This window comes from Pseudarthrobacter sp. AB1 (assembly GCF_014926485.1).
In the GTDB taxonomy this organism is placed as follows: domain Bacteria; phylum Actinomycetota; class Actinomycetes; order Actinomycetales; family Micrococcaceae; genus Arthrobacter.
Window position 1 is genome coordinate 56,874 of the sequence record NZ_PZKO01000008.1, and the last position, 57,671, is coordinate 114,544.

At 66.2% G+C, this 57,671-nt stretch carries 42 protein-coding genes (2 of these 42 cut by a window edge); 23 read left to right on the plus strand and 19 right to left on the minus strand.

The annotated features are described in order from the left end of the window. The 11 genes from DAD99_RS02405 to DAD99_RS02455 form a co-directional block, all read right to left on the minus strand. A protein-coding gene (locus DAD99_RS02405) for an FHA domain-containing protein (RefSeq protein WP_193340191.1) crosses the window boundary here: on the minus strand, positions 1 to 585 show its 5' portion. Its footprint begins 1,134 nt before the window's first position; 585 of the gene's 1,719 nt are visible here — the first part of the coding sequence; the start codon lies at positions 583 to 585; the stop codon falls past the left edge of the window. A gap of 1 nt (position 586) precedes the next feature. After that, positions 587 to 1,489: a PP2C family serine/threonine-protein phosphatase gene (locus DAD99_RS02410; protein ID WP_193340192.1), complete on the minus strand. Its 903-nt coding sequence runs from the start codon at positions 1,487 to 1,489 to the stop codon at positions 587 to 589. Next, a complete protein-coding gene (locus tag DAD99_RS02415; protein WP_227007551.1) occupies positions 1,486 to 2,760 on the minus strand; it encodes an RDD family protein in 1,275 nt (424 codons plus the stop codon). The genes DAD99_RS02410 and DAD99_RS02415 overlap by 4 nt, the downstream gene beginning before the upstream one ends. A 218-nt stretch (positions 2,761 to 2,978) precedes the next feature. Continuing rightward, complete coding sequence (locus DAD99_RS02420) at positions 2,979 to 5,579, minus strand: transglutaminase domain-containing protein (protein WP_227007552.1); 2,601 nt, start codon at positions 5,577 to 5,579, stop codon at positions 2,979 to 2,981. Continuing rightward, positions 5,576 to 6,907: a DUF58 domain-containing protein gene (locus DAD99_RS02425; RefSeq protein ID WP_193340194.1), complete on the minus strand. Its 1,332-nt coding sequence runs from the start codon at positions 6,905 to 6,907 to the stop codon at positions 5,576 to 5,578. The genes DAD99_RS02420 and DAD99_RS02425 overlap by 4 nt, the downstream gene beginning before the upstream one ends. A 54-nt stretch (positions 6,908 to 6,961) precedes the next feature. After that, complete coding sequence (locus DAD99_RS02430; protein WP_193340195.1) at positions 6,962 to 7,933, minus strand: MoxR family ATPase; 972 nt, start codon at positions 7,931 to 7,933, stop codon at positions 6,962 to 6,964. A gap of 67 nt (positions 7,934 to 8,000) precedes the next feature. Further along, positions 8,001 to 14,129, minus strand: a complete 6,129-nt coding sequence (locus tag DAD99_RS02435) for an Ig-like domain-containing protein (RefSeq protein ID WP_193340196.1) — start codon at positions 14,127 to 14,129, stop codon at positions 8,001 to 8,003. 211 nt (positions 14,130 to 14,340) lie between these two features. Continuing rightward, positions 14,341 to 15,465, minus strand: coding sequence for an adenylate/guanylate cyclase domain-containing protein (locus tag DAD99_RS02440; protein WP_193340197.1), 1,125 nt, complete (start codon positions 15,463 to 15,465; stop codon positions 14,341 to 14,343). After that, on the minus strand, positions 15,455 to 16,054 hold the full coding sequence (locus tag DAD99_RS02445) for a PH domain-containing protein (protein ID WP_193340198.1): 600 nt from the start codon (positions 16,052 to 16,054) through the stop codon (positions 15,455 to 15,457). The genes DAD99_RS02440 and DAD99_RS02445 overlap by 11 nt, the downstream gene beginning before the upstream one ends. Next, complete coding sequence (locus tag DAD99_RS02450) at positions 16,047 to 16,955, minus strand: biotin--[acetyl-CoA-carboxylase] ligase (RefSeq protein ID WP_193340199.1); 909 nt, start codon at positions 16,953 to 16,955, stop codon at positions 16,047 to 16,049. The genes DAD99_RS02445 and DAD99_RS02450 overlap by 8 nt, the downstream gene beginning before the upstream one ends. 68 nt (positions 16,956 to 17,023) lie before the next feature. Further along, a complete protein-coding gene (locus DAD99_RS02455) occupies positions 17,024 to 17,953 on the minus strand; it encodes an NAD(P)-dependent oxidoreductase (RefSeq protein WP_193340200.1) in 930 nt (309 codons plus the stop codon). A 235-nt stretch (positions 17,954 to 18,188) separates the two neighbouring features. Between DAD99_RS02455 and DAD99_RS02460 the strand changes: the two genes are divergently transcribed. The 4 genes from DAD99_RS02460 (at position 18,189) to DAD99_RS02475 (ending at position 23,321) form a co-directional block, all read left to right on the plus strand. Further along, positions 18,189 to 19,772, plus strand: coding sequence for an acyl-CoA carboxylase subunit beta (locus DAD99_RS02460; RefSeq protein ID WP_193340201.1), 1,584 nt, complete (start codon positions 18,189 to 18,191; stop codon positions 19,770 to 19,772). After that, entirely contained in the window at positions 19,769 to 19,996 is a 228-nt protein-coding gene (locus tag DAD99_RS02465) for an acyl-CoA carboxylase subunit epsilon (RefSeq protein ID WP_193340202.1), read from the plus strand. The genes DAD99_RS02460 and DAD99_RS02465 overlap by 4 nt, the downstream gene beginning before the upstream one ends. Before the next feature lie 9 nt (positions 19,997 to 20,005). Next, a complete protein-coding gene (locus tag DAD99_RS02470; protein ID WP_193340203.1) occupies positions 20,006 to 21,691 on the plus strand; it encodes a DUF885 domain-containing protein in 1,686 nt (561 codons plus the stop codon). 166 nt (positions 21,692 to 21,857) lie between these two features. Continuing rightward, positions 21,858 to 23,321, plus strand: a complete 1,464-nt coding sequence (locus tag DAD99_RS02475; protein ID WP_193340204.1) for a dicarboxylate/amino acid:cation symporter — start codon at positions 21,858 to 21,860, stop codon at positions 23,319 to 23,321. Positions 23,322 to 23,444: 123 nt separating this feature from the next. Here the strand turns inward: DAD99_RS02475 and DAD99_RS02480 are convergent, their stop codons facing one another. Continuing rightward, on the minus strand, positions 23,445 to 24,029 hold the full coding sequence (locus DAD99_RS02480; protein WP_185263010.1) for a hypothetical protein: 585 nt from the start codon (positions 24,027 to 24,029) through the stop codon (positions 23,445 to 23,447). Positions 24,030 to 24,186: 157 nt separating this feature from the next. On the opposite strand from DAD99_RS02480, the gene DAD99_RS02485 reads away from it, so the two are divergent. From DAD99_RS02485 to DAD99_RS02510, 6 genes are all read left to right on the plus strand, one after another. Next, positions 24,187 to 24,876, plus strand: coding sequence for a TetR/AcrR family transcriptional regulator (locus DAD99_RS02485; RefSeq protein WP_193340205.1), 690 nt, complete (start codon positions 24,187 to 24,189; stop codon positions 24,874 to 24,876). Between the two features lies 1 nt (position 24,877). Beyond that, positions 24,878 to 27,403 (plus strand): MMPL family transporter, encoded by a 2,526-nt coding sequence (locus DAD99_RS02490; RefSeq protein WP_193340206.1) that lies wholly within the window; start codon positions 24,878 to 24,880, stop codon positions 27,401 to 27,403. Between the two features lie 9 nt (positions 27,404 to 27,412). Then, the gene (locus tag DAD99_RS02495; RefSeq protein ID WP_193340207.1) at positions 27,413 to 28,099 is read left to right on the plus strand and encodes a nucleoside triphosphate pyrophosphatase; all 687 of its coding nucleotides are present in this window, start codon (positions 27,413 to 27,415) and stop codon (positions 28,097 to 28,099) included. A 129-nt stretch (positions 28,100 to 28,228) separates the two neighbouring features. Continuing rightward, on the plus strand, positions 28,229 to 30,049 hold the full coding sequence (locus DAD99_RS02500) for a biotin carboxylase N-terminal domain-containing protein (protein ID WP_185263006.1): 1,821 nt from the start codon (positions 28,229 to 28,231) through the stop codon (positions 30,047 to 30,049). A gap of 20 nt (positions 30,050 to 30,069) precedes the next feature. Next, entirely contained in the window at positions 30,070 to 30,510 is a 441-nt protein-coding gene (locus DAD99_RS02505; RefSeq protein ID WP_185263005.1) for a nuclear transport factor 2 family protein, read from the plus strand. A 114-nt stretch (positions 30,511 to 30,624) separates the two neighbouring features. Beyond that, on the plus strand, positions 30,625 to 31,356 hold the full coding sequence (locus DAD99_RS02510; protein WP_193340208.1) for a glutamine amidotransferase: 732 nt from the start codon (positions 30,625 to 30,627) through the stop codon (positions 31,354 to 31,356). 162 nt (positions 31,357 to 31,518) lie between these two features. On the opposite strand, the gene DAD99_RS02515 is transcribed toward DAD99_RS02510, so the two are convergent. Further along, on the minus strand, positions 31,519 to 32,931 hold the full coding sequence (locus tag DAD99_RS02515; protein ID WP_185263003.1) for an MFS transporter: 1,413 nt from the start codon (positions 32,929 to 32,931) through the stop codon (positions 31,519 to 31,521). Between the two features lie 271 nt (positions 32,932 to 33,202). On the opposite strand from DAD99_RS02515, the gene DAD99_RS02520 reads away from it, so the two are divergent. The 4 genes from DAD99_RS02520 to DAD99_RS02535 all read left to right on the plus strand — a co-directional run bounded on the left by DAD99_RS02520 (position 33,203) and on the right by DAD99_RS02535 (position 39,242). Continuing rightward, complete coding sequence (locus tag DAD99_RS02520) at positions 33,203 to 34,675, plus strand: MFS transporter (protein WP_185263002.1); 1,473 nt, start codon at positions 33,203 to 33,205, stop codon at positions 34,673 to 34,675. 1 nt (position 34,676) lies between these two features. Continuing rightward, positions 34,677 to 36,905 carry a molybdopterin oxidoreductase family protein gene (locus tag DAD99_RS02525; RefSeq protein WP_193340209.1) on the plus strand — a complete coding sequence of 743 codons (2,229 nt, stop codon included), beginning with the start codon at positions 34,677 to 34,679 and terminating at the stop codon, positions 36,903 to 36,905. Beyond that, a complete protein-coding gene (locus DAD99_RS02530; RefSeq protein ID WP_193340210.1) occupies positions 36,902 to 38,464 on the plus strand; it encodes an FAD-dependent oxidoreductase in 1,563 nt (520 codons plus the stop codon). The genes DAD99_RS02525 and DAD99_RS02530 overlap by 4 nt, the downstream gene beginning before the upstream one ends. Positions 38,465 to 38,546: 82 nt before the next feature. Then, positions 38,547 to 39,242: a hypothetical protein gene (locus tag DAD99_RS02535; RefSeq protein ID WP_193340211.1), complete on the plus strand. Its 696-nt coding sequence runs from the start codon at positions 38,547 to 38,549 to the stop codon at positions 39,240 to 39,242. Positions 39,243 to 39,270: 28 nt separating this feature from the next. Here DAD99_RS02535 and DAD99_RS02540 read toward each other — a convergent pair whose 3' ends face one another. Then, positions 39,271 to 39,456 (minus strand): PspC domain-containing protein, encoded by a 186-nt coding sequence (locus DAD99_RS02540; protein ID WP_185262998.1) that lies wholly within the window; start codon positions 39,454 to 39,456, stop codon positions 39,271 to 39,273. 24 nt (positions 39,457 to 39,480) lie between these two features. Continuing rightward, positions 39,481 to 40,896 carry an NAD(P)H-quinone dehydrogenase gene (locus tag DAD99_RS02545; RefSeq protein WP_185262997.1) on the minus strand — a complete coding sequence of 472 codons (1,416 nt, stop codon included), beginning with the start codon at positions 40,894 to 40,896 and terminating at the stop codon, positions 39,481 to 39,483. 128 nt (positions 40,897 to 41,024) lie between these two features. Between DAD99_RS02545 and DAD99_RS02550 the strand changes: the two genes are divergently transcribed. Beyond that, positions 41,025 to 41,843: a purine-nucleoside phosphorylase gene (locus DAD99_RS02550; protein WP_185262996.1), complete on the plus strand. Its 819-nt coding sequence runs from the start codon at positions 41,025 to 41,027 to the stop codon at positions 41,841 to 41,843. Positions 41,844 to 41,920: 77 nt separating this feature from the next. Here the strand turns inward: DAD99_RS02550 and DAD99_RS02555 are convergent, their stop codons facing one another. Next, on the minus strand, positions 41,921 to 42,406 hold the full coding sequence (locus DAD99_RS02555) for an Rrf2 family transcriptional regulator (RefSeq protein WP_185262995.1): 486 nt from the start codon (positions 42,404 to 42,406) through the stop codon (positions 41,921 to 41,923). A 112-nt stretch (positions 42,407 to 42,518) separates the two neighbouring features. Between DAD99_RS02555 and DAD99_RS02560 the strand changes: the two genes are divergently transcribed. Then, positions 42,519 to 44,288 (plus strand): phospho-sugar mutase, encoded by a 1,770-nt coding sequence (locus tag DAD99_RS02560; protein WP_193340212.1) that lies wholly within the window; start codon positions 42,519 to 42,521, stop codon positions 44,286 to 44,288. Between the two features lie 7 nt (positions 44,289 to 44,295). Here the strand turns inward: DAD99_RS02560 and nirD are convergent, their stop codons facing one another. Further along, the gene (gene nirD / locus DAD99_RS02565) at positions 44,296 to 44,658 is read right to left on the minus strand and encodes a nitrite reductase small subunit NirD (RefSeq protein ID WP_185262993.1); all 363 of its coding nucleotides are present in this window, start codon (positions 44,656 to 44,658) and stop codon (positions 44,296 to 44,298) included. Between the two features lie 263 nt (positions 44,659 to 44,921). Here nirD and nirB point away from each other — a divergent pair, with 263 nt between their 5' ends. The 6 genes from nirB to DAD99_RS02595 all read left to right on the plus strand — a co-directional run bounded on the left by nirB (position 44,922) and on the right by DAD99_RS02595 (position 51,923). Further along, on the plus strand, positions 44,922 to 47,567 hold the full coding sequence (nirB, locus tag DAD99_RS02570; RefSeq protein ID WP_193340213.1) for a nitrite reductase large subunit NirB: 2,646 nt from the start codon (positions 44,922 to 44,924) through the stop codon (positions 47,565 to 47,567). A gap of 2 nt (positions 47,568 to 47,569) precedes the next feature. Beyond that, positions 47,570 to 48,604: a uroporphyrinogen-III C-methyltransferase gene (cobA, locus tag DAD99_RS02575; protein ID WP_193340214.1), complete on the plus strand. Its 1,035-nt coding sequence runs from the start codon at positions 47,570 to 47,572 to the stop codon at positions 48,602 to 48,604. 14 nt (positions 48,605 to 48,618) lie between these two features. Beyond that, entirely contained in the window at positions 48,619 to 49,773 is a 1,155-nt protein-coding gene (locus tag DAD99_RS02580; RefSeq protein ID WP_193340215.1) for a uroporphyrinogen-III synthase, read from the plus strand. Positions 49,774 to 49,914: 141 nt separating this feature from the next. Then, positions 49,915 to 50,799 carry an FAD-dependent oxidoreductase gene (locus DAD99_RS02585; protein ID WP_185262989.1) on the plus strand — a complete coding sequence of 295 codons (885 nt, stop codon included), beginning with the start codon at positions 49,915 to 49,917 and terminating at the stop codon, positions 50,797 to 50,799. Between the two features lie 100 nt (positions 50,800 to 50,899). Next, positions 50,900 to 51,625: a deoxyribose-phosphate aldolase gene (gene deoC / locus DAD99_RS02590; RefSeq protein ID WP_185262988.1), complete on the plus strand. Its 726-nt coding sequence runs from the start codon at positions 50,900 to 50,902 to the stop codon at positions 51,623 to 51,625. Between the two features lie 52 nt (positions 51,626 to 51,677). Next, on the plus strand, positions 51,678 to 51,923 hold the full coding sequence (locus DAD99_RS02595; protein WP_185262987.1) for a hypothetical protein: 246 nt from the start codon (positions 51,678 to 51,680) through the stop codon (positions 51,921 to 51,923). Between the two features lie 111 nt (positions 51,924 to 52,034). On the opposite strand, the gene DAD99_RS02600 is transcribed toward DAD99_RS02595, so the two are convergent. After that, positions 52,035 to 52,856, minus strand: a complete 822-nt coding sequence (locus DAD99_RS02600; protein WP_193340216.1) for a metal-dependent hydrolase — start codon at positions 52,854 to 52,856, stop codon at positions 52,035 to 52,037. A gap of 6 nt (positions 52,857 to 52,862) precedes the next feature. Continuing rightward, on the minus strand, positions 52,863 to 56,555 hold the full coding sequence (mfd, locus tag DAD99_RS02605) for a transcription-repair coupling factor (RefSeq protein ID WP_193340217.1): 3,693 nt from the start codon (positions 56,553 to 56,555) through the stop codon (positions 52,863 to 52,865). A gap of 180 nt (positions 56,556 to 56,735) precedes the next feature. Between mfd and DAD99_RS02610 the strand changes: the two genes are divergently transcribed. Beyond that, positions 56,736 to 57,671, plus strand: partial view of an SDR family oxidoreductase gene (locus DAD99_RS02610; protein ID WP_309233185.1) — the 5' portion only. The gene runs 618 nt beyond the window's last position; the window shows 936 of its 1,554 coding nt (coding positions 1–936); it begins with the start codon at positions 56,736 to 56,738; the stop codon falls past the right edge of the window.

The following is a 57,671-nucleotide window of genomic DNA, read 5'->3' on the forward strand; positions in this document are numbered from 1 at the left end:
CTCCCGGCCATGTACGGGCGCTGGTTCAGACCCAGGGTCAGCATCCGCTCCAACGACGACGGCGCCGGCGAGGGCGCCGGCGAGGGTGGGTGCCCCGTCCTCAGCGGGCAGGCCGGACGGGGCCACGGCCTCATCCACCGGACTGCCGGTGAGCGACACTGTCAGCGACTCCAGCAGGACCACTCCTTCGCTGAGCGGCAACACGTCCCCGGGCTGGCCGTCCCCGGCTACAGTGATGCGGTACCACTCGGGGGTGTCCAGGCGGCGCTCCGTCCAGGTGGTGACGTCCCGCCCGTTCAGGTCCAGGGAGCCGCCGGGCAACTGCACGGTCAGGTCCAGGCCGCCGCGGAGGAAGACCCGGAGCGCGTCGCCGGAATCCACTATCCCGAACGACGGTATCTGCGCCAGCGAAACGCCGAAACTGCTGGTGACGGCGTGGAGTACTTCGTGGACTTCCGGGGCGTGCTCCAGCAGCTCCCACAGGGACTGGACCAGGGCGGGCGGGGTCCCGGGCCCCAGGAGGACAACTGTGTTGGCCCGGACAACGCCCAGCCACGTGCCCGCACTATATGTTGCGGTTGCCATGTCAGCGTTCCCCTCTTCCGTCGTCCTGGCCGGGTGGCCGGCTGGCGTCAACAATCTGTCCCCGGGGCAGTGTGACTTCCTCCGCAGCATCAGAGGCGGGGCGCGGCGCAGTGATCGCGACGCCGCCGTCGTTCATCACGTTCCTGGCGTCCACCACAATGACGGTGACGTTGTCCCGTCCACCGTTGCGGAGCGCAGCCTGGATCAGGGCATCCACGGCGTCCTGCGGGTGGCCCACGGTGCCCAGGATCCGGGCGATGTGCTCGTCCGTGAGTTCGCCATTGAGTCCGTCGGAGCAGACCATGATCCTGTCGCCCTCTTCCACGGGCAGGAGCCAGTAGTCAGCTTCGATCTCGTCCCCGGTGCCCAGCGCCCTCGTCACCACGTGGCGGCGGGGATGGACGGTGGCCTGCTCCGGCGTGATTTCACCGGCATCCACGAGTTCCTGTACCTCCGAATGGTCCACGCTGACTTGTTCAAAGTGCCCTTGGCTCAGCCGGTAGGTGCGGGAATCCCCGATGTTCATGACCAGCCAGTACGGCATGCCCATCTGTTCCACCACTACGGCGCCGGTGAGCGTGGTCCCGGCCCGGGCGCCGGTCACTTCCCGGATGGAGCTGTCGGCGCGGAGCAGGTATTGCTGGAGCACTGCCGCAGTGACACTCCGCTCCCCGGTGGCGAGCTGTGGCATGGCAGCGAGGGCGCGCACGCACATGCCGCTGGCAATCTCGCCGGCTTCGTGTCCGCCCATGCCGTCTGCCACGGCGAAGACGGGGTCGGAGGCGATGAAGGAATCCTCGTTCAATTCGCGGCGCAGCCCACGGTCCGTACCGTAGCCGTAACTGAGGCTGAGGCCGGTTCCGTGGTCTGCGTCAGCTGGGTCACTGGCGGGCTGGGAGTTCATGCCTGTCCTAGGTGGAAGGAACGGTCACCAAAGTGGACAGTGGATCCCGGGCTGACAAAAGCGGGCACGCCCGGCGGCAGCGGCGTGCGCAGGCCGTCCGGCGTGGTGACGGCGCTGCCGTTGGTGGAGTTCCGGTCAGTCACCCAAATGCCGGCACCGTCGGTCAGCAGGTGGAGGTGTGTCTTGGAGATCGAGCGGCCGGGATCACTGATCGCCAGCAGCTGGGCCTGCTGCTCCCCTGCCTGGCCCAGGGGGTTCCTGCCCACCAGGACATTGCGGTCGAGCTGGAAGTCCCGGCCGTCGTCGAGCTTTATCCGCAGCACGGCGACGGGCGCCGCATACATTGCGCCGCCGCGCATCTGCGTACGGTCGAGGTCGTCATCGGGATGGGACTGGGCGGCGGGCGTGGGAACCGCCGGGGCTGCAGTCTGCGCGTGCGGCGTCTGAAAAGGAGCGGACGACGGCGGCGGCGCGTACGGCTGGGGTGCGAAGGACGGCTGTGCGGACGGCTGCGGCGCGTATGGCTGCACGGGTTGTTGGGCCGGCGGCTGCCATGGCTGCACCGGTGGCTGGGCGACGGGCGCCTGGGCGTTCACAACCTGGGGCGGCTTTGCTGCCCCCGCGACTGGCGAGGCGACGTGCTGGACAGGAGGGAGGTCCAGGGGCGCGAAACTGTACGGTCCCTGGATGCCGCCGGAGGTGATGGGGTTGCGGCCGTCCTTGACGTCGAACACCAGTGTTTTGGCGGCGGTGTCATGCCAGCCGCGGAGTCTGCCGTTGCGGTCCCACGTGTTGGAAACCACCACAAGGACGGCCCACACGGCGCCGATCGACAGCAGCGGGCCGAGGATGAAGACGGCCACATCGAACCATTTGAAGATGACGACAGCCAGTGCGGCCAGGAGCGCCAGGATGATGCCCGCGCCTGTGATGACGCCGCGCAGGAACACTCCTCCGCCGCCGGGGGCGTAACCATCCTTGTCAGCGCTGCGGATGCCCATGGCATGGTTGCCGAGGGTCTTCCCGGAGCGGGCCTCCATGCCCATCAGCACCACCAGATACACCAGCGTCAGCCCCAGGCCGATGCTGCCGAACAGTACCAGCGAACCGGTGTCATAGATGATGAAGCCGCCGCTTTGCGTGCGGGTGATTCCCGCGAACCCGATGGCGAAAGTCACCACCAGCACCGCGACGGGGGCCAGCCAGTCGAGCACTGCTGCGCCGAGCCGTTTCCCCGCCGTGGCCGGAGCAAGCTCAAGATTGGCTGCCATTCCCGTTCCTCCCCCTGGAGCCGTTTGTACTACCGGGATAGTACCGGGATTCTGGCTGGCGTGCGCCGCCGAACGGTCCATCACAGCCCGCTGCGCGTGGTCCACGGTGAGTCCGCTGCGTGCCGCCCTGTTGGGCAGCGGAGCACCGCATGCCGTGCAGAACGTGGCGCCACCCCGGATCAGTTGCTGGCACCGCTGGCAGCGCTCGGCCTCGTTCATCATGATTCAGTGGGGTTCTTCCTGCCAGGTTTCCGGAGAACGGTGGACTCATCAGGCTGAGACGCCGCGGTCCCGGCTCCGCTTTCCTGAACTGCCGGATTCGGATTTTGGGCAGTGTCCGGACCGGTCTCCACCCTACCGGTGGCGGACCGCCATCCGGTGGAACCGTGGCCGGAAGGACGCACCAGCGGACTTATCCCAAGCCTGGCGCCACGCAGCTTAAGGGCGTTGCGGCCATCGGCCAGCAGCGACCGGGGCGAGAAGCGGGCCTGCTGGCGCCGCCAGAACCCTACACTCCCGGTCATCTCCTTCAGCGAGCCGTCCACGATGGTCCAGTATTCCTGAACTTCCTCCTCGCTGGGCTGTCCGGCGCCGAAGATGGAGGCATCCGCACGGTGCGCGAGCGTGGTGGTGGTCTGACCGGTGGCCGGGAACGAGTCAGCGAGCACCACCGCGCTTTCACGACGGGTTGCACGCATGTCGATGCCGGCACCCATGTCCGTGGCGAGGCTCACCACCTCGTTCCAGCCGCCTCCCACCCGCTGTGCAGGGTGCCCCTCGGTGAGGCGGGCCTTCCGGCGCCGTGATTTCAGGAGCGCGATCAGCAGCAGCGGCAGCGCCAGGATGGACAGCGGGATCAGGGCAATGCCCAGGGCCCCCAGAAGGGCACCCCAGAAGAGCCACGGATTATTCTTCTTTTCGTCGGCGTCCAGGGCGTCCGGCGAGGAGTCCGGCGGCAGGTCGGCCGGTTCCTGCGGCGGGGGCGGCGGCTGCAGCACCTGCGGCTTGGGTTTGGACTTGTTTTCGGGGTCCGGCGGGATGGGGACATTGTCCTTGGGAGGCGTGGGGTCGAAGCTGACCCACCCCACCCGGTCGAACGCCACCTCAACCCAGGCGTGGACGTCCTTGCCGGTGATCTTTACCTCACCGGCACCGTTCTCCGGGCTGGTCGGATCGGGGTAGAAGCCCATGACCACCCGTGACGGGATCCCCAGGTGGCGGAGCATCAGCGACATGGACACGGCATACTGCTCGTCATCGCCGAGCATCTGCTTGGCGGTCAGGAGGTTCCTGATCCGCGACGAGCTGTGGCCGGACACACTGGGCAGCTGGCCGTCAGCGACCAGGCCGTTGCTGAAGGCACCCGTCTTTTGGAAATGTGCCTCGATCTGGCGGACCCGGTCAATCGCGGTGGGCGCATCGGCTGAGAGGTCGTTGGCCTGTGACCCCACCACCGGAGGGACCTCGACGGCGTCCGGCATCGTGATCTTCGCGAAGTCGTACTGGGTCAGCTGGCCGTGTTCGAGCTTCACCGGATCGGACACCTGGACGCTGTAGGTGTCGCCTTTGGAAAGGCCCTGTGTGGTCACAGCGGTGTCGGTGCCAGCGTTGAAGTAGAGACCCGACGCCGCCGCGGAAGCACTCTGGTCAAAGCTCAGGCCGGTGGTCTTCCGGCCGCCCGGGACAAAATAGCCCTGGTAGTCCCCGATGGTGATGTCAATGGAGTAGTCATTCGACGGGACGATGCCCGAGGTGTCGGCCAGGGTGTTAATGGATTCGGTGTCCCCCACTTTGCTGAAGCTGCCGGAGCCGTGGGGGTCCATGTTGTAGTTGGTTCCGTTGAAGGCATCCAGGGCCCCCAGCCTGACCCGGCCGTCCCGGGGCAGTCCTTTGACTACAAACAGGATGTCGTCTTTTTTGTCCTTGACGAACGTCCGGAAGCTGGCCAGGGGTGTGATGTAGTCCTTGGGGTCGAACGGCGGGACCACCACGTTGCGCAGGACCTTCCGGTCACCGCCGGCGGTGACCAGGGGCGCCGTCACCGCAGTAATGGCGACGCTTGCGGCGATCACGGCGGCTGCGGTGCCCAGCCGGCGGAGCTTGGCCCGCTGGGCCGTGGCGGCATCGGTCTGCGGACGGTTGACCGACACTTTGCGGGTGTCGCTGCGCCGCAGCGCGTCGCGGCGGAACGTGGCCCAGGCGATCCCTATGATGGTAAGCCCGATGCCGCGTTCCACCGTGAGGAAGGCGGCGTTGGTGCTGAACGCGATACCTGTAACGAACAGCACCAGAACGGGAAGCAGCGGCCAGTATGGGGATTTCAGCCGCCATGTGAGGATGCCGGCCACCAATGCAGTAAGCAGCGAACTCAGGAACGGGACGATCAGGACGCCGCCGGCAGACCCCACCGGAACGCCCACCGTGAGCATGTCCTTCCAGGCGAACACAACGCCCAGGAGCAGGGTCCGCAAGGAGTCAAGGCTGGGAACAAAGCCGGCGATCGCCGCATCCGGGACTGCGAGGAGCGTGCCGAACACCAGGTACGCGCCGAGTGCGAGGGCCGTGGTGATCAGTAACCCCAGGCGAAGGTGCGCGTTGGCGGCGGCGATGCCGAGGCCCAGGAGGATACCGCCGGAGCCCGAGACTAAGTAGTAGGGGTCACCGCCGAAGCTGAGGCTGAAGCCCAGCAGGCCCAACCCCAGCAGGACGGTGAGGGCGCCGGCGTCGAGCACAAAATGCCAGACCGGCCGGCCGTCGGCGAACGATGATTCGTACTGCCGCTGCTGCGGGCGCGGCCGGAGATCCGGTGCGGAGCTCATGCGGCCGCCTTCCTGAGGACGATGGCGAGGTCAGCGAGGTCGCCGAGCGTCAGCACTGTCAGGTCCGCGATGTTCGCGCGGCCCGGGGCGGCACCGATTTGGAGGCGAACGGCCAGACTCCTGACGCCGAGCGGCACGGAGGCCGCGGCCGAACGGAGCTGGGCGGGCGTCACGTTGCTGCCGACAACAAAAAAGACCACGGACGCGTTGGGGACGGTGTCGGCCAGGGTCCGGGCGAGGTCGACGGCGGTCCGGCGCATGGGTGCCCCGGCGATCCGCGTCATGTCGTCCAGCATGTTCCGTCCGGTTTCGCAGCGTAGCGGCCCCTCTTGGGTCAGGACGTCCAGTTCGCGCTGTTCCCGGATGGCCTGCCGGCCGATCGAGGCAGCCGCGGAGATGGCCATTTCGAATTCCTGCTCTGACGCGTACTCGTCCGTGTTGATGGACAGCGAGATGGCCAGGTGGGCGCGCCGGGTCTCCTCGAACTGGCGCACCATCAGCTTGTTGGTCCGGGCGGTGGTCTTCCAGTGGATGTGCCGCCGGTCATCGCCCGGTACGTAGTCACGGAGGGCATGGAAGGACACGTCCGCGCTGGACAGGTCAGTGGTGGGCATGCCCTCGAGGTCGCGGATGAATCCGGCGGCGGAACCGGCCAGGGCCACCGTCTTCGGGTGCACAAACAGGTCCTCCGGTTCCGTCCACAGCACCTGGCGGCGGAGGAGGTGCAGGGGGTCGGCCCGGACGGAGCGGACAGGGCCCACCACGATGACGGCGCGGCGGGCGGTTGGAATGGTGAAAAGGTCCTCGTGCACCTGCGCGGGCTTCATCCTGGGCAGGTGGAAGACCGCGGTGGCGTTGCCCACCGGCAGTTCCAGGGCGGCCGGCAGCAGGGGCCGGGCCGAGGTGTTGGAGACGGCGATGCTTCCGACCGCACTGTCCCCCACGGCCACGCGGGTCCGGGCAAGGTCCAGGATCACGCCGTAAGAGGACCGGCCCAGGATGAACCCGATGGCAATCAGGAAAAGGACAAACGCCGCGATGGCCGCGGCTTTGGCCTCTTGCCAACCGAAGGCCTGGCCGGCGGTCCACAGCAGGATGGAGGCGGCCAGAACCGACCAGCCCAGGACACTGACCACCGACAGGACCGGCCACACGTAGCGCAGCCACAGGACGCGGACCTTCTCCCATGCGGGTGTGAGGGCGAGTGCGGCGGTACCGGTGGCTTCGGCCCAGACGGATGAGGGATGCAACCTGGTGGGTCTGCCGTTCCGGTGGGAGGGTTGCCGGAGACGTTCAGCAAGCCGGGTCAACGGAGTGCTGCTGGACATAAACGTGCCTTTGTTCGCGCTGGTCAGTTGGTGGTCTGGAGCTCCGTCGGAGCGTCAGACGGCGGCGCGCTGCTGCGGTGCCGCGATGTCAGAGAGAACCCGCGCCAGCACAGCCTCGGCGGTGGCGCCGGAGAACTCAGCCTCCGCGTCCATCACAAACCGGTGCGTCCACACAACGGACGCCAGTTCCTTGATGTCGTCCGGCAGGACGAAGTTCCGTCCCTGCCCCGCGGCCCATACCTTGGCGGCGCGGACCATGGCGATGGCGCCACGCACGGAGACGCCCAGCCGGGTCTCAGGCGCGCTACGGGTCTCCTCGCAGAGCCGGGAAATGTATTCAAGGACCGCCGTGTCCACGTGCACGGTGGCAGCGAGGTCGGCCATGTCCGCCACGGCCTGGGTGGTGATCACTGCGGAGATCTCTTTCGAGCGGTCCTTCAGGTTCGAGCCACCGAGCAGCTGGACCGTGGAGGCGTGGTCCGGGTAGCCGATGGAGGTCTTGATCAGGAAGCGGTCCAGCTGCGCTTCGGGCAGGCGGTACGTACCGGCCTGCTCGATCGGGTTCTGGGTGGCCATCACCATAAACGGCCGGCCGGCCTCGTAGGTGACGCCGTCCACGGTGACCCGGGATTCCTCCATGACCTCCAGCAGGGCCGACTGGGTCTTCGGCGAAGCACGGTTGATCTCGTCGGCCAGGACGATGTTGTTGAAGATCGGTCCCTTGTGGAACTCGAACTTCTGCGTTTTCTGGTCGTAGATGGTCACGCCCGTGACGTCCGAGGGGAGGAGGTCGGGGGTGAACTGGATGCGGTTATTGGACCCCTGCACCGTGGCGGCCATGGCCCGGGCCAGCATGGTCTTGCCAGTGCCGGGAGCATCCTCGAACAGCACATGGCCCTCCGCCAGCATCGCGGTGAAGGTCAGCCGGATGACATGGTCCTTACCCAGGACGGCTTGTCCCACGTTGGCAACGAGCTTGTCGAAAGTGCCTGCAAACCATTCGGCCTGCTCGGTGGTCATGGTCATGAAGTTAAGTCCTTTTCAATATTTGGTGCTGGTCAGGTGTTGGTGTTCGGGCGGACTGCTGGAACTGTCAGCATCTGCCGACATCCGCGCCGCTGATGTCGATGGTGGCAAGCTTGACATACCAGCCTTGGTGGGGACCGCCGTCCATCCGGTACCACTTGTAATAGGTGGGCGGGTTGGACGTTTCGCTGGAGCCGTAGATGTTCATCCAGCAGGCGCTATTGATCCAGCCGTCCGAGTAGGAAACCCAGTTCGCGTCGTTTCCGCCACAATCCGGGCTGCCGTTCACGTAGCCGAAGCGGTCTGGAACTCCGGGTTTGCCGGGGCAGCTGTTGTTGGTAGCGGCTTTGACACGGACCTTCGTCGGTGCCGGCGGCGGCGTGGGGTCCGCGCCTGATGTTGAGGTTGCGGACCCAACAGGACCGTCCACCACGGTAACCGCCCTGACCCGAAGGGTGTGGCTCTTGCTCCAACCGCCGGCGCCGGCGTCGAAACTGGTGGCCTTGTCCACGTTCCGCCAGCCGCCGCCGTCCATGCTGACCTCATAATGGTTGAGCGGACGGCCGTTGGTGGAGGGATTGTTCCAGGTCCAGTGAACCTGACCGTCGCCCTTGGCCGAGGTCCTGCCGTCCACGTTGGGCGCATTGGGAGGTCCGTACGGGTTGCCCGTGCCGATGGCCTTGGCGTCGCCTGCGACGTTGTTCTTGGTGGAAGTGGCGATAATGGTGACGGTGATGTCCCGGCCGTTGGTAAGTCCTCCGATGGTCCCACCGCCGGCAACAATACTTCCCGACTTGCCGTCCGCGTTGTAGCTGTACTGGATCTCCGTCTCCGTTGATCCGTTCCGCTGCGCCTGCGTCAGCGGCGTAAACGTCACCCGGAGCTGGCCGCTGTTTCCTGTGTCAGTCACCGTTCCACTGCTCACCTGGCCGGGCTTTCCCGCCGCCCGGATGGCAGCGGAGGGGGCACTGGTCCCGCTGGTTCCCGCCTTGTTGGTGGCGGAAACGGTGAAGGTGTAGTTGGTCTCGGAGTTGTCCACGGTGACATTCTGTGTGGTGCCTGAAAGTACCGTCTGGGTGGCTACGACTGCCCCGCCCTGCTGTGTGGTGAGGGTATACGAGGAGACCGCATCACCGTTGTTGTTCGGCGCGGCCCAGCTGACCCTGAGCTGGCTTTGCGCGCCCACGGCCCCAGCCTGGGAGGCAGTGGGCGCAGCAGGGGTGGCCGGAACACCGGCAGGGATTTCAGCTGCGGAGTATGTGCTCCATTCAGATGGTTCCTTGGCATCATTCCTGGCCAGGACTCGGACCTTGTAGGACACCCCGTTCTGGAGTCCCTTCCAGACGTAGCTGACCGCAGTCAGGTTCTGGATCTGGGCGTTCTGTCCCGCGGGCGGGGGCGAAATCTCCAGGTCGTAGGACTTCACCGGCGATCCCTTGCTGGCCGGTGCCACCCAGTTCACTGAAAGCTGCTTGTCGCCGAACTTCAGCGTCGGGGCCAGTGGGGCGTCTGGTTTGACATCGGGTCTGACTTCGGCTGAGGCGGGCGAGCGGTCAGACTCGCCGAACTCGTTGGTGGCGGTCACCTCAAAGTTGTACTTCGTGTTGTTGACCAGTCCGGTCAGCGTGCATGTGTTTGCGGGGCAGTCCTGCCTGAAGCCGGATCCGCCGTAGACCGTGTACTTGGCGATCGGTGATCCGCGGTCAGCCGGGGCCGACCAGTTCAACAGCGCCGTCCTGTCTCCTACACTCTGGGCCTGCGGGGTGGCCGGAGCCAGCGGTTTGTCCTTGACCGTCAACCGGATGCGGGCAGTTGCGTTCCGTGAGTCGTCGCCGGTCTTATCCGCCACCGTGTAAGCAACGATCATGGTCCCGGTGAAGCCGGCCGATGGCGTCACCGTCACCGAGTCCCCGGACACGGCGGCGCCCCCCTGGCCAGTCTCGGTTGATACGGAAATAATCTTCAATGCGGTCTCGGGGAAGGGGTTTGCGTCGTTGGCAAGGACCTTCACGGTAACGGGTTTGCCCGCAGCCGCATTGGGCTCCAGGTCATCGTTCGCCACTGGCTTGGGCCGGTTGGAGGCCGTGACGGCCAGCTGGAAGGTAGCCGTTGCCTCCAGCCCGCGGGAGTCCTTGGCCTTCACCTGGACCGCACCGGTAGTGCCGGTGGCAGTGGCGCCGTCCACGGATGTCTTGAGCACCTTGCCATCGATCCTGGCGTTGAAACTGGCCGGGCTGCCGCCGACCAGTTCGTACTTCATGTTCTCCAGATCGTCCCGGTCCGGGTCAGAGGTCAGTTTGCCCAGGTCCAGGTCCGCAGACTCGCCCTTCGGCACGTCAACGTTCGCGCCCAGGAGTTCCGGCGGGTTGTTCCGGTTGGGGTCAGGCAGCACCTTCGTGCGGATGCTCAGAGTGGATTTCAGCCCGGCAAGATCGTCGACGGCGGTGCCGTCGGTAACCTCAAAGCTCAGCGAGCCCGGGCCTACGTAGTCAACGCCGGCCGTGTACTTCAGTGCCGTTCCGTCACCGGAAACCGGGTTGCTGCCATCCGACCCGATGAGTTTGATCCGGTCCGTCTGGGTCAACCGCGGCGTGCGGCCTTCCCGGACCTTGACCCATTCCTTGAGATCAACGTTCACGGATTGGCCGGCAATGACTTCAATAACCTCGTCCTTGGCAAGGGTGGGAACCTGCTGCCCCAGCCCCGGCGCCCAGATGATGGCGGTGGACTTCTGGCCGTCCACGTCCTCGACGGTGTACGGGATCAGCTGCGGCTGTTCGGTCAGGTCCACGAGCATGGTCCCGTCGGGCCCCGGGCGTGCGGTGAGTGACTCGGTACTGAGTTTGAGGTTCTCGCCGACACCGTCGGGGTCTTCATCGTTCTTGAGGACCGGCACGTCCACGGCAGTTTTGCCCATCGCCTGGGCCGAAGTGACGCGGTCGTCGCGGGCAATGGGTGCCTTGAGCGGAACCTCGTTGTCCACCACCACGCGGATGGTGGCTTGGGCGGTGGCGTCGCGGTCGTCGGCGATGGTGTAGCGGACGTTGACAGTCCCGGCAGCGCCGGGAGCAGTCAGGATGATGCGGCCGCTTGTCTTGCTGACGGTGGCCTGGAGGGCATCGTCAGCCTCGATACCGTCTGTGAGGATGCGGATGATGTCGCCGTCGGGATCGGTGTCGTTGCCGGTGGCGTCGACGGCGATCTGCCGTCCCGGCCGGACCTTGACCTCGTCATCGACGGGGGTGGGGTTCTGGTTCGTTTCGCCACGCGGGGCGATGCCGACGGTCACGGTTCCGGTGTTGACGGCACCTTGGCGGTCCACCACCTTGTAGCGGAAGGTGTCGGTTCCGGCGCCGTCGCCGGCTGCGGTGAAGTCGATGAAGTTGCTGCCCACGGTGGCGGTTCCCATGGCGGGAGTGCTGTCGATCCCGGTCAGCTGCACGGAGTCACCGTCGGGATCGATGCCGTCCAGCGGGACGGGAATGCGCACCGTTCCCGCGGCAACCACACGGGCGGTCAGATTCTGGGGCTGGGGCCGCGAGTTCTCCGCGCCTTCCAAGGGAAGGATGTGGATGGTGACGGCGGCGGCGCTCTTCTGGCCCTGCGGGTCCACGGCGTTGTAAATGGCCCGCACTGTCTTGGGCTGCGGGCCGGCGATAAAGCGCAGGGTGTTTTCCGAGACGAAGCTCTTGCCGTCTACTGCTTCCACGGCCTGCGGCAGCACGGGGTCCACACTCAGCTCCAGGCCCTGCGGGTGCGTGTCGTTGTTTAGCACCGGGATGGTGACGACGTCGTTGACCCGGACGTTCACTTCGTCGGGTTTGGGCTGGGGCGCCTCAACGACGGCGGGAGCCGGGACCGGGACCACCGAGACGCTGCCGGTGGCTGATTTCTTGCCGTTGGACATGGTGTATTCAAAAAGGAACGGGTCCTTGGTGCCCAGCACATCGGTGATGCGAAGGACGCTGTGGTCGATCACGCTGACCGAGGCCGTGATGTTGTCCGGGAGTTTCACGGACTGCAGCACCAGCACGCCACCGGAAGGATCGGAGTCGTTGGCCAGCGGATCCAGCAGCACGCTGCCTCCGGTGGGCATAAGCGCAACGTCATGGACGGCCACGGGGTCACCGGCGTCCTTGCCGGAGTCCACGTCAACCCGGATCAGGCCCTGGCTGCTTTGCGGGCCGTTGCTGGCGATGTAGGTCAGGTAGACGGGTCCTGGAGTGGTGCTCCGGAACGTGAACGTGCCGCCGTCGGTGACGGGGCCGAGTTCGGCAGGACCGTTGGCCTCCACCTGTGCCAGGCGGAGGGCTCCGCCGTTGGGATCGACGTCGTTTTTCAGGGGCGCGATCACCAGGTCCTGGCCCACGACGGCAGTGACGTGATCGGCGTTGACCACCGGTGCCAGGGCACCCGGCGGCTGGACGTTCACTACAACTTTGCCGGTGACAGTTGCCCGGCCGTCCCAGATGGTGACTTGGACATTTTTCTTGCCGGCGGTGGCGCCGGAGTCCTGGAACGTGAGCAGCCCGTCCCGGCGGACTTTGACTTGGTCCTGGTCGTTGTCTGCCTTGGCGTCCAGCAGGACGAGGTCGTCGCCGTCGGGATCCACCCAGTCGGTGAGGATGTTCTGGCTGACGGTTTTGCCCTGTTCCACCAGCATGGTGGTGGAGTCTCCCCCGCGCTTGAAGACAGGCGCCTTATTCTCATCAGGTCCCACCACTTTGAGGGTGACCTGTCCGCCGGCTGAAAGTCCCCGCCCGTCCGCGGCGTTGTAGCTGAATGTCTCGGCGCCTGGCCTGGCGTCCGCGGGAACGGAGATCTGGAATGCGGTGCCGCCGTAGATGCTTTCCAGCGTTCCGGCTTCGGGCCCTGAAGTGCCGACCGCGGCGGTCAGGACGTCGCCGTCGGGATCCGAATCGTTGTCCAGGACGCTGAGGATGGTGGTCCGTCCCGGGCGAACGCCCAGGGTGTCAGGTTTGGTTTCCGGCGGCCGGTTGGGTTTGGTACGGTCCGGCAGGACGTTGACGGTGCTGTTGTCCGCCGATTCCTGGTCCTGCTCGTCGGATTCGTTTTTTGGCGGAACCACATCGTCCCAGTTGTTCACGAGCTGCATGTTCTGGTTCACCAGCCACACATTCCCGGAATTCACATCGTTCAGGACCACCAGGTCCCGGTTCACCCGGAAAACATACGACGGCGACGCACTCGCCTTAGGCACATCAACGTTCTTATCATCAGCATCATTGACACAGTCCCGGACGTACTTGTTCGCCCCGGACCACGCAGCGTGCACACACCCGGCCAGCTGCACCGGAGCCGCCGGCACACCCTCACCATCAAAGGCCACCGTCTTCGCCGTCGAACCATCCAACGGCTGCTTCAACAACGCCTTCTGCGTCGAAACCGCCACAAAATCACTCGCCGGACCGCCCTGCTGCAGCTTCGCATCCCGCGCATTGTCCAACTGCAACCGCTTACCACCGGGCAGGAACAACTTCCCCGCAGCAGCATCCAACACCACCGGTTTATCCCCCACCACCGTGATCTGCAGATCACCAGCGCCCTTCAACTCACCCCACGTACTGGAATCGCTGGACACGACTTCGCCGTTCGCGTCCACCGCCGTTACAGTCACCGCGCCAGATTTGGGGTCGGCACTGTAGATCCGGTCATCGGCGCCAACCGCGGAGACCAGACCTTCGGAACCGACCATCACAGGTTCGGATGCTTCCTGGTCAAAACCGTTAACGGTGGTCGGCGAGACGGCCCAGACCTTGCCGGATGCCGCGTCCGTCACCGAGATCACGCTGGCGCCGAAGCTCACATCCGCCGAACCCGGCAACTGCTTGTCCCCGCCCAGGCGCATATTCGCAGGAGAAACCTGGTTCAGCGTTGAACCCGTCTCATCATCCACAAACACATCCCCGGAGTTCTGGAGAATATCGAAAGTAGTACTCGCCGGCGTGACGGCACCATCAAGTACGCGCGACGGATAATTCAGCCGCCCCACCGCATTCTTGGACTTACTGACTACCCACACACCGCCGTCGTTCAACTCCACCTCAGTGGTCTTGAACCCCGGATAAATGATCGCGCCGGCGACCAACACGGCGGCGGCCGCGGCAAGGGCCGAACCCGTCACGATCTTATTGTGGCGTTTCTTGAGACCGAACTTCCCCAGCAGTGATGTCACAGCGTTACTATTCCCTCAATTGTGTGGCTGCCCCGTGGCGCCCGCTCCAAGGACCCGATACCGGGCTCTCTGTTCCCCGGGTCAGCCTACCGAAGCATTGCAGCTGCCACGATGGGGAGCGCTCCCCTGTTCGTGAGCGACGGGGAGCCCGCCACGGTCGACTATAGCGCGATACGCCAACAACTGGATAAATACGTGCGGGCGGCAACGCCTAGTCGAGGACCAGGCCTTTTCCTTGGCCGCGCGCCAGGAGCACCGGGTGGATTTCGCCGAACCCGCGGACATTTTCGGCGGCCTTCGGAACGAGAATGAAGCGTTTGTCCTGGTCCAGCGCCGAGGCTGTCATGGAGTCGATCAGGACCGTTCCCGGCTCCGCCAAGGTGGTCAGCCGGGCGGCGAGGTTGACCGTCGGGCCGTAGACGTCACCCAGCCGGGACAGTATCCGGCCCCAGACCATCGCCACCCGCGCTTCCGGCAGAATCTCGTCTTCGGTGAACGCCTGTGCCAGCGCCAGGGAGATCTCCGCTCCGGCTGCCGGCGTTTCGGCGATATACAGGACTTCATCGCCTACTGTCTTGACCAGCCGCCCGCCGCCCACTGAAATGATTTCGGCGCATTTGTTCTCAAAGCGCTGGACCAGCCGGGCCAGGGTCTTTTCGTTCATCCGGCGGGAGAGACTGGTATAGGAAACCAGGTCAGCAAAACCGACGGCGCGGGCCAACGGCAGCGGGGCATCGTCTTCATCGCCATCGCGGCCTTCTTCGCTGGCCTGCAAGCCAGCCTCGGCCCGCACGGCCAGGCGTTGAACGCCGGCATTGAGTTGCCGCCGCCACGAATAAACCAGCATCTCCTCCAGGGCGTCCAGCAAGGAGGGCAGTTCCTTCACCAGGCGCTTGCGGGCTACGGCGTCCGTGACGCCCTGCTCGTGGACCATGTCCTCCACCAGGGCCTCGATCTGCCAGACCACCATGCGGTCTGTCATCTGTCCGATGGACCGGGTCACGGAGATGGCGGCTTCTTCGGTCAGCACCCCGGTACGGACCAGGTCAACCACCGTGGACAGCGCCGCCTGATCCCGTTCGGTGAAGGCGACGTCTTCGTCGCCGAAGTTCGGAAAGCCGAGGGCACGCCACAGCTTCCGCGCCGACAGGAGGGACAGCCCTGCCCCGGCGGCCACCTCACGGCGCCGCAGCTTCCGTTCGCCGCCCAACAGCCTGGCCTCGAGCGCCTTGGCAGCCACTCGCTCGGGAGAGAGTGTGCCTGTCGCCGGGTGGGCAGTTTCAGGCACGGCGGGAGCCGGCAGGCCCGCTTCGTCCCGCTGGTCCTCATCGTTCATCGTCTCCACCTTCTCTCAACTCCCACGGCAGCGCTTGGTTTGTGTAATCCGATATCTCACCGGTCCCCGGGTCCCCGCCCGCGGGCAGTTCGTCTATTGCATCCAGCACGAAGTCCCGGAACCGTACTGCTTCCGGGACGTCCTGAATGCTCACCACACCTTGGTACCCGGTTTCCAAGGATATATTCCCGGAGCGCAATATGCGCTGCAGCACCGACTGGTGGACCGTGACGTTGCGGATCGACGCGAGGTTGACCTGCTCGTCCCGGCGCCGCACCATGCCATAGCGGGCAACAATGCGTCGGCTCGTGAGGACGTACCGGGTTGCCTGCCACCGCAGGAGCCGAGGCAGGCAATATGCCAACCATATCCACGCTGCGGCCAGGACGCATGCCAGGACGATCCACGGCGTCCAGTCAGCGGAAGCCACGGGCATTAATCGGGTCGCCTCGCCGCGCACGGTCCAGGCACAGGCAAAGGCTGCCGCGGCCGGCGCCGCAATAAAGGCTGCGGCAGGGCCGGCCAGCTTCCTCGGCTGCGGGCGGGTGATGGTAATGACCTGCTCGCCCGGCACGAGGCCTTTACGCATAGCCGCTTTCGGCGCCCTGGCCGGGCGGGGCCCACGGGCGCAGATGGACTACATCGCCGGCGGTGACCACATGTTCCCGGCGGTCCTTGTCCACCACCAGGAGTGAGCCGTACTCGTCCAGCCTCGAAGCGTGCCCGATGATCTCGTGGTCACCGGGCAGCTGCGCACGCACTTGCTTGCCCAGCGTCACCATGACGGACTCCACCCGCTTGTGGAGCGACGCGCCGCCGGCAATCCCGGCGGTGGGGTCGCCGTCGGCATTGCAGAAGCTGCGGTAAAGCACTGCGAAATGGGCGAGGTAGCTCTTGAGCAATAGGGTCCGATCAACAGTCAGCGGCTCTTCCAGGGCAACCGACGTCGCTGTGGGCACCGGGAGTTCTGATGCGGTCAAAGTCACGTTCAGGCCGGTCCCTAAAATGACCGGCGGAACGGAACCGTCCCCCATTGGCCCCAGCTGGGCCAGGATGCCGGCGATCTTGCGGCCACGGACCAGAACGTCATTGGGCCACTTGAGCTCGGCCGGAATCCCCGCGGCCTCGGTCAGCGTCTCCCGCAGCGCGAGGGCGCCCAGCAGTGACAGCCACGAATACGTGTGGGTGGGCAGCGGCCTGCCCTCTGCGTTGGCGGGCCGCAGGACGAGTGACACCGACACCGAGCTCATCGGAGGCGCCTCCCAACGCCGGTCCAGGCGTCCCCGGGCGGCGGTCTGGTACTCGGCAGTCAGCACTGACAGGTCCGGCCACTCTTTGGGTTCAACGGTCACCGAGCGCAGGAGGTCGGCGTTGGTGGAGCCGGTGGAGTCAACCACCACCACCTTGGCGATGCCCGTGGCCGCAAGGAAATCCTGGTCCGCCAAGGCTCCGCGATTCAACGGATTTCCTGGGGTGTGTGCGTCATCCATGGTTGAATCCTATCGACTCAAGCGCCGCCACTGGCCGTTCCCGCAGCCACATGACTGGAACCGCGGCTCTATAGGAATATGTCCGGAACCAGCCGATCCTCCGCCGCCCCGAGGCTGTACGGACGGAAGTCGGTGACACCCGCCGCGCGAAGCACCTCTTCGTCCGTGTAGAAGTTGCCACTGGGGGAACCCGCACTGCCCCCGTGATTGCCGGCCCCGTGCGCGCCGGCCAGGTTGCTGCCGGTCAGGACGGCATGGGCTGCGTCGGCCATGACCTGCGGTCCGCGGGCAGCGCGGACGATTTCCTGGCCGCCGGGCATGTTCCGGATGGCTGCTGTATCGATGAGGGTGCACGGCCAGAGTGAGTTGACGTTGACGCCGTCGGCCTTGAGTTCTTCGGCAAGGCCAAGCGTCGTGAGGCTCATCCCGTATTTGGCCATCGTGTACGCCAGGTGCTTGCCTGCCCAGTAGGGGTCAAGATTCAAGGGCGGCGAGAGCGTCAGGATGTGCGCGTGGGCCGATTTACGCAGTGCTGGCAGCGACAGCTTGGACAGCAGGAATGTCCCGCGGACGTTGATGTCCTGCATCAGGTCGTAGCGCTTCATGTCCACGTCGTCGGTGGAGGAGAGATCAATCGCGGACGCGTTGTTGAGGACGATGTCGATCCCGCCGAAACGCGCGACGGCGGCCGCCACGGCTCCGGCGACGTCGTCGTCACTGCGCACGTCACCCACGATGGCAAGGGCCTGGCCCCCGGCGGCTTCCACCTGCTCGGCGGCGCTGAAGACAGTGCCTGCCAGCTTGGCATGGGGCTGGCCGGTCTTGGCCATCATGACAATATTGGCACCGTCCTGCGCGGCCCGGGTGGCAATGGCCAGCCCGATCCCGCGGCTGCCGCCGGACATCAGAATGGTGCGGCCCCGAAGGGACCCGGCGGCCCGATACGGTGCTGCGGCGGCGGCCCGGTACGGAGTCGCGGGATCGTTGCTGGAAGTCATGGCTCCACTGTAGCCGAGGTATGTTACTGGCCGGTAACATACCTCTGACCGCTGGAAAGTGCGGAAAATTGTAGGTTTTCTACAGTCGTCCCACGCAGATGCGTCATTAGACTAGCCAGCAGGGTTCGTCCTTTGTGTGGAAGCTACTTAAATTCCGCGCCCGGCCTGCCCGCCACCACCGCACGCAGCACCACATTGTTACAGCACCAATCTGCTACAGAGCCGGAGACACTTGATGAGCCACGATCTGACAACGACAGCGGGAAAGATCGCCGATTTCCGCGACCGCCAGGCCCGTGCAGAACAACCCTCCGGTCCCGAAGCCATCGAGAAGCAGCACGCCCGCGGCAAAAACACCGCCCGCGAGCGCGTGGACCTGCTGCTGGACGAGGGCTCGTTTGTGGAACTTGACGCTCTGGCAGTGCACCGCTCCACCGCTTTCGGGATGGAAAAGAAGAAGCCGCTGGGCGACGGGCTGGTCTCCGGATACGGCACGGTGGACGGGCGTCCCGTCGCCGTCTACAGCCAGGACTTTTCGGTGTACGGCGGATCGCTGAGCCAGGTCAACGGCGAGAAGATCGTCAAGGTCCAGGAATTCGCCCTGCGCAACGGCTGCCCTGTGGTGGGCATCCTGGACGGCGGCGGTGCCCGCATCCAGGAAGGCGTGGCCTCCCTGGCCATGTTTGCCGACATCTTCCGGAATAACGTCCACGCGTCCGGTGTGGTGCCACAGATTTCGCTCATCATGGGCCCGTCCGCCGGCGGCGCGGCCTACTCCCCCGCCCTCACGGACTACGTGGTGATGGTGGACAAGACCTCGCACATGTTCATCACGGGACCGGACGTCATCAAGACCGTCACCGGCGAAGACGTGGACATGGAAACCCTCGGCGGCGCCCGCCAGCATAATGCCAACACGGGCACGTCCACGTACCTGGCCTCCGACGAAGCCGATGCCATCGAGTTCGTCCGCGAACTGCTGGACTTCCTGCCGTCCAACAACCTCGCCGAGGCCCCGGTGCTGGAGCACCAGCAGGAGCTGGAGATCAACGACGACGACCTCGCCCTGGACACGCTCGTCCCGGACTCTGCCAACCAGCCGTACGACATGCGCACCGTCATCGAGCAGATCGTTGACGACGCCCATTTCCTGGAGATGCAGTCCCTCTATGCCCCCAACATCATCATCGGCTACGGCCGGGTCGAGGGCCACACCGTGGGGATTGTGGCCAACCAGCCGCTGCAGTTCGCCGGCACGCTGGACATCGCAGCCTCGGAGAAGGCCGCCCGCTTCGTCCGGAACTGCGATGCCTTCAACGTCCCCATCATCACCCTTGTGGATGTCCCCGGCTTCCTGCCCGGCAAGGACCAGGAGTTCCAGGGCATCATCCGCCGCGGCGCCAAGCTGCTGTACGCCTACGCCGAAGCCACCGTCCCCAAGCTGACGGTCATCACCCGCAAGGCCTACGGCGGCGCGTACATCGTGATGGGCTCCAAGAAGCTCGGCGCCGACCTGAACGTGGCGTGGCCCACGGCGCAGATTGGCGTAATGGGCGCCCAGGGCGCCGTCAACATCCTGTACCGCCGCGACCTGGCCGCCGTTGCCGAGGCCGGCGGAGACGTTGAGGCCAGGCGCGCCGAGGTCATCAAGCAGTATGAAGAAGAGCTGCTGAACCCCTACCAGGCCGCCCAGCTGGGCTACGTGGACGCGGTTATCGCACCGTCAGATACCCGGGGCCAGATCATCAGGGGCCTCCGTGCCCTCCGTGACAAGCGGGCGAGCCTGCCCACCAAGAAGCACGGGAACATCCCGCTGTGATCCCCACCGACGAGCCGGTAGCCGAAGCACTCCCCCTAATCTCAGTTGTAAAGGGCCACCCGTCGGCCGAGGAGCTCGCGGCGCTGACCGCCGTCGTGCTTTCCCTGGGCAGCGGCGACGCCGTGGCCGCCGGGAAGCCCACCGCCCGCGACTGGGTGCGCCGCCAGCAGCTGCGGCTCGCCCCGACGCCGGGTCCCGGAGCGTGGAGGCGGAGCCGGGGTTAGGCTCGTGGGGTGACTACCGAAGCCGTCCCCGCCGCCCGCCCGCACTCCGCCATCGATGCCGTGGCGGATGACTATACCGACACACTCATCCGGCTGAACCCGTCGCTTGCCACCACGCTGGGGCTGCCGGGGCACGAGTCCGAGTACCCGGATTACTCCCCCGCCGGCATCGCCGGCTTTGCAGCGGAAGCCCGGAATGCCCTCGCGGCCCTGGCGGACCTGGTGCCCCAGGACGACGTTGACGCCGTCACCCTGGACGCGATGCGGGAACGGCTGGGCCTCCAGCTGGAAATCCACGAATCGGGCTGGGACGAGGCGGAGCTGAACAACATCGCCTCCCCTGCACAGGACATCCGGGCCATTTTCGACCTGATGCCCACCGAAACCGCTGAACATTGGGAGCACATCGCCGGCCGCGCCCTTAACGTCCCCGGGGCTCTCCGCGGCTACATGGAATCCCTCCGCCAGGCCCGGGACGCGGGCAAGGTCGCGGCCGGACGCCAGGTGTCCGTCGTCATCGAGCAGACCACCAAATACGCCGCCAACGACGGCTTCTTCGCCAAGCTCGCCGCCGGGGCCCGGACTGCCGGAGGTCCGCTGCCGGTCGAAACCCAGGGAAGGCTCGACGCCGGTGCTGCCGCCGCCCGTGGTGCCTACCGGGACCTCGCGAAGTTCCTGCGCACGGAGCTGCTGCCTGCCGCCCCGCAGCAGGACGCCGTCGGCCGGGAACGCTACGCACTGGCTTCGCGATCCTTCCTGGGCGCCGCCGTCGACCTCGAAGAGACCTACGCCTGGGGCGTCCAGGAACTGGACCGGCTCATCGCCGAGCAGGAAAATGTCGCGTCCCGCATCAAGCCCGGAGCCAGCATCGCGGTGGCCAAGGACCTCCTCAACAATGACCCGGCACGCCAGCTCAAGGGCACGGAGGCCCTTAAAGCGTGGATGCAGGAACTCTCGGACAAGGCAGTTGCCGAACTTGCCGGGGTGCACTTCGAGATCCCGGACGTGATGAAGAAGCTCGAATGCCTCATCGCCCCGACCGACGAGGGCGGCATTTACTACACCGGCCCCTCTGATGACTTCTCACGCCCGGGCCGGATGTGGTGGTCAGTTCCTGCCGGCGAAGACACCTTCACCACCTGGGCCGAAACCACCACGGTCTTCCATGAAGGCGTCCCCGGCCACCACCTGCAGGTGGCCACCGCCACCTACCGGCGGGAAATGCTGAACAAGTGGCGGCGCAATATCTGCTGGACGTCCGGCCATGGCGAAGGTTGGGCCCTGTACGCCGAAAAGCTCATGCAGGAACTCGGCTACCTGGCCGATCCCGGCGACCACATGGGCATGCTGGACATGCAGCGGATGCGGGCGGCCCGCGTGGTGTTCGACATCGGCGTCCACCTGGAACTCAGGATCCCCGAACGCTGGGGCACCGGAACGTGGACCCCGGAGGCGGGCTACGACTTCCTCAAGGAGAACCTGCCCATCAGCGAAGGCCAGCTCAAATTCGAATTCACCCGGTACCTCGGCTGGCCCGGCCAGGCACCCTCCTACAAAGTGGGACAGCGCCTCTGGGAACAGATCCGCGCCGACCTCGAAACCCGGCCAGGCTTCGACCTCAAGGCGTTCCACACCAAGGCACTGAACGTCGGCTCCGTAGGCCTCGACACCCTCCGGCGGGCGCTGTTGGATTAGCCAGGTCCGGGGTGACGTTTGGCACAAAGACGGCGGGAATAACTTCACAATTTCCTTGTGTGGCGGCGGATCTGCGGGGATTCTTGGCGTTTCAGGGTGAGCTGGTCTCGTAATATTTCTCAACGTCTGTTCGCCGTGCTATGAAGACCGGGCCTAGCGTGTTCTGGTGAGCACTCAAACCCGCACCCCAGAATCCGCAGGAACGACCGGCTTCCAGCTGCCCAAATGGGCTGGCTCGTTCGGTTTCCAGATCATCGCCGCCCTCATTGTCGGGCTGGGCCTCGGCCTGCTGGCCAAGTACACCGGCAGCACCAAGGAGACCCCCAACGGCCTCGGCGCCACGCTGCAGACCATCGGCTCCAGCTACGTTTCGCTGCTGCAGACCGCGGTGGTTCCGCTGATCTTCACCGCCGTGGTCAGCTCCATCTCGAACCTGCGCCAGGTCTCCAACGCCGCCAAGCTGGCCTGGAACACCCTGCTCTGGTTCGCCATCACGTCCCTGATCGCCGTGGTGATCGGAATTGGCCTCGGAGTGGTCCTGCAGCCCGGCGCCAACACCGGCATCACCCAGGAAGCCAAGTACGCCGGCAAGTCCGGTGACTGGTGGTCCTTCCTGATCGGGCTGTTCCCCAGGAACTTCCTTGGCCTCGGCGCCAGCTCCACCGTGACTGAAAGCGCCACCGCAGCCACAACGGTCGCCACCTCTGTCAGCTTCAACGTGCTCCAGATCCTGGTGATTGCCATCGCCGTCGGCGTCGCCGCCCTCAAGGTGGGCAAAGCTGCCGAGCCGTTCCTGAACCTCAACGCTTCGGCGCTGGCCGTCATCCAGAAGGTCCTCTGGTGGATCATCCGGATCGCCCCGCTCGGCACAGTTGGCCTGATCGGCAACGCCGCGGCCGTCTACGGCTGGGACACCATCGGCGCGCTCGGCAAGTTCACCTTCGCCATTTACGTGGGCCTTGCCCTGGTGCTGTTTGTTGTTTACCCGGCCCTCATCCGCTCCCATGGCCTGTCCGTGAAGCAGTACTTCTCCGGCGTCTGGCCTGCCGTGCAGCTGGCGTTTGTGTCCCGCTCCTCGATCGGAACCCTGCCGCTGACCCAGCGCGTCACGGAGCGCAGCCTGGGTGTTCCCCGCGCCTACGCTTCCTTCGCTGTGCCCTTGGGCGCCACCACCAAGATGGACGGCTGCGCCGCGATCTACCCAGCGATCTCCGCCATCTTCGTGGCCCAGTTCTTCGGCGTCCAGCTGGACGCCAGCCATTACCTGCTCATCGCCCTCGTCTCGGTCCTCGGTTCCGCCGCAACGGCCGGCACCACCGGCGCCGTCGTAATGCTCACCCTGACGCTCTCCACGCTGGGCCTGCCCCTGGCCGGCGTCGGACTCCTGCTGGCGATCGATCCCATCCTGGACATGGGCCGCACCGCGGTCAACGTTGCAGGCCAGGCCCTGGTGCCCACCATCGTGGCCAAGCGCCAGGGCATCCTTGACGAGGCGCTCTACAACGCGCCCCGGAACGGCACTCCGTTTGTGGACGACGACGCCGACTCCTCCACCGCGGATCCCTCCGCCATCACCGGGGCTCCCGACTCTCCGGAAGCCGGACGCGAGATGGCCGACGCGAAGGCCTGACGCACAGCCGCAGCCACACACCGCAACACCCCACCCCGAGTTTTTGTCCAAATAATGCGCCCAGGAAACGCTTAAAGGGGCATTATCTGGACAAAAACTCTTTGGGGGCGGGGTGCCCTTTTGCTAGCGGCCGCCACCTCCGATGACTCCGCTCTGGACAGCCTTGGTCACGGCGTCCGCCTCGGCCTGGGTCAGCTTGCCGTCAGTGACGGCTGCATCCAGGCGCGTTTTCAGAGCCGCGGCGCGATCCGCCTGTTCGGCAGTACGCAGCTCTTCAAGCGCCGCTGTGACCTTTGCCTCGTCGATGCCCAGCGTCGCCGCGAGGGACTTCGCCAGTTCAGCCTGCTTCGCGGCCGGGTCCGGTCGGGTTCCTTCAGTTTTTGTTCCGTCGGCCGGCGGGGTGGGTGGCTTGTTGGCGTCACGGTAGGCCTTCAGGGCCTCCGTCACCTTGGCTTCATCCACGCCCAGCTTCGTGGCCAGTTCCGCGGCCTCGACGCCGCGGAAGCCGCCGTGGCCGTGACCGCCTCGCATGCCCTTGCCGTCGGCGGTCGCGGCACTGGTGCTGCCGTCCGCCGACGTGCTCGAGCTGGCGCTCGGGGTCGGGGTCGGCGTTGTGGTTGCCGAGGCGACTCCGGCTATGCCGATTCCAGCACCGAGAGCTAGGGCGGTGGCCGTCAGGCCGAGGGTGATTCTCTTTGTCCGTACCATTTCTGTCTCCTGGATCTGCCGTCAGGTGACGGCTGGTCGTTTCCCTATGGGAACTCTCCCAGTCTCCGGCGGCAGCATCAGGGGGAGCTGTCGGGAACCTTTCATCTTCCTGTGAATAAATTTGCCTCGTGTGCAAACTTGCACGTAGGGTAATTTCATGCCCGAACTTCTCTCGCGCCGTGAGCTGAACAAAGCCGCCACCCGCCAGGCCATCACCGACGCCGCTTTGACCCTGCTGCGTGCGAAGGGCCCAGGGAATTTCACGGTGGAGGATATCGCCGAATCAGCCGGGATATCGCGCCGCACGTTCTTCAATTACTTCAGCAGCATCGAAGCCGCCCTGGCCTCAGTGACGCACGGGTTCCTGGACAGCGCCCTTCAGCAGTTCCGGCTGCGCCCCGCAAACGAGCCGGTTCTGGAGTCCGCCCGCGCGGCCCTGATGCAACTCGCCGACCCCATGACCGTGGCACCGCTGGCTGAGCTCTTCACACTCACCCAGGACAACGCGGTCCTGTCCCGGTCCGAACTCGAAGCGTGGGACCACTGCACCGAAGAGATCATCAGCGCGGCCAGGGAGCGCTTCGCCAGAACGCCGGGCGCCGCCGTCGACGAACTGTACCTGCGCGCCCTTGCAGGCTCCGTCATCTCCTGCGGGAAGGCGGCCATGGACGTATGGTTCGTCCAGTGCGGCGCCGATCTCTCCCCCGCATCGCTCGCTGTCCTGCGGCAACTGCTTATTGACGCCATGGGCCACCTCGGCTCCGGCTTCGGCAGCCCTCTTCCAGCAGCCGGCCCCGCCGCGACTCCCACAACTGCCACAACCCCCCTCCTCAAAGAACGGCTTTGACATGGCCCTGCTGCTCTACCGCCTCGGCAAGTTCTCCTACCGCCACCGTTGGCTGGTCATTTCGCTCTGGCTCGCGGCGCTGGTGGCCGTGGGCGGTTCCGCAGCCGCCTTCCACGGCACGCTGTCCAACAACTTCCAGATTCCAGGCACCGAGACCCAGCGGGTCGCTGACAAGCTGAAGCAGGAACTGCCGGCAGCGTCGGGCGGTTCTGCGACGATCGTCTTTGAAGCCCCGGAAGGCGGCTTTACCGACCGGAGCCGCGCCGCCGTCACAGCCGCGCTGACCAAGCTTGGTGACCTGCCGGACGTCAAGGCCACGGTGGATCCATTCGCCACACAGGCCGGGCTGGACCAGGCCGGGCAGGCCATCGCCGACGGCGAGCAGCAGCTTGCAGCGGGCCAGGCCCGCCTGGATGCCTCACGCGCCGAACTCGACGCCGGCGCCGCGCAGCTGAGCGCCGCTGAGCAGCAGCTCGCTGCCGGCGGCGCCACCCCAGCCATGATCGAAGCCCGGCTCGGAGTCCAGAAGGCCGCCCTCGCACAGGGCAAGGCGCAGCTCGAGGCCGGCACCCAGGAACTGCAGGCTGCCAAGGCCAAGCTTGACCTGGGCAAGCGGCAGGCGGAAGCTTCGGCCGGGATCCGCTTCGTCTCTACGGACGGTCAGGCAGCCGTGGCACAGGTGCAGTTCAACACCTCCATCAATGCCCTCACACCGGCGGTGCGCCAGCAGGTGCAGGACATCGCGCATGAGGCTTCGTCCGCTGGGGTGACGGCCCTGGCCAGCAAGGAAATCACCGAGGACATTTCAGAACTTTTCGGCACCGCAGAAATCATCGGCATCGGGGTCGCGGCCCTGGTCCTGATCCTGATGCTCGGCACGCTCATCGCCGCGGGCCTGCCACTGCTGATGGCCGTCATCGGCGTTGGCGTCGGCGTAGGCATCACGTTCGCCCTGTCCGGCGCCTTCGAGATGAGTTCCATCTCGCCCATGCTCGCGCTGATGCTGGGCCTCGCGGTGGGCATCGACTACTCCCTGTTCATCGTCAACCGGCACCGGACCCAGCTGCAGGCGGGTATGGACCCCGAAGAATCCGTGGCGCGCGCCACCGGAACCTCCGGCAACGCGGTGCTTTTTGCCGGCCTGACGGTCATCATTGCCCTGGCTGCCCTGGTTGTGCCCGGCCTGCCGTTTCTGAGCGTGATGGGCCTGGCCGCGGCCGGCACCGTCGCGGTGGCCGTCCTGGTGGCACTCACCCTGACCCCCGCTTTGCTGTCCCTGATCGGCCGGCGCATCATTTCCCGGCGGGCCTGGGCCAAGGCCGATGTCCACAATGCCGAGGCCGGCCACGAGGTTGCGGACCAGGCCAGGGACGAGGAAAAGAGCATCCGGGGCTGGGGCGGCGTGGTCACCAGGCACCCCATCGTGGCGCTCGTCGCCGGCGTGCTCCTACTGGGGACGTTGGCCCTGCCTGCCGCTCAGCTTCAGCTCGCACTGCCCGACGGCGGCTCCGAACCGGTGGACTCCGAGGCCTACCAGGCCTATGACGTTACCGCGCGCAGCTTCGGCGAAGGCGTCACCGGACCCATTGTGGTGGTGGGTGAATTCCCGGCCGGCCTGGACGAAACCCAGGCCCAAAAACTGCAGTATGACGTCGCGGAACTGATCCGGGGCGTGGACAACGTGGTGGCGACAGTACCGGTAGCACTGAGTGAAGACCGCCGCACAGCCGTCTTCCAGGTCATCCCGGAGGTGGGGCCCGCCAAGGCCGGCACCGTGCAGGTAGTGAGCGAACTCCGCGAACGCGGCACGCAGATCCAGGCCGAAACGGGGGTCACCATCGGCCTGACCGGACAGACGGCCGGCAACATCGACGTCTCCTCAAAACTCGGCGACGCCCTGCCCCCGTACCTGGCGATCGTCGTCGGGCTCTCCCTCATCCTGCTGCTGCTGGTGTTCCGCTCCATTGTGGTTCCCCTCCTGGCAACCGGTGGTTTCCTGCTGTCCCTGGCCGCAGCGTTCGGCCTGGTGGTGGCCGTCTACCAGTGGGGCTGGCTGGGCGGCGTGTTCGACGTCGCCAATCCCGGCGCGGTCCTGAGCTTCCTCCCGATCATCCTGATCGGGGTGCTGTTCGGCCTGGCCATGGACTACCAGGTGTTCATCGCCTCCGGCATGCGCGAGGCCTACATGCATGGCGCCCCGGCCAAAAAGGCCGTTCGCATCGGCTTCAGCCACGCCGGCACCGTGGTGACCGCCGCTGCGATCATCATGGTCAGTGTGTTCGCCGGCTTCATCTTCAGCCACCTGACCATGGTCCGGCCGTTGGGCTTCGCCATGGCGTTCGGTGTGCTGCTGGATGCCTTTGTGGTCCGCATGACCATCGTCCCGGCCGTAATGTACCTCCTCGGCGAAAAGACCTGGTGGCTGCCGAAGTGGCTGGACCGGATCCTGCCTGATGTGGATGTGGAGGGCGCCCGGCTGGAACGCCGCGAAAACGAGCCGCAGAAGCGGGCCGAGCCCGTCCATTAGGCTGAAACAGTGACCCGCCTCATCCTCGCCTCCCAGTCCCCCGCCCGCACCAAGCTCCTGGCCGACGCCGGCATCCGGCACTCCGTGCTGGTCTCCGACGTGGACGAGGACGCGGTCCAGGCCCGCTACGGCGTTACGGATCCGCACGATACCGCGCTGCTGCTGGCACGCGCCAAGGCCGAGGCGGTGGCCGCGTTGCCGGAAGCGGACGGCGCACTGGTCATCGGCTGCGACTCCGTCTTCGAATTCGACGGCGAGGCGCACGGCAAACCGTACACGGCCGCCGTCGCCCGCGAACGGATGCTGCGGATGAGCGGCAACAGCGGGGTCCTGCACACCGGCCACTGGCTGGTGGATTGCCGCGCAACGGCAGCCGATGACGAGCCCGACGAGGAGATCGCGGCTGGGGCGCCCGACGACGGCGCCCCAGCACCGGGATCCGGCGCCACGCTCGGGGCGGTCGCCTCCGCCGAGGTCCACTTCACGGACATGGATCCGGAAGAGATCGACGCGTACATCGCCACGGGCGAACCGCTTCACTGCGCCGGCTCCTTCACCATCGACGGCCTGGGCGGCGCGTTCATCCTGAAGGTGGACGGGGACCCGCACGCCGTTGTGGGGCTGTCAGTCTCCACCCTGCGCAGTCTCCTCGCGCACGCAAACGTACGCATCACGGAGCTGTGGTCCGCCGAATAATTTCGGCGATTTTCCGGCCAGTTGTAGGTTCCCTACAAAGCCGCGCCCGTTTACACGCGGAAACCGCAAGTAATATCGGCGGAACCCACAAAATCGCGCTAGGCTCCCTGAAGGAAAGAAGGAGACGCCTTGTCAGCAAATTTGGAGCAGTCCGCTAGTCCCGTGCAGTCGAACCTCACCAAGGTACTGATCGCAAACCGGGGCGAAATCGCAGTGCGCATCATCCGCGCGGCCCGCGACGAAGGCATTGCCTCCGTGGCGGTCTACGCCGATCCGGACCGCGACGCGCTCCATGTCAGGCTTGCCGACGAAGCCTACTCCCTGGGTGGCAACACCGCCGCGGAGTCCTACCTGGTGATGGACAAGATCATTGACGTGGCCCGCCAGTCCGGCGCCGACGGCATCCATCCCGGCTACGGCTTCCTCGCCGAAAACGCCGAGTTCGCCGCGAAGGTCATCGACGCCGGCATCACCTGGATCGGCCCTTCCCCTGCCGCAATTTCCGCTTTGGGCGACAAGGTGCAGGCCCGGCACATCGCCGAAAAGGTCGGCGCGCCCCAGGTTCCCGGCACCGCCGATCCTGTGGAGTCCGCCGAGGAAATCCTCGAGTTCGTGGACAAGTTCGGCCTGCCCGTGGCCATCAAGGCAGCCTTCGGCGGCGGCGGACGCGGCATCAAGGTGGCCCGCAACCGCGAAGAAATCCCGGAGCTCTTCGAGTCTGCCGTGCGTGAGGCTGTGGCGGCCTTTGGCCGTGGCGAGTGCTTCATCGAACGCTTCCTGGACGCCCCGCGCCACGTCGAAACGCAGTGCCTCGCGGACGCCCATGGCAACGTCGTGGTCATCTCCACGCGTGACTGCTCGCTGCAGCGCCGCAACCAGAAGCTCGTTGAAGAAGCGCCTGCCCCGTTCCTCACGGAAGAGCAGAACCGCCGCCTCTACGAATCCTCCAAGGCGATCCTGAAGGAAGCCGGCTACCAGGGCGCCGGAACCTGCGAGTTCCTGGTGGGCCAGGACGGCACCATCTCCTTCCTCGAGGTCAACACCCGCCTGCAGGTGGAGCACTGCGTCTCTGAGGAAGTCACGGGCATCGACCTCGTCCGCGAACAGTTCCGGCTGGCGCGCGGCGAGGAGCTTGGCTACGGCGACCCCGAGGTCCGCGGCCACTCCTTCGAATTCCGCATCACCGGCGAGGATCCCGGCCGCAACTTCATGCCCGCCCCCGGCACCATCACCACCCTGAAGAACCCCACGGGCCCCGGCATCCGGATCGATTCCGGCGTGGAGGAGGGCGATGTCATCAGCGGCAACTTCGACTCGATGCTCTCCAAGCTGATCGTCACCGGCGCCACCCGCGCCCAGGCCCTGCAGCGTTCGCGACGCGCCTTGGAGGAAATGGTGGTGGGAGGAATCCCCACCGTTATCCCCTTCGACCTCGCCGTTGTATCGGACCCCGCTTTTGCGCCCGAGGAAGGGCCTTTCAGCATCCACACCCGCTGGATTGAAACCGAATTCGTCAACACCATTCCTGCCTGGACGCCGGACGGAACCGCTGACGCCGGCGGCGACGCCGGTGAACGCCAGCGTGTGGTGGTTGAAGTAGGCGGCAAGCGCCTGGAAGTTGTCCTGCCCGCCTCCCTGGGTTCGATCGGGGCGGGCTCCACCGCCGGTTCCGGAGCCAAGGCCGGCAAGTCCAAGAAGCGCCTCCGTTCAGGCGGCGTGGCAGCGGCCGCCGCCGGGGACGCGCTGACCTCCCCGATGCAGGGCACCATCGTTAAGGTTGCCGTGGCCAACGGCGACGTTGTGGCCGAGGGCGACCTGGTGGTGGTTCTTGAAGCGATGAAGATGGAACAGCCCCTGACCGCGCACCGCTCCGGCACCATCACCGGACTCACCGCAGCGGCCGGTGAGACGGTTTCGGCCGGCGCCGTCATCGCCACGATCGAAGACTAGACCCTGCCGGAGGCCCCCCTATGCTTGCACCCAGTTTTGAAGAAGAAGTAGACCGCTACCACCTGGCGGTTCCGGAAATCACCCGCGGGAATCCCGGTGCCGTCAAGGACCTGTATTCCAGGCTCGACGACGTCACGCTGGCCAACCCGTTCGGCGGCATCGCACGCGGTTGGGCCCAAGTGGAGGCCCGGCTGGACCAGGCGTCCCGCCAGTTCCAGGACGGCGAGATGCTCGGATTCGACACCATCACGTCCTACACCGCACGTGACACGGCCTTCCTGGTGGAAACGGAACACTTCCGTGCCCGCCTCGAGAGCGCCGCGGCGCCGGAGGAATTCGCGCTCCGCGTGACCAGCATCTTCCGGCGCGAAGAAGGCTACTGGAAGCTGGTCCACCGCCACGCAGACCCGGCCGCACAGCCGCAGTCCCGGCGATCGTTCGTGCAGCCTGCCGGCCACTGACATCACCCCGGCGCCTGGGCTGTGCTCCGGCCTGAGTGGCACGCCGGCGCCGGACAGTGCTCTGGAGCCGGGGGTGCTCTGGCGCCGGGCTGGGGCCAAAGGCACACTTAGCGTGTGAAGCCTTTCCTGCTCCTGGCCTCCCGGGCCGAAGACGCCGCCGCTGAAGACGAGTACGCCGCGTACCTGAGGTATGGCGGCCTGGTGCCGGAGCAGCTACGGCGCGTCCGGCTTGAAGCCGCGCCCCTGCCGCACCTTGACCTGGCCGAATACTCAGGCGTGATTGTGGGCGGCAGTCCGTTTACCTCCAGCGACCCCGCGGAGAAGAAAAGCGCCACCCAGCATCGCGTAGAGCGTGAGCTGGCGGGACTGTTGGACCGGATCGTGGAACAGGACTTTCCCTTCCTGGGCGCCTGCTACGGGGTTGGGACACTGGGAAGGCACCAGGGCGCCGTCATCGACAGGACCTTCGGCGAACAGTTGGGCGGGGTGGAAATCGAGCTGACGCAGGCAGGGCTCGCGGATCCGCTCCTGCGCGGGATGCCACGCCGCTTCACCGCCTTCACCGGACACAAGGAAGCCTGTTCATCGATGCCCTCCCACGCCGTGCTGCTGGCATCCTCCTTGGCGTGCCCCGTCCACATGTTCCGGATCAAGCAGAACCTGTACGCCACGCAGTTCCACCCTGAGCTGGACGCGGAGGGCCTGGTCACCAGGATCGACATCTACCGGCATGCCGGCTACTTCCCGCCGGAATCCGCCGAGGAACTGATGGCAGCCGCCCGTACCTTCACCGTCACCGAGCCTATGACCATTCTGAAGAACTTCGTGGCCCGCTACGCCGGCTGAGCTCCGCGCTGGTAGGCGGGCGCCGCCGTCGCGCGTTCCACTGTGTCCTGCGCAGGTGCGCCTGCCCCGGACACAGCAATGCCCGGCATGTTCCCCGCAATAACGGGGAACATGCCGGGCAGTTCCGTCAGCAACCGGGCTGGAACGCCCGACGGCGGAGCGTCAGGCTACGTTGTTCTCGTAGTCCAGGTCGCGGGTTTCCTTGCTGACGAACAGCGCGATCAGCGTCAGTACCGACATCGCGGTCAGGTAGACACCCACCAGGACAGGGCTGCCGTCAGCCAGCTCCCAAAGCGCGACGGCGATAAACGGAGCCACCGCAGCACCCAGGATGCTGGACACGTTGTAACTGACGGCGGAGCCCGTGTAGCGCACGTTGGTTGGGAACAGTTCGGGCAGCAGCGCACCCATGGGGCCGAAGGTGAGGCCCATCAGCGAGAAGCCGATGATCAGCAGGGCCATGGTGCCCACAAAGCCGCCGCTGAACAGCGGAACGAACAGCAGGCCGAAGACGAAGATGCCACCTGTTACGGTCAGCAGCATCTTGCGGCGGCCGTACTTCTCCGCCAGCGGCCCTGAAACCAAGGTGAAGATGCCGAAGAAGACGACGCCGGCAATCAGCATCCAGAGGAAGTCGTTGCGGTTGAAGCCCAGGCCGGGAACAAACGCTGCCGCTGCGGCCTCGGACATTGGTTTGCCGGCCTTCTCGGCGGCAGCCTTGGCGGCATCCAGGTTGGAGGCGCGGGTTCCGTAAGTCAGCGTGAACGTGGTCATCAGGTAGAAGAGAACGTACGTGGCGAGCATGATGAACGTGCCCAGGATGAGCGGACGGCCACTGGACTTGAAGACCCGGGCCAGCGGCAACTTGGCCACCTCGTTGGATTCGAGCACCTTGGTAAAGGCGGGGGTTTCGATCAGTTTCAGGCGGACGTACAGGCCGATGATCACCATGACGGCGCTGAGCAGGAACGGCACGCGCCAGCCCCAGGCCAGGAAGTCGGCCGGCGTCAGCGTGTAGCTGGCCACCAGGAAGATCACGTTCGCGATGATGAAGCCTATGGGTGCGCCGAGCTGCGGGAACGTGCCGTAGATTGCGCGCTTGTTGGCCGGGGCGTTTTCGGTGGCCAGGAGGGCAGCGCCGCTCCATTCGCCGCCAAGGGCGAGGCCCTGGGCGAAGCGCATAACAACGAGCAGTGCCGGGGCCCAGAATTGCCAGCCGGGGACCAGTGCAGTGGGCAGGCAGCCGATCAGGAACGTGGCAATGCCCATGGTCAGCAACGAGGCCACCAGGGTGCCCTTGCGGCCGAATTTGTCGCCGAAGTGGCCAAAGACGATGGATCCCAGCGGGCGGGCAACAAAGGCCACACCAAAGACAGCGAAGGAGCTCAGCAGCTGGGTGGTCTCGTTCTGGTTGGGGAAGAACAGTGACGGGAAGACCAGCACGGCGGCGGTCGCGTAGACGTAGAAATCGTAGAACTCAACGGTGGTGCCGATCAGGCTGGCCACAATCACGCGGCCGCGTGAGTTCACCGCCTTGGGGGATTTTGGCTCCGCGGTGGTTTGACTGGATGACATATGAGCACTTTCCTGAGGACCGGCCGGGCCCGGTAAGGTCCGGCATGCAGTAGTTAGAGCTCAATATTAGTTCTGGCCGTCCAGTCAATGGACAAAAGGTCCATGATATGGACCCGTGGTCCACGTCTCATCCTTTGGTCCGTTAACTCTCCTCACGCCGCCGGATGGCTGCCGATAGGCAAATGTCACAGCGCGTTAACAAACCGCGACCGTCCACGAAACGCGCCTTCTCTACCTTGGAAGAACAACATCCCCCATGAGGAGGTCCACCGTGACTGTTGACCGCAGCGCAAATGCCGGCCCCGGCAATTCCGTAGATATTGACACCGACCCGCTGCACGGAGGCGTGTCCTCATCCGCCAGCCCGCAGCCCTCCACCAGTACAACCGACGCCCCCGCCCTTGAGTTCCGTCCAGGCCGCTGGATCGCCAACTGGAACGCCGAGAACAAAGAGCAGTGGGAGTCCGGCGGCCGGACCATCGCCCGCCGCAACCTGAACTGGTCCATCTTCGCCGAGTTCCTCGGCTTTGTGGTCTGGCAGCTCTGGTCCATCGTGGTGGTCCAGCTTCCTGCAGCCGGCTTCACGTTCACCACCTCGGAAATCTTCTGGCTGATCTCGATGCCCAGCCTGGTAGGCGCCACGCTCCGGATCCCCTACACCTTTATGGTCCCCCGCTTCGGCGGCCGGAACTGGACCATCGTGTCGGCGCTCCTCCTCCTGATCCCCTCCGTCGGCCTGGGACTCTGCGTCTCCAACCCGGAAACCCCGTTCGGCGTCATGCTCTTCGTGGCAGCACTGGCAGGCTTCGGCGGCGGCAACTTCGCCAGCTCGATGGCCAACATCACGTTCTTCTACCCGGCACGGGAGAAGGGCTGGGCCCTGGGCCTGAACGCCGCAGGCGGCAACATGGGTGCAGCCGTTGCACAGCTCGCCGTCCCGATTGTGATCACGCTGGTGGCCGTCGGCAGCGTCAACCTGCCCATGGCCGGCTGGATGTGGATCCCCTTCATCCTGATCGCCGCCTTCGGTGCCTGGAAGTACATGGACAACCTCACCAGCGCCAAGGGTGACGTGGCCGGCTCGGTCGCAGCACTGAAGGAACCGCACCTGTGGATCATGGCGCTGCTGTACATCGGTACCTTCGGTTCGTTCATCGGCTTCGCCGGAGTGTTCCCCAAGCTCATCAAGGACTACTTCCCGGCGTTCTCCTCCATCGGAGTCGGCACCGTGGCACTCTCGCTGGCCTTCCTCGGCCCGCTGGTCGGTTCACTCGCCCGCCCCTACGGCGGACGCATGGCTGACCGCATGGGCGGGGCACGGATGACTGTCGCGGCCTTTGCCGCGATGGCCGTCATCACCCTGACCATGATCTGGACCCTGCCGCTGAAGAACTTCTGGCTCTTCCTGGTCCTGTTCCTGATGCTCTTCACCGCCAGCGGCTTCGGCAACGGCGCAACCTACCGGATGATCCCCATCATCTTCGCCACGTCCAGCCGGGCAGCAATGTCCGGTGCCAGCACCGTGCAGACCCAGCGGCTCGCGTCGTCTGCTCTCGGACTCATCTCGGCCATCGGCGCTTATGGCGGCTTCGTTATCCCGCAGGTCCTGAACGCCTCCAACACGGCCAGCGGTTCCTACACCCCTGCCTTCTACGGATTCGTCGGAGCCTACGTAGTGATGCTGGCGGTCTGCTGGTTCTTCTACATCCGCAACGCCAACCGAAACGCGATGGGACACGTCTAACATGACCAAAAGCGCCGACACGCACTGCCCTTACTGCGCCCTGCAGTGCGCCATGACGCTCACGTCACCAGCGGAACTGACCCCGGCTTCCGAGCCGGGGTCAGTCCCCGTGCCGGCTGAATCCGCAGCGCTGGCCGCTGCAGACGCACCCCTCCTGAAGGCCCCCCTCCTCGAGGTCAGTGGACGCGATTTCCCCACCAACCGCGGCGGCCTCTGCCGCAAAGGCTGGACCTCCGCCACGCTCCTGAACCACCCCGGACGGGTCACCGAACCGCTGCTCAAGGGCGCCGACGGCGTCCATCACCCCATCGGCTGGGACCAGGCGCTGGCGCTGGTCAGCACCGCCGTGAAGGACACACAGGCACGCTACGGCAAGGACGCCGTCGGGGTTTTCGGCGGAGGTGGCCTCACCAACGAGAAGGCCTACATGCTGGGCAAGTTCGCCCGCCTGGCCCTGGGCACCTCGCGCATCGACTACAACGGCCGTTTCTGCATGTCCTCCGCCGCGGCCGCCGGGATGCGCGCCTTCGGCCTGGACCGCGGCCTCCCGTTCCCGCTGGCAGACCTGGACTCCGCCAGCACCATCATGATGCTCGGCTCCAACGTCGCCGAAACCATGCCGCCGTTTGTGCAGCACCTCCAGGGCGCCCGCGACGCCGGCGGGCTGATCGTGGTGGATCCCCGCCGTTCAGCCACGGCGAAGTTCACGGCCGACGGCGGCGGCCTCCACCTCCAGCCCCTGCCGGGCACCGACCTCACCCTCCTACTGGGCCTCTCACACGTGATCATCCACGAAGGCCTGGCCGACCAGGACTTCCTCGCGGCACGCACCACCGGCTATGAGGCCGTGGTCCGCAGCGTCAACTCGTTCTGGCCCGAACGTGTCCAGTCCCTCACCGGCGTCCCGGCGGAGCTCATCCGGGAAACCGCCCGCAGGCTTGCCGACGGCGCGGGCAAGGGCGGGAGCTACATCCTGACCGGCCGCGGCGTGGAACAGCACGTGGACGGCACGGACACCGCCACCGCCGCGATCAACCTCAGCCTCCTGCTGGGACTGCCCGGTTCACGCCGCAGCGGCTACGGCACCCTGACCGGCCAGGGCAACGGCCAGGGCGGCCGCGAGCACGGCCAGAAGGCCGACCAGCTCCCCGGCTACCGCAAGATCACCGATCCCGCGGCCCGCGCCCATATGGCCGGCGTCTGGGGCGTCCCGGAGGAAACCATTCCCGGGCCCGGGCTGCCCGCCGTCCAGTTGCTGAAGTCGCTGGGGCAGCCCGACGGCGTCCGGTGCCTTTTTGTGCACGCCTCCAACATCGCGGTGGCCTCCCCCGACGCGAACGCCGTCATTGCCGGGCTCCGCAGCCTGGACTTCCTGGTGGTCTGCGACTTCTTTATGTCCGAGACGGCCGCCGAAGCCGACCTCATCCTCCCGGTCCTGCAGTGGGCCGAGGAGGAGGGCACGCTCACCAACCTGGAGGGACGCGTGCTCCGCCGCCGCCGCGCCCTGCAGCCGCCCGCCGGGGCGCGCAGCGAACTGTGGATCATGGCCCGGCTCGCCGAAGCCCTCGAAGCCCCGTCCACGTATAGCGAAGATCCGGAAACGGTCTTTGAGGAACTGCGGCTGGCCTCCGCCGGCGGGCACGCCGACTACTCCGGCATCGACTACGCCATGCTGGACCGCGGCGAAGCCGCCTACTGGCCCTACCCTGCGGGGAGCACCGGCACGCCCCGGCTCTTCCTGGATACGTTCGCCCACGCCGGCGGCATGGCGGCCATGACCCCGGTGACGCCCCGCCGCCGTCGTACGCCGGACGCCAATCCGGACCCGGCCGCGAAAACCATGACCCTGATCACCGGCCGCCTCCTGGAGCACTACCAGTCCGGAGCTCAGACCCGGCGGGTGTCTGAGCTGCTGGCCAGCCAGCCTGAAGCGAAAATGCAGATCCACCCCGCTGCCGCTGCCGCCATGGGCATCACCGAGGGTGCATTTGTCTCGGTGGCCAATGAACGCGGCGAGGTGGTGTGCCGGGCGGAACTCAGCACCGCGATCCGTCCCGAGACAGTCTTCCTGCCGTTCCATTTTCCGGAACTGGAAAGCGCGAACCGCCTCACCGAGGCGGCAACGGATCCCATTTCCGGGATGCCCGAATTCAAGTTCAACAAGGTGTGGGTCCGGGCGGTCGCAACCGGACTTCAGAACAGTGTTCTTCAGACATCGGAGGCCTCATGAGTGAGCAGATTGTCGTTGTTGGTTTCGGCCCGGTGGCTGCCCGCCTGATCGATGAACTGCTGCCCGCGGTCCGCGACGGGCACGTCAGCCTGACCGTCGTGGGCGAAGAGGCAGAGGCCGCGTACAACCGTGTGCTGGTGGCCGACCTCGGCGTCGGACGCACCACCGCCGACGCCCTGGCCCTCTCCGACGCGGCAGCCCTGGCCGCCGACGGCGTGGACGTCCGGCTCGGTGTGCGCGTCCGCCGTGTGGACCGGGCCCGCCAGCAGGTACTTCTCACCGACGGCACCTCCATCCACTATGAGCGGCTGGTCTTCGCCACCGGTTCCCGGCCCGTTATCCCCAACCTGACCGGCATCAACCCCGATCCCGCTTCCCCCGTCCTTCCGGCCGGCGTGACCGCGCTCCGGGACCTCCGGGACGCTGCCGTGCTCAAGCAGGCCGTCGACGGCGGCAAGCGCGTTGTGGTGCTCGGCGGCGGCGTCCTTGGCCTCGAAACAGCCCTCGCCGCTGCCGAGGAAGGCGCCACCGTCACGGTAGTACACAACGGGCCGCACCCCCTGGGCCGCACCATCGACCGCGGCGGCGGAGCGGTCCTCGCGGCCAGCCTGCGCCGGTGCGGCGTCCGAATGGCCGGCAATGCCCGGTCCACCGGGGTGGAGCACAACGCGCCCGACGGCGGGTTCTCGGCGCTGCTGCTCAATGACGGTTCGGCGATCGACGGCGACCTCCTGGTCCTCTCCTGCGGCGTCCGTCCCAGGACCGAGCTCGCCGAAGGCTGCGGTCTGTCCACCGGCATCGGCATCCTGGTGGACCACCGGCTGCGGGCCCACCACGAGCCGCACATCTTCGCGATCGGCGACTGCGCCGAAGTCCGTTGCCCGGACCCAGCCTGCGGTGAATGCCGCACGGCGAAGGGCCCGTCCGGCCTGGTGGGTCCCGGGTGGCGGCAGGCCGAATGGCTGGCCGAATACCTGACCATGCTGGCCACCGGCACACAGGAGCAGGCCGACACGCTGCAGGAGCTGCCCCAGGAACAGGCCGGCGTGATTGTGCTCAAGGCCCGCGGCATGAACATGGCGGTGGCCGGGGACAACGGTGCCGAGCCGTGGGATGAAGAAGCCCTCACCGCTGGTGCCGTGAACGGCCGGCCGCGGCTGCAGATCGCCCAGTGGGCAGATCCGGAACACGGCCGCTACGTCAAGATGACCACCCGCGGCGGAGTGCTGGAAGGCCTGGTGGCCGTGGGCATGCCGCGGACCGCCGCCGAGCTCGTGGGACTGTTTGAGCGCGGCGCGGAACTGCCGGCCGACAGGTCCCTGCTGCTGCGGCTGGACGGTCCGGACCAGCTGGCCGCATCCGGTCCCGCGGACCCGGAAGAAACCGTATGCCGCTGCGCCGGTGTCAGCGGCACCAAGATCCAGGGTGCCGTGGCGGATGGCTGCTCCACCGTTGCCGAGGTGTCCAAGGCGACCCGCGCCGGCACCGGCTGCGGCGGCTGCCACGAGGACATCAAGGGGCTCATCGAAAAACACTTCCAGGCGGCTCCCGCCGCCTGAGTCGTCCTGAAGCCGGGAAGCCCGGACATGTCCGCGTAACGCGAATCGGGGACGACCGCGGGCGGCAGGTAACATCGTGGCCATGAATGCCGACGAAGAAGACGACATCACCGAAGAGCTGCTGGCCGACGCCAGAAAACTGACGGGGCTGAGCCTGGAATTGTTGGGTCTTGACCCGCACCCGGATGACATGACGCCGGAGCAGCGGCTGCAGTTCGAACCCGAAGACCTGGACGAAATGGCCGCGGTCTCGCCGGAAGACCGGAAAACAGCCGTGAGCCAGACACTCGCGCTGGCAGGACTCCTGTGGAACTCGTCGGGCGTTCTCGTGGACCAGCTCTTCCGCGATCTGGGGACCCTGACCGCCCTGGATGCGGTTACTCCGTCTGACGTCGCCGGGACCTCTGTGCTGTCCTCGCTGCCGCCTCGGTTCGCCGCCAGCTACGACGCCAAGTTCACCCAAAGGTTCATCGTGGTGGCTTCCGATGTAACGGCATCGCTGGTCCGCGGCTGGACAGCCCCCGGATGCCTCGCAGCCGAACTCGCCGTCCGCTGCCTGCTCGATCAGGCGGAAATCACCGAGGACATCTATGAACTCGATCTCCCGGAAGACTGGCGGGCGCAGGTCGAGGAAGTCCTGTTGGAAGAAGCCGATAGTCCAGCCCTCTACTCGGACTGCCCCGACCTTCCGGAAATCGACGCCGGAAACCTCAGTATCAAGGGCTGGTTCACCCCGTTTGCAGCCGGGAGCACTGTACCGCCCTACGCCCTGGCTTAGGCGTCGAGGCCGGGAATCCGGGCGGTCTTCAGGCCGGGGCCTTGGGGATCATAATCCACAGGGCGATGTAAACCAGCTCCCCGATTCCCACCAGGCCAAAGATCACAAAACCGAGCCTGACCAGGAACTTCGGGAGCCCGAACCGGGCTGACAGGGCGGCACAAACGCCACCGATGATTTTTCCACGGCGTGGCCGCTCCAGAGCTGTAGTCATGCCCCCCACGCTACCGCAACTCATTTACATGTGGACGTGCAGGCGCCGCGCCGCTTCCGAGATGGACCCGCTCAACGATGGGTAGACCGTGAAGGTGTTGGCTACGTCGTCGACGTGGAGCTTCTGGGTGACCGCAAGGGAGATGGCGAAGATCAGCTCGGAAGCGTTGGGCCCCACCACAACGCCGCCAATCACTGTGCCGGAGCCCTTACGGGCGAAGATCTTAACGAAGCCGTCCTTGTGATTGCGCATTTTGGCGCGGGCATTGCTCTTGAGCGAGAGTTTGACGATGTCGCCCTGGTATTTGCCGGACTGGATCTCGGCCTCGGAGACCCCCACATTCGCGATCTCGGGTGAGGTGAAGATGTTGGACGCCACCTGGTGAAGCTTGAGCGGCATCACGCTGTCGCCCAGGAAATGTGCGATCGCGATCCGGCCCTGCATTGCGGCCACCGAGGCCAAGGCCAGCACGCCGGTGCAGTCGCCCGCGGCGTAGATGTTCGGTGAGGTGGTGCGGGAGACGCCGTCGACCTTTATATGGCCGCTCTCGGTGAGGGCCACGCCGGCCTCTTCAAGGCCGATGCCGGCGGTATTCGGGATGGAACCCACGCATACCAGGCAGTGGCTGCCGGTGACTTTCGATCCGTCACCGAGGGTGACCACCACGCCGTCGTCGGTCCGTTCGACGGTTTCGGCACGGGCGCGGGACAGCACGCGCACACCGCGGCGCTCGAAGACTTCCTCCAGCACCTCCGCGGCGTCGGTGTCAGAGCCGGGCAGCACCCGGTCGCGGCTGGAGATCAGGGTGACCTTGGAGCCCAGGCCGTTGTAGGCGGAGGCAAACTCGGCACCGGTCACACCGGAGCCCACCACAATCAGATCCTCGGGAAGCTCATCAAGGTTGTAGATCTGCGCCCAGTTCAGGATGCGTTCCCCGTCCGGCCGCGCGGTGGGCAGCTCGCGGGGGTGCGCGCCGACGGCCAGCAGAATGGTGTCAGCTTCCACGATTTCGGTGCCGCCAGCTGTCAGGACTTCAATGGTGTGGTTGTCCAGGAGTTTGCCCGAACCAAGCAGGATGCGGACGTTCTGGTGCTCCAGCCCACTGGAGATGTCGGTGGACTGTTGGCGGGCAAGGCCCAGCAGGCGGTCGTTGATGTGTTTGAGGTCGGCGCGCATCGCCGGCACAAAGTCGCCGCCGTCGACGTCGAACTTCACTCCCAGCTCCCCGGCCTCACCGACGCGGGTCATCAGGTCCGCCGTCGCGATCAGGGTCTTGGAAGGCACGACGTCGGTCAGCACAGCCGAGCCGCCCATGCCCGCGCGTTCAATGATGGTGACCTGCGCTCCCAGCGAGGCAGCGACCATAGCGGCTTCGTATCCGCCGGGGCCACCTCCGAGGATTGCGATCCGGGGGGAGCTGAAATCAGGGTGCGTAGTCACAATCAACCATTGTCCCGCATCAGCGCAGGGACCACCAATAAAAGAGTGGCCCGTCACGGTGCCGGCCGCGGCCTAGAGCACCGCTGTTGCCACTGTGCACAGCGGCAGCAGCACGATAACTTGTACCAGTGAGTAATACAGACTTCCAGAACACGGACCCTTTCGCCGCCGCGCGCTCCGCTGCTGACTACATCGCCCGGGAGACGGGGGTTGACAGCCACGACATCGCCCTCGTCCTGGGGTCAGGCTGGGCCGAAGCCGCCGACCTCATCGGCGAGACCACCGCCACCCTGACCGCTGACACCGTCCCGGGCTTCCATGCCCCGGCGGTGGAGGGCCATGTGGGCACCATCCGCTCGGTCCTGACCAAAGAAGGCAAACGCGCGCTGGTCCTGGGTGCACGGACGCACTACTACGAAGGCAAAGGCGTCCGCGCCGTGGTCCACGGCATCCGCACCGCCGCGGCCGCCGGCTGCAAAACCCTGGTCCTCACCAACGGCTGCGGCGGACTGAACGAAAGCTGGACGCCGGGCACCCCGGTACTCATCAAAGATCACATCAACCTCACCGCCACGTCCCCGCTGGAAGGCGCAACGTTTGTTGACCTGACAGATCTTTACAGCTCACGCATCCGCGCCCTCGCCCGCGAAGTGGACGCCTCGCTGGACGAGGGCGTCTATGCCCAGTTCAGCGGGCCGCACTACGAAACGCCGGCCGAGGTCCAGTACGCCAAGCGGATCGGCGCGGACCTGGTGGGCATGTCCACTGCTTTGGAAGCGATCGCCGGCCGCCACGCAGGCATGGAAGTATTCGGAATTTCGCTGGTCACCAACCTTGCGGCCGGGATCAGCGCCATGCCGCTGAGCCACCAGGAAGTCATCGAGTCCGGCCAGGCCGCCGGACCGCGCATCTCCAAATTGCTGGCGGGCATCATCGCCAAGCTTTAGCGCAACGCGGGGTCACTTATCGCCCATCCGAGGCCTTGTAACGGGCGCTAAGTGACCCCGCGTTGCCTCTGGGCTGGTCACGATCTGGTGCCCATAAGTTGACTGACCGTGGCCTCCCGGGCTTCGGGAAACCGGCGCTCGATGGACTGGGCGATCCCGGCAATGCTCTGCCGGGACAGCTCAGTCCGCCAGGTGACTTCGGCGTGGCGCATGGTCTGGGAGATGAGGCACGTGCGGGCGTAGTCGGCGTCCATGCCCCCGCCCGGGGCGTCCTTGGCGATGCCTTCGCACCGGAAGGCATGGTCACTTCCTTCGATGGCGAGGACCACGTCAAGGACGGAAATCCGGTCCGGACGCCTGGCCAGCGAGAAGCCGCCCCGCGGCCCGGACACCGAGGTAAGGATCCCGGCCCGCACCAGGGCCTGGAGCTGTTTGTTCAGGTACGCGGCGGAAAGCTTGTAAAATTCGGCCAGGCGTGCACTGCTGACAGCCTCCCCCGGCACGGTCCAGGACATGTTGACGCAGCTATGCAGCCCCCACTCAACACCCTGGCCCAGTTTCATATCCGCGACATTACTTGTCCAGAAAATCTACGGCAAGGATTCCGCTGGTTTCCGCTGTCACAGGTGGGTGTTCAGGCACAGTTCCTGAAGCAATGACGATAGCGTTGACCGCATGACGTCCTCCGATGCCGCTTCCTTGTTCAGCCAAGCCCGCGAATGGGCGGCCAAAGATCCGGATCCCGCCACAGCCGCAGAGCTCACCGAGCTGCTGCAACTCGCGGAGGAGGGCTCCCCCGCAGCATCACAGGAGCTGGCCGACAGCTTCAACGGCACCCTTCAGTTCGGCACCGCAGGCCTCCGCGCCGCCCTGGGCGCAGGGCCGAACCGCATGAACCGCGTGGTGGTGCGCCGCGCCGCCGCCGGCCTCGCCGACTTCCTGGTTGATGCGGTGGGTGAGGCCGCCCCCGGGACCCGGCCACGCGCCGTCGTCGGCTATGACGCCCGCTACAACTCCGACATCTTCGCCGAGGAAACGGCGGCCATCTTTACGGCCGCCGGGATCGAAACGTTCCTGATGCCGTCCGCACTGCCCACCCCGCTGCTCGCATTCGCTGTGCGGGCCCTCAATTGCGACGGCGGTGTGATGGTGACCGCCAGCCACAATCCCCCGCAGGACAACGGCTACAAGGTGTATCTGGGCCGTCATGCCGTGGAGCGCAGCAGCCGCGGAGCGCAGATCGTGGCCCCCTACGACGCCAGGATCGCGGCGCGGATCGATGCCGTGGGCGCCCTGGAATCCATCACCCTGGCGGCCGACGGCTGGGCGGTCCTGGACCCGTCGGTTGCGGCGGATTATGAACGCGCGACGGCGGCACTCGCCGATGCGGGCCGCTTCCCGTCCCGTGACCTGCGGATTGTCCTGACCCCCATGCACGGTGTGGGCGGCGAAACTGCCGTGGCGGTGCTTAATTCTGCCGGCTTTGCCGATGTCACCTTGGTGGCTGAACAGGCTGAGCCGGATCCCGACTTTCCCACGGTGAGCTTTCCCAATCCGGAAGAACCCGGCGCGCTGGACCTGGCCCTGGAAACTGCCGTCCGCGTCGACGCCGATATTGTCCTGGCCAACGATCCGGATGCGGACCGCGCTGCAGTGGCGGCCAAAGATCCGGACACCGGCGCTTGGCGTATGCTCCGCGGCGACGAGGTTGGCGCGCTGCTGGGAGCACACATTGTGGCCCGGCTGGCGGCCGGGCCACACCAAGCGTCAGGCAGTGCGGACGGACTTGGCACTGGTGAAGGGGCCGGCGTCTTCGCCAACTCGATTGTGTCCTCGCGCCTGCTCTCCCGTATCGCCGCCGCGGCAGGATACGAGCATGAGGAAACACTGACCGGGTTCAAATGGATTTCCCGGGTGCCCGGGCTGGTTTACGGCTACGAGGAAGCCCTGGGCTATTGCGTTGCACCGGACCTGGTCCGGGACAAGGACGGGATCTCTGCCGCTGTCCTCATCGCGGAAATGGCTGCCACCGCCAAGGCGGACGGAAAAACCATCTTCGACACCCTGGATGAGCTCTACCTTCAGCACGGTCTGCACGCCGGCGACCAACTGAGCATCCGGGTGGCGGATCTGGGCCTGCTGGACGCCATGATGAACCGGCTCCGGGTGAGCCCGCCCGGTTCGTTCGGTTCGTCCGCTGTTGAAACTTTTGTGGACCTGGCCGAAGGGAGCGGGCAGCTGCCGCCCACCGATGGCCTGCTGTATCTGACCCGGGACAACACCCGGGTCATCATCCGGCCCAGCGGCACCGAGCCAAAGCTCAAGTGCTACCTGGAGGTCATCCTCCCGGTTGAGTCAGCTGCCGAACTGCCCGAAGCCCGGCAGGCAGCCCGTTCCGCCCTGGACCATGTGCTCGGTGATGTCCGCGAGGCGCTCGGGCTCTAGCGGGACGCTAAACCTCAACTTCGATGAAACCGTCTGAAATGCGGGTGCTGAACGTTTCCAGGCGCACCGCGGCGGTTCCGAAGCATTCACCGGTTTCCAGATCGTAGACCTCTTTGTGCAGCGGCGAAGCGATGGTGGGTCGTGTGCCGCGTGAACCCAGGATGCCCCGTGCCATCACGTGGGCGCCGGTGGCGGGATCTTCGTGGGCCACGGCAAAAACTTCACTGGGGCCCGTCCGGAAGAGTGCCACCTGGCGGCCCGCAATGAGTGCTGCTTCGCCCCAGGCGAGCTCCAGCTCGTCCACGGCGCAGACCCGGTGCCAGGTAGCGGTGTCGGCGGCGAGCGCCCCAAGTTCCAGTGTTGCCGTCATGTCCGGCTCCTCTCCCCGTGCTTTATTGGCCACCTCTATGGCCGTACCAAACAACTTAGGCAACGGGTGTTTCAGAGGCGTGCAGTGAATGTGTCCGGCGCGTAAAAGAGACCTCACCCGCTCGGAAACGCGTTCGTGATGCAGAAGTTAAGCCTACGAAACATAAGGGAAACTGAAGCGAAACTGCGGCTACCTAGTCTGGATGGACACCTCGTCAGAGAAAGTCGCAGAACATCGTCTGCGGCACATGCGAAAGGCCCACAGTGACCGAACAGACTTCACCCCAGACGGCACCGCGCCGGATCGTCGTCGCCGGTGGCGGCCCTGCTGCCCACCGCTTCGCCGATGCCATGCACACCCGGGGCCTTGAGGGCTGGGACGTCACGGTCCTCACGGAAGAAGCCCACCTCCCCTATGACCGCGTGGCTCTGTCCAAGGCACTGACGGACAGCAGCGTGGACCTCACCCTGGGCTCTGCCTCCATGTGGGACCACGCTTCCCTGTCATTGAAGACCGGCGAACGCGTGGTCAAGATCAATGCCGGAGCGAAGACGGTTGAGACCGCAGCCGGCAGCATCTTTGAATACGACGACCTGGTGGTTGCCACCGGCTCCGACGCCATGCGCCTGCCCATCCCCGGCGCCGAGCACGTGCATGTTTACCGCACGCTCGAGGACGTCTGGGCCATCAACAAGGCCATCGCGGAGCTCACGGAAAAGCTGGGCCGCAAGATCAATGCCGTGACCATCGGCGGCGGGCTCCTGGGACTCGAGTCAGCTGCAGGCACTGAACAGCTCGGCGCGACTCCCGTGGTTATTAACGGCGCACCGTGGCTGATGAACACCCAGCTGGACGAAGGCGCGGGCCAGTCGCTGGGCCGCCTCATCGAAGCCAAGGGCTTTACGGTCCACGGCGGCGTGTTCCCCTCGCAGGTCCTTTCCGACGACGACGGACAAGTCACCGGCGTCCTCATGGCGGACGAACGGATCATCCCCGCCGATCTCGTCATCGTGGCCATCGGCGTCAAGCCCCGTGACGAACTCTTCCGCGCAGCCGAAGGCGAGGAGCCGCAGTTCAGCCTGGGCCCGCGCGGCGGCGTGGTCATCAACGACTTCTGCGCCACAGAAGTCCCCGGTATCTGGGCAATCGGTGAAGTGGCCAACTTTGAGGGCATGTGCCTGGGCCTGGTTGCCCCCGCCAACACCATGGCCGAGATCGTCGCGGACCGCCTCCACGGCGGCGCAGCCACCTTCCCGGGCTTTGACACCGCCACGAAGCTCAAGCTCTCCGGCGTGGACGTTGCCAGCTTCGGTGACGCGTTCGCCCGGACCGAGCACTCCCTCGAGATCGTCTATGCAGACCCCGCCCGCGGCGTCTACCAGAAGATCGTCACCACCGACGATGCCAAAACCCTGCTCGGCGGCATCTTCGTGGGCGACGCATCCCCTTACATGAGCCTGCGCCCGCTGCTCGGCCGCGAACTCAGCGCCGAACCGGGCGCTTACCTCACGGCGGCCGGCGGCGGCGACGCCCCGGACACCGAACTCCCGGACGACGCCATCCTTTGTTCCTGCAACAACGTGGCCGCCGGCACCATCCGCGACGCCATCAACGGCTGCGGCGCCTGCGACGGCAACGCCCCCGTCCAGGAGCTTGGCGAGCTCAAGGGCTGCACCCGCGCCGGCACCAGCTGCGGATCCTGCGTGCCGATGCTCAAGAAGCTGCTGGAAACCGAACTCACCAAGTCCGGCGTCGAGGTCTCCAAGGCACTCTGCGAGCACATCGAGCTGTCCCGTCAGGAACTCTTCGACGCCATCCGCGTCCTGGAACTGACCTCCTTCGAGGAGATCATGGCCAAGTACGGCACGGGTGCCGGCTGCGATATCTGCAAGCCCACCATCGCCAACATCCTGGCCAGCCAGAACAGCGCCTACGTCCTGGATGCCGGCCGCGGCACCCTGCAGGACACCAACGACCGCGCCCTCGCGAACATGCAGAAGGACGGCACCTACTCGGTGGTCCCCCGCATCGCCGGCGGCGAGATCACCCCGAAGAAGCTCGGCGTTATCGCCGCCGTGGCCGAGAAGTACAACCTGTACACCAAGATCACCGGCGGCCAGCGGATCGACATGTTCGGTGCCCGGCTGGAAGAGCTGCCGGAAATCTGGAAGGAATTGGTGGACGCCGGCTTCGAATCCGGCCAGGCGTACGGCAAGAGCCTGCGCACCGTGAAGTCCTGTGTCGGTTCCACCTGGTGCCGTTTCGGTGTCCAGGACTCGGTGGCCATGGCCATCCAGCTCGAACTCCGGTACCGAGGCCTCCGCAGCCCGCACAAGCTCAAGATGGGCGTCTCCGGCTGTGCCCGCGAATGCGCCGAGGCCCGCGGCAAGGACGTCGGCGTGATCGCCACCGCCGACGGCTGGAACCTGTACGTCGGCGGCAACGGCGGTGCCACCCCGGCCCACGCCCAACTGCTGGCCAAGGACCTCGACGACGAAACCCTGCTCAAGTACATCGACCGCTACTTCATGTACTACATCCGCACCGCGGACCGCCTGCAGCGCACCGCGCGCTGGCAGGAAGAGCTCGACGGCGGCATCAAGCACGTCGAGGACGTGGTGGTCAAGGACACCCTGGGCATCGCCGAGGAACTTGAAGCCGCCATGGCCAAGCACGTTGACACCTACGTGGACGAGTGGGCAGACACCCTCAAGGACCCCGAGCGCCTGCGCCGGTTCCGTTCCTTCGTCAACGCACCCGACCAGAAGGACGACTCCATCACCTTCGTCTCCGACGAGCGTGGCCAGATGCGCCCTGCCACTGCGGAGGAAAAGACGCGCGCCAGCCAACAGCCAGTCCTGATCGGCGCCTCCATCCCCATGCGGCCCCGCGCCGAGAACGAGGTATAGCCATGCAGCTCAGCATTGATCTCACCGGCCGCGAAGTCCTGGTCACCGGCTCCGAACACGCCGCCCGCCAGGCGGTCCGCCGCTACGCGGCGGCGGGCGCCGTCGTCTACCGCCTCAGCACCCCTGCGGGTGCAGCGCATGACGGCCCGCTTCCCGAGCGCCCGTTCCTGGTTGCAGCGGTCGACGACGGCCAGCCCGGCTGGGAGCCCCTGCTCGAGCGCTGCGCCGCCACCGGCATCCCGGTGGCGGCCGAGCCTGCCGCCGGACCCGTCGGCCACGTCACCCTGGTGGGTGGCGGACCCGGCACCACCGAGCTGCTGACCGTCGCAGCCGTGAAGGCTCTCCGCGATGCGGACGTGGTGTTCTTCGACCGGCTGGCTCCCTGCCAGGACCTGCCGGACCTGACCTCCGCCGAACTGGTGGATGTGGGCAAGAAGCCCGGCCACCACAAAGTGAGCCAGGCCGACATCGAGAAGCTCATGGTCGAAAGCGCCCTCGCCGGCAACAACGTGGTCCGCCTCAAAGGTGGCGATCCCTACGTCTTTGGCCGCGGCGGCGAAGAAGTGGCCTCCTGCGTGGCAGCGGGCGTGCCTGTCCGTGTCATCTCCGGCGTCACCAGCGCGATCTCCGTGCCGGCGGCCGCCGGCATCCCTGTCACGCACCGCGAGGTCAGCCACATGTTCACTGTGGTCTCCGGCCACGCGCCCCTGACGGAAAAGGAACACACCCACCTGGCCGGGCTGGGCGGCACCATTGTGGTCCTGATGGGCATTGGCACCCTCCACCAGCTCGCGGCCGGACTCCGTAAAGCCGGCATGCGGCCCGACATGCCCATGGCCGTCGTCGAACGCGGTTACCGCCCCGGCCAGCGCACCACCATCGCGGACCTGGGCACCATCACCTCCGCCGCTGCCGGGTGCAGCAATCCCGCGGTGCTCGTCATTGGCGAGGTGGTTCGCGTGGCGGAAGCCAACCGCGGGCATGCTGAGGCCGCCGCCGACCTCGATCGCCTGGCGGCCTCGCTGCTCGGTTCATGAAAGGATTGACCCCCATGAACGCACTGGCACCAGCTGAACCCGCCCAGCTTGCAGAGACATCCGGGCCGGAGGCCGCGGACTCCCCGCTGGAGGGCTTCCGCATCGGAGTCACCTCGCACCGGCGCTCCCGGGACCTCATTGAGGCCCTGGAACGCCGCGGCGCGGAAGTGCTGCATGCCCCGGCCCTCAAGATCGCCCCGGTGCAGGAGGACGTCCGCCTCATCGAGGACACCAAGGCGATCATCGCCGCACGCCCGGACCTGTGCATCGCCACCACGGCGTACGGCATGCGCCGCTGGTGCGAAGCCGCCGACTCCTTTGGGATCGGTGAGCAGCTGCTGGAAACCCTCGCCGGATGCCGGATGTTCGTCCGCGGCCCCAAAGCCCGCGGCGCCGTCCGCGCGGCCGGACTCGCCGACGTAGGAATCAGCAGCGACGAAACCACCGCAACACTGGTGGACATGTTGCTTGCCGAAGGCGTGCGCGGCAAGACCGTGGCCGTGCAGCTGCACGGCTACACGGACGTCCGGCAGCTGGAACGCCTGCGTATGTCCGGGGCCACGGTCCTGACGGTCACCCCGTACCGCTGGGTGAAGCCCGACGGCGAAGACCGGCTTCCGCGCCTCATCGAGGCTGTGTGCAGCGGCAACCTGGACGTGCTCACCTTCACGAGCGCACCCGCCGTCGATGCCGTATGGAGTACCGCCCACGAGATGGGCGTCTACAAGCAGCTCATCGAAAGCCTGAAAACAAACGTCACGACGGCAGTGGTGGGGCCGGTCACCGCCCAGCCCCTGATCGATGCCGGCATCTCGCCGCTCATTCCGGAGCGGTTCCGGATGGGCGCCCTCATCCGGCTGGTGTGTGAGCACCTCGCCCTGAACCATGTGCGCAGGCTGGACACCGCGTCCGGCAACCTTGAGCTGCGCGGGCGCAGCCTGCGGGTCGACGGAGTGCAGGTTGAGCTGGCGCCTGCGCCGCTGCTGCTGCTGCGTGCCCTCCTGGGGGCCGGTGGGGCTGTACTTTCCCGGGAATCGCTGTCGGAACTGCTGGAGCTGAAGGGCTCGGTCCATGCACTGGACATGACGGTCAGCCGCCTGCGGTCATCGCTGCCGGACGGCCGCCTGGTGGAGACGGTGGTCAAGCGGGGTTACCGGATCCGGGTCTAGCGCCTCCCGCCCTCTCCTATTGTTACCGGGCGGTAAATGGCAGCGACGATATGGAAACACGGTGGAAAAACGGGCAGCCTACGCTGGGATTCATCACGAAGTCCCGGCCGCTCCTGCGGCCGCCAGCGAAAGGGCCAGCACATGTCCGCTCCGGCACCGTCCACCTCAGTTTCCCCGGCTCCTCGCATTGTCATTGCCGGAGCAGGGCCCGCCGCACAGGCGCTGGTCCGCCAGCTGGACGGTGCACGCTTCCGCGGCACGGTCACCGTCCTCAGCAACCGGGACGACGCTCCCGCCGAACTCCTGGAACTGGCAGAGCTGCCACAGGTATCAGTCCGCTTCGGCCAGCCGGCCAGCTTCATCGACGCGGAGAACCGTTCCGTTACCACCGCCGATGGCATGGAACTGAGCTACGACGAGCTGGTCATCGCCACCGGATCAGCGCCCGTCGCGTCCCCGGTAGCGGGCGCCGGCCGCTGCCTGAGCTACTCCACGATCGACGACGCAGCCCGGATCGGCGACGCCGTGAAGGAAGTGACGCGGGAACTGGGCCGGCGGCCACTGGGAATCCTCGTGGGAACCGGTGCGGCTGCGGGCCAGGCCGAAGCAGTGCTGCGGGCCCGCGGCGTCCGGCCTATCCGCACAACGGTCCGGCCGGCCGCCGTGGTGCACTCCATCGCCGGCTCAGGCCTGACCGCCTCCGGGGTTGTCTTCGACGACGGCAGCAGCATGAACGGCGACCTGGTTGTCCTGGCCGAAGAGCGGGTCTCCCGCGATGGACTCGCCGCCAGCGCCGGACTCGCTACCGCCCCCAACGGCGGAATCGCCATCAGCAAGGACTACCGGACATCGGTCGCCGGTGTCTGGGCTATCGGCGACGCCGCCGCGTTCGACGGCGTGCGGCTGGGACTGCTGGTCGCGGCGGCCTCTGCCGCCGGCGCCTGCGCTGCGCAGCTGATGACCGCTACATCAGCGGCGGACGCCCCGGCCACGGGTGTGGCCGGGCACGTGCCTGCGGCCGCCTAAACGTCCGCCGCCGTGACACCCGCTGTGACAAGATGGTCACCTGAACAGCCACGCACAGCGTGGCTCCGGCGGCCCACAAGGCCACATGGAAAGGACCATCATGAGCAACGCAGCCACTCCTACCGACCTGACTGGAGCCGGTACGGTCTCAGCACCGGGCAACATCGCTGCCTACATCGACCACACGCTGCTCAAGCCCGAGGCCAGCGAAGCGGAGATCCTCGATGTGTGTGCCGAGGCCGCTGAGTACCACTTCAAGTCAGTCTGCGTGAATCCCCTCTGGGTCAAGACGGTCAAGACCGCGCTCAAGGGGTCCGGGGTACTGACGTGCTCGGTGATCGGCTTTCCCCTGGGTGCCACACCCAGCGATGTGAAGGCATTTGAAGCCCGGGGCGCGGTGCTGGACGGCGCGGACGAAATCGATATGGTCATCAACATCGCGGCCGCCCGCGCCGGTGACAAGGGTGCGCTGGTGGACGATATCTCCGCCGTCGCGGACGCGGTCCACGCGGGCGGAGCCATCCTGAAGGTCATCATCGAAACCGCGTTGCTCAGCGATGACCAGAAGGTCCTTGCCTGCCTTGCGTCCGTTGAAGCGGGGGCGGACTTCGTCAAGACGTCCACGGGGTTCAATGGCGGGGGTGCCACGGCCGAGGACATCGCACTGATGCGCCGCACTGTAGGCCCCGATCTCGGCGTCAAGGCGTCCGGCGGCGTACGTTCCCTCGCCGACGCGCAGGCTATGATTGCTGCAGGTGCAACACGTATTGGTGCCAGCTCCGGCATTGCCATCGTCAAGGGTGAACAGGGTTCAGCCAGCTACTGACGCCGGCCCGGAGCCGCCACAGTTTGAGCCCCGCGGGGCCTAGGAGGAACAAATGTCCAGCAAGACCACCGAGTCCGGCAACGCCACGGTACAAACCCCCCAGAACGAGAACAGCCTCGTGGGCAGCATCCTTCTGTTTGTATCCATGATGGCGCTGTTCCTGGGCTCCATCTACTCCCTGTCCTTCCTCACGCTCGGCAACCCGTGGCCGATGGCCGTCTGCCTGGGCCTGTTTTTCCTGGCGTTCTGGATCCCGCAGACCATCACCGGTCGCTCCGATTCAGCCGGCGGCAAGTAAGAACCCTCTGCAACTTAAAGGTCTGCGGCCCCGGATATTCCGGGGCCGCAGCTTTTTGAGTCATGAACGCTAAAGACTGGCCGTTCACCTACAGCCCGCGTCAATCCCGTGTCAGTCCGCGCCCAGCAGCCGGCTGACCACGGTCTTACCGAGTGCCATGGCGGCCGGGAAATGGGCTTTGGCCAACGACCACGCCGCCATGAACATGCCCACCATCGCGTAGGCGCTCACCGGGATCAGGACCAGCCACTCGCGCTTGGAACCGGCGCGGCCCAGCAACGGCAGGGAAAAGGCGCCGTTGGCTTTCCAGACGTCATTGAGCACCGGCAGTTTCCGGAGAAACTTCGGTGGCTTGATGACGATCGGCCAGAGCAGGGGCACGCCCCCGGTGGTGATCATGTCCCCCACGATGTGGACCACTACCCCGGTCAGCATCGATACGGGCAGCCACGTCCACTGCTCCGGCGCGAACCAGGTCACCAGCCCGGCCATGGCCAGGGCAAAGATCCAGTTGCTGATAAATCCGGACTTGGGAAACAGCTTCAGCGCCTTGGCCGCAATGTTGATCATGAACATGCACAGCAGGCCGGCACCCACGGACAGCAGGCCCCACGCTGTCTGCAGCTGGAACTGGCCGGCCATCATGGCCAGCAGCACAAAGCACGCAGCCCCGAGCACCGAGTGGGTTCCTTGCCGGTGCCCGCCGCTGGCGTTCTCAATACCCACCGCAATCAGGTTGGAAAGCGGCGGCAAAGAGTTTGCCACGGTGCTGTGCCGGTGGTCCCAGTCGCACACGAGCGCCGTCCCCGCCGTCGCCATTCCGCCGATGATGATTCCTGTGGCGTCCAGCGGATACCAGCCCAGCGTGTACGGTCCGGTTGAGGCAATAGCCACCCACGCCGCGGCCCCCGACGCGGCGTGGTGTCCTCCCATCAAGCCCTAACCGCTTACTGCCGGAGCGGCGAGTGGCGCGTCGGAGAAGATGTTGCGGATGACCCCGTTGGCCCATTCGAGGATTTCGGCGTCCTGCAGGTCCCGGCCGCCGATCCTCGCGGTCTTGGGCTTCGGAATCAGCACCGCGTCCAGGGCAGGCTTGGACTGGGAACCCGGGTACATCCGGGTCAGCCGCATCAGTTTCGACTCCGGCAGCTGCGCCGGCGAGAACTTGATGAAGTTGCCCTGAAGTGCGACGTCGGACAGGCCGGCTTCTCGGGCACCCACCCGGAAGCGGGCCACGGCAATGAGGTTCTGGACCGGCAGCGGCGGCTCGCCGTAGCGGTCCACAAGCTCGGCCAGCACTTCCTCGATGGCCTCGTACGTCAAGGCAGATGCCAGCTTGCGGTAGGCCTCCAGGCGGAGCCGCTCCCCCGGCACATAATCGTGCGGGAGGTGCGCGTTGACCGGCAGCTCGATCTTCATTTCGGCGGCCTTTTCCTCGGCGTCGCCGCGGAAATCGGCCACCGCCTCACCCACCAGGCGGATGTAGAGGTCGAAGCCCACGCCCTGGATGTGGCCGGACTGCTCGCCGCCCAGCAGGTTGCCGGCGCCGCGGATTTCGAGGTCCTTCATGGCCAGCTGCATGCCGGCGCCGAGCTCATTGTGGGTGGCGACGGCTTTGAGCCGTTCCAGGGCCACCTCGCCCAGGGGCTTCTCGGACGGGTACAGGAAATAGGCATAGGCGCGTTCACGGCCGCGCCCCACCCGGCCGCGGAGCTGGTGCAGCTGGGAGAGGCCGTATTTGTCGGCCCCGTCCACGATCAGGGTGTTTGCGTTGGAGATGTCCAGGCCGGTTTCGATGATGGTGGTGCACACCAGGACGTCGAAGCGCTTTTCCCAGAAATCCACAATGATCTGCTCCAGCCGGCTCTCGGACATCTGCCCGTGCGCCACCTCCACGCGCGCTTCCGGAACCAGTTCACGGATCTTCGCGGCCGTCCGTTCGATGGTGGACACCCGGTTGTGGACAAAAAACACCTGGCCTTCGCGCATCAGCTCACGCCGGATCGCTGCCGAGGACTGCTTGTCCGTGTACGGGCCCACGTAGGTCAGCACGGGGTGGCGTTCCTCCGGCGGCGTGGCCAGCGTGGAGGTTTCGCGGATGCCCGTCAGGGACATCTCCAGTGTCCGCGGAATCGGGGTGGCGCTCATGGCCAGCACGTCCACGTTGGTGCGCATCTTCTTCAGCGCTTCCTTGTGCTCCACGCCGAAGCGCTGTTCCTCGTCCACGATCACCAGGCCAAGGTCCTTGAAGGCGAAGTCCTTGGACAGCAGCCGGTGCGTGCCGATAACGACGTCGACGGAGCCGCTCTTGACACCCTCCACGGTCTCTTTGGTTTCCGTGGTCCCCTGGAACCGCGACAGAGCCTTGACCCGCAGGGGGAAGCCGGAGAAGCGTTCGGTGAACGTTTCGTAGTGCTGCTGGGCCAACAGGGTGGTGGGCACCAGGACCGCCACCTGCTTCCCGTCCTGGACCGCCTTGAACGCCGCCCGGACCGCGATCTCGGTCTTGCCGTAGCCCACGTCGCCGGACACCAGGCGGTCCATGGGGATCTCCCGTTCCATGTCCGCTTTGACCTCGTTGATGGTGGTCAGCTGGTCCGGCGTCTCCACATATGGGAAGGCCTCCTCAAGCTCACGCTGCCACGGGGTGTCCGGCCCGAAGGCATGTCCCTTTGAGGCCATCCGGGCGGAGTACAGCCGGATGAGTTCGCCGGCGATCTCTTTGACGGCCTTGCGTGCTTTGGACTTGGTGCTCGCCCAATCGGAGCCGCCCATCTTGCTGAGGACAGGCGTGTCTCCGCCGACATACCGGGTTACCTGGTCCAGCTGGTCGGTGGGCACAAACAGCCGGTCCCCCGGGGCGCCGCGCTTGGAGGGTGCGTATTCCAGGACCAGGTATTCACGGACACCGTCTCCGCCGCCTGCCACCTTGCGCTGGATCAGCTCCACAAAACGCCCAATGCCGTGCTGTTCGTGCACCACGGAATCGCCGTTGACCAACTGCAGCGGGTCCACGGCGTTCCGTCGCTTGGACGGCATGCGCCGCATGTCCTTGGTGGAGCCCGCGGATGTCCGTCCCAGCAGGTCCGCTTCGGTGAGCAACCCCAGTTTGAGACTGTCCAGGACAAAACCGCGTCCGACGGCGGCAGTGGTCACCTCGATGATGCCCGCCTGCGGTTCCTTCGCAAGGGTGTCCACGCGGGCACAGGGGATATCGGCATCGTGGAACAGTTCCGCCAGGCGCTGCGCAGGGCCGGGCCCCTCAGTGGCCACCACGATCCGCCACTGGTCCCGGACGTGGGAGCCGATGAAGTCCATCATCTCGGCCACATCACCCTGGTACCCGCGCGGTTCCCGGGCGCGGAGGTTGAGGACGTCGATCTCCGGCACCAGCTCCTCGTCAGTGGCCAGGGACGTGATGGACCACCACGAGACCTCGTGCTCCAGCGAGGAGCTCCGGGTTTCGGCCAGGGAACGGAAGCTGGCGGAGTGCAAGGCTTCCGACGCCTGCGAGCTGAGGTCCAGTGGAGCCTTGCCGCCATCGGATGCCGTGGACCAGGCAGCTTCCAGGAACTCCTCGTTGGTGGCCGCAAGATCATGTGCGCGCCGGCGCACCTTTTCCGGTTCTATGATCACTGAGATGGACCCGGCGGGCAGCTGCTTCACGAACGGGACCATGGCATCCACCAGCACCGGGGCCAAGGATTCCATACCTTCCACGGCGATGCCGCCGGCGATCTTCTCGAGCATGTCCGCGGCCGCGGGAAGCTGCGCCTTCAGGGTGGCTGCACGGGACATCACTGACGGCGTAATCAGGATTTCGCGGCAGGGCGGGGCATGGAGTTCGGCGGGGTGATGCACGCCGGGCGCCGACAGCGAGCGCTGGTCGGCCACCGCGAACCAGCGCATCTGGTCCACCTCGTCACCGAAGAACTCCACCCGGATGGGATGGTCCTCGGTGGGTGGGAAAACGTCGATGATACCGCCGCGGACGGCAAACTCGCCACGATGGGTGACCATGTCCACGCGTGCGTAGGCCGCGTCGGCGAGGCTCCGCACCACGTCGGAGAACGGCCTGTCCTGTCCCACCTTCAGCGTGACCGGAACCAGCTCACCCAGTCCGGCGACGATCGGCTGGACCACTGCGCGGACCGGCGCCACCACCACCCGCAACGGACCCGACGTCGAACTTTCCGGGTGAGCCAGGCGGCGCAGGACGGACAGCCGGCGGCCCACCGTGTCCGAGCGGGGCGAGAGCCGTTCGTGCGGCAGGGTTTCCCAACTGGGGAACTCGGCCACTGAATCGGCCGGCAGGTAGGCACGCAGGGCCGCCGTCAGGTCCTCTGCCTCGCGTCCTGTCGCGGTGACTGCCAGCACCACCGGGGGGAGCCCGCCATCGGGAGTTTCTTCGTCGGCACCGGCGGCCAGCCCATCTGCCATTTCCGCCAGCAGGACGGCACGGAGACCGGCCGGCGCGCTGATCTGGTAATCCTGGCCCCGGACATCAAAGCCCCTGGCCGCCTCCGCCTGGACCCTGGCGAACGTCTGGTCTTCTGCCAGGACACGGCGCAGCCCGGCCAGCGATGGACCGGCGTGGGACGGGCCAGGATGGGACGGGCCAGTGGGGCTCATGGCGGAAACTCCTGTGGGTTCAAGGGATCGCAGGCAACACGAAAACCCGAAATTCTCTTCGAATCCCGGGTCATCCCAGCCTACCCCTGCGCCGAGGCGCGCCAGGCACCCCCGTTGCTAAGCTTACTGAGGACGCGCGCCCGTTGGACGCATCCGCCCGCCTGGCCTGAGGAGCTTTCAGTGAGCGATAGCAAGAGTCCGAGCGACATTCCCCCCACCGCGGCCGCAGGGACGGCGCAAACCGTCCTGGTGACCGGCGCCTCCGGCTACATCGGCGGTCGCCTGGTCCCCCGGCTGCTGGAGGCCGGCCACACCGTAAAGGTCATGGTCAGGACACCGGCCAAAATCGCTGGCGTGCCGTGGCTAGGCGAAGTTGAGGTGATCCAGGGCAGTCTCGACGACGGCGCTTCCCTGCGCCAGTCGCTGGCCGGCGTCGACGTGCTGTACTACCTCGTTCACTCCATGGCCGCCGGCGCCGGATTCGAATCCAAGGAAAAGGCCATGGCGGAAACAGCCGCCACAGCTGCTGCCGCAGCCGATGTAGGCCGGATCGTCTACCTGGGCGGCCTGCACCCGGCCAACGTCGAATTGTCCACCCACATGCGCTCCCGGGAAGCCGTAGGGAAGGTGTTCCTGGACAGCGCGGTGGACGCGGTGGTATTCCAGGCCGGGGTGGTGATCGGTTCCGGGTCGGCGTCCTTCGAAATGATCCGCCACCTGTCCGAGACCCTTCCGCTGATGCCGGCCCCAAGCTGGGTGCGCAACAAGATCGAAGCGATCGCTGTCCGGGACGTGCTGCACTACCTTGTCGGCGCCGCCTCCATGGACGGGCCGGTCAACCGCACCTTCGACATCGGCTGCCGGCAGGTCCTGAGCTACGCGGGCATGATGAAGGAATACGCTGCCGAGGCCGGGCTGCCGTACCGGGTGGTCCTGGCGCTGCCCATTCCGGCCCCTAAGCTCGCCGGCGTGTGGGTGGCGCTGACCACGCCGATCCCGCTGTCCATGTCGCTGCCGCTCGTCGAGTCGCTGCAGCACGATGCCGTGTCCCGCGAGCAAGATATCGACGCCCATATTCCCGTGCCGGCCGGCGGTCTGACTCCGTACCGGCGGGCT

Bases quoted from the DNA above. Each gene is read 5' to 3' on its own strand.
- DAD99_RS02410 (WP_193340192.1), bottom strand. From the start codon at position 1,489: ATGAACTCCCAGCCCGCCAGTGACCCAGCTGACGCAGACCACGGAACC.
- DAD99_RS02415 (WP_227007551.1), bottom strand. From the start codon at position 2,760: ATGGCAGCCAATCTTGAGCTTGCTCCGGCCACGGCGGGGAAACGGCTC.
- DAD99_RS02420 (WP_227007552.1), bottom strand. From the start codon at position 5,579: ATGAGCTCCGCACCGGATCTCCGGCCGCGCCCGCAGCAGCGGCAGTAC.
- DAD99_RS02425 (WP_193340194.1), bottom strand. From the start codon at position 6,907: ATGTCCAGCAGCACTCCGTTGACCCGGCTTGCTGAACGTCTCCGGCAA.
- DAD99_RS02430 (WP_193340195.1), bottom strand. From the start codon at position 7,933: ATGACCATGACCACCGAGCAGGCCGAATGGTTTGCAGGCACTTTCGAC.
- DAD99_RS02440 (WP_193340197.1), bottom strand. From the start codon at position 15,465: ATGAACGATGAGGACCAGCGGGACGAAGCGGGCCTGCCGGCTCCCGCC.
- DAD99_RS02445 (WP_193340198.1), bottom strand. From the start codon at position 16,054: ATGCGTAAAGGCCTCGTGCCGGGCGAGCAGGTCATTACCATCACCCGC.
- DAD99_RS02450 (WP_193340199.1), bottom strand. From the start codon at position 16,955: ATGGATGACGCACACACCCCAGGAAATCCGTTGAATCGCGGAGCCTTG.
- DAD99_RS02455 (WP_193340200.1), bottom strand. From the start codon at position 17,953: ATGACTTCCAGCAACGATCCCGCGACTCCGTACCGGGCCGCCGCCGCA.
- DAD99_RS02460 (WP_193340201.1), top strand. From the start codon at position 18,189: ATGAGCCACGATCTGACAACGACAGCGGGAAAGATCGCCGATTTCCGC.
- DAD99_RS02480 (WP_185263010.1), bottom strand. From the start codon at position 24,029: ATGGTACGGACAAAGAGAATCACCCTCGGCCTGACGGCCACCGCCCTA.
- DAD99_RS02485 (WP_193340205.1), top strand. From the start codon at position 24,187: ATGCCCGAACTTCTCTCGCGCCGTGAGCTGAACAAAGCCGCCACCCGC.
- DAD99_RS02490 (WP_193340206.1), top strand. From the start codon at position 24,878: ATGGCCCTGCTGCTCTACCGCCTCGGCAAGTTCTCCTACCGCCACCGT.
- DAD99_RS02505 (WP_185263005.1), top strand. From the start codon at position 30,070: ATGCTTGCACCCAGTTTTGAAGAAGAAGTAGACCGCTACCACCTGGCG.
- DAD99_RS02515 (WP_185263003.1), bottom strand. From the start codon at position 32,931: ATGTCATCCAGTCAAACCACCGCGGAGCCAAAATCCCCCAAGGCGGTG.
- DAD99_RS02525 (WP_193340209.1), top strand. From the start codon at position 34,677: ATGACCAAAAGCGCCGACACGCACTGCCCTTACTGCGCCCTGCAGTGC.
- DAD99_RS02530 (WP_193340210.1), top strand. From the start codon at position 36,902: ATGAGTGAGCAGATTGTCGTTGTTGGTTTCGGCCCGGTGGCTGCCCGC.
- DAD99_RS02535 (WP_193340211.1), top strand. From the start codon at position 38,547: ATGAATGCCGACGAAGAAGACGACATCACCGAAGAGCTGCTGGCCGAC.
- DAD99_RS02540 (WP_185262998.1), bottom strand. From the start codon at position 39,456: ATGACTACAGCTCTGGAGCGGCCACGCCGTGGAAAAATCATCGGTGGC.
- DAD99_RS02555 (WP_185262995.1), bottom strand. From the start codon at position 42,406: ATGAAACTGGGCCAGGGTGTTGAGTGGGGGCTGCATAGCTGCGTCAAC.
- DAD99_RS02560 (WP_193340212.1), top strand. From the start codon at position 42,519: ATGACGTCCTCCGATGCCGCTTCCTTGTTCAGCCAAGCCCGCGAATGG.
- nirD (WP_185262993.1), bottom strand. From the start codon at position 44,658: ATGACGGCAACACTGGAACTTGGGGCGCTCGCCGCCGACACCGCTACC.
- cobA (WP_193340214.1), top strand. From the start codon at position 47,570: ATGCAGCTCAGCATTGATCTCACCGGCCGCGAAGTCCTGGTCACCGGC.
- DAD99_RS02580 (WP_193340215.1), top strand. From the start codon at position 48,619: ATGAACGCACTGGCACCAGCTGAACCCGCCCAGCTTGCAGAGACATCC.
- DAD99_RS02585 (WP_185262989.1), top strand. From the start codon at position 49,915: ATGTCCGCTCCGGCACCGTCCACCTCAGTTTCCCCGGCTCCTCGCATT.
- deoC (WP_185262988.1), top strand. From the start codon at position 50,900: ATGAGCAACGCAGCCACTCCTACCGACCTGACTGGAGCCGGTACGGTC.
- DAD99_RS02595 (WP_185262987.1), top strand. From the start codon at position 51,678: ATGTCCAGCAAGACCACCGAGTCCGGCAACGCCACGGTACAAACCCCC.
- DAD99_RS02600 (WP_193340216.1), bottom strand. From the start codon at position 52,856: ATGGGAGGACACCACGCCGCGTCGGGGGCCGCGGCGTGGGTGGCTATT.
- mfd (WP_193340217.1), bottom strand. From the start codon at position 56,555: ATGAGCCCCACTGGCCCGTCCCATCCTGGCCCGTCCCACGCCGGTCCA.